This window comes from Streptococcus merionis DSM 19192, assembly GCF_000380085.1.
Classification (GTDB): domain Bacteria; phylum Bacillota; class Bacilli; order Lactobacillales; family Streptococcaceae; genus Streptococcus; species Streptococcus merionis.
This window is the reverse complement of sequence record NZ_KB904556.1, coordinates 57,672-115,342: the sequence shown is the minus strand read 5'-3', so window position 1 is coordinate 115,342 and position 57,671 is coordinate 57,672. Positions and strand designations below refer to the sequence as shown.

53 protein-coding genes, 1 tRNA gene and 1 pseudogene (2 of these 55 cut by a window edge) are annotated in these 57,671 nt (G+C 42.2%); 22 read left to right on the top strand and 33 right to left on the bottom strand.

All coding sequences use genetic code 11. The features are described 5' to 3' along the window. The 8 genes from A3I5_RS0108480 to A3I5_RS0108440 all read right to left on the bottom strand — a co-directional run. Positions 1-186, bottom strand: the 5' portion of a protein-coding gene (locus tag A3I5_RS0108480; protein ID WP_018374167.1) for a PTS sugar transporter subunit IIB. Its footprint begins 93 nt before the window's first position; the window shows 186 of its 279 coding nt (coding positions 1-186); it begins with the start codon at positions 184-186; its stop codon lies beyond the left edge, outside the window. Between the two features lie 16 nt (positions 187-202). Then, entirely contained in the window at positions 203-667 is a 465-nt protein-coding gene (locus tag A3I5_RS0108475; protein WP_018374166.1) for a PTS sugar transporter subunit IIA, read from the bottom strand. Between the two features lie 20 nt (positions 668-687). Continuing rightward, positions 688-2,655, bottom strand: a complete 1,968-nt coding sequence (locus tag A3I5_RS0108470) for a BglG family transcription antiterminator (protein WP_169333830.1) — start codon at positions 2,653-2,655, stop codon at positions 688-690. A gap of 323 nt (positions 2,656-2,978) precedes the next feature. Then, entirely contained in the window at positions 2,979-3,620 is a 642-nt protein-coding gene (locus A3I5_RS0108460) for a CPBP family intramembrane glutamic endopeptidase (RefSeq protein WP_018374163.1), read from the bottom strand. Positions 3,621-3,789: 169 nt separating this feature from the next. Next, positions 3,790-4,578 (bottom strand): ABC transporter permease subunit, encoded by a 789-nt coding sequence (locus tag A3I5_RS0108455; RefSeq protein ID WP_018374162.1) that lies wholly within the window; start codon positions 4,576-4,578, stop codon positions 3,790-3,792. Next, a complete protein-coding gene (locus A3I5_RS0108450) occupies positions 4,559-5,404 on the bottom strand; it encodes an ABC transporter ATP-binding protein (RefSeq protein WP_018374161.1) in 846 nt (281 codons plus the stop codon). The genes A3I5_RS0108455 and A3I5_RS0108450 overlap by 20 nt, the downstream gene beginning before the upstream one ends. Next, on the bottom strand, positions 5,401-5,847 hold the full coding sequence (locus A3I5_RS0108445) for a hypothetical protein (protein ID WP_018374160.1): 447 nt from the start codon (positions 5,845-5,847) through the stop codon (positions 5,401-5,403). The genes A3I5_RS0108450 and A3I5_RS0108445 overlap by 4 nt, the downstream gene beginning before the upstream one ends. Continuing rightward, positions 5,837-6,292: a LytTR family DNA-binding domain-containing protein gene (locus A3I5_RS0108440; RefSeq protein ID WP_018374159.1), complete on the bottom strand. Its 456-nt coding sequence runs from the start codon at positions 6,290-6,292 to the stop codon at positions 5,837-5,839. The genes A3I5_RS0108445 and A3I5_RS0108440 overlap by 11 nt, the downstream gene beginning before the upstream one ends. 145 nt (positions 6,293-6,437) lie before the next feature. Between A3I5_RS0108440 and A3I5_RS0108435 the strand changes: the two genes are divergently transcribed. Beyond that, positions 6,438-6,508, top strand: a tRNA-Cys gene (locus A3I5_RS0108435). A 125-nt stretch (positions 6,509-6,633) separates the two neighbouring features. Continuing rightward, positions 6,634-7,587: a S66 family peptidase gene (locus A3I5_RS0108430; RefSeq protein ID WP_018374158.1), complete on the top strand. Its 954-nt coding sequence runs from the start codon at positions 6,634-6,636 to the stop codon at positions 7,585-7,587. Between the two features lie 28 nt (positions 7,588-7,615). On the opposite strand, the gene A3I5_RS0108425 is transcribed toward A3I5_RS0108430, so the two are convergent. After that, positions 7,616-8,449, bottom strand: coding sequence for a cation diffusion facilitator family transporter (locus A3I5_RS0108425; protein ID WP_018374157.1), 834 nt, complete (start codon positions 8,447-8,449; stop codon positions 7,616-7,618). 420 nt (positions 8,450-8,869) lie between these two features. On the opposite strand from A3I5_RS0108425, the gene A3I5_RS0108420 reads away from it, so the two are divergent. Further along, on the top strand, positions 8,870-9,406 hold the full coding sequence (locus A3I5_RS0108420; protein ID WP_018374156.1) for a TetR/AcrR family transcriptional regulator: 537 nt from the start codon (positions 8,870-8,872) through the stop codon (positions 9,404-9,406). 202 nt (positions 9,407-9,608) lie between these two features. Here the strand turns inward: A3I5_RS0108420 and A3I5_RS0108415 are convergent, their stop codons facing one another. From A3I5_RS0108415 to pbp2a, 5 genes are all read right to left on the bottom strand, one after another. After that, the gene (locus A3I5_RS0108415; RefSeq protein ID WP_018374155.1) at positions 9,609-10,349 is read right to left on the bottom strand and encodes a TraX family protein; all 741 of its coding nucleotides are present in this window, start codon (positions 10,347-10,349) and stop codon (positions 9,609-9,611) included. Positions 10,350-10,827: 478 nt separating this feature from the next. After that, positions 10,828-11,364: a transcription termination/antitermination protein NusG gene (gene nusG, locus A3I5_RS0108410; RefSeq protein ID WP_018374154.1), complete on the bottom strand. Its 537-nt coding sequence runs from the start codon at positions 11,362-11,364 to the stop codon at positions 10,828-10,830. 80 nt (positions 11,365-11,444) lie between these two features. Continuing rightward, entirely contained in the window at positions 11,445-11,621 is a 177-nt protein-coding gene (secE, locus tag A3I5_RS0108405; RefSeq protein WP_018374153.1) for a preprotein translocase subunit SecE, read from the bottom strand. A gap of 23 nt (positions 11,622-11,644) precedes the next feature. After that, entirely contained in the window at positions 11,645-11,797 is a 153-nt protein-coding gene (gene rpmG, locus A3I5_RS12380) for a 50S ribosomal protein L33 (RefSeq protein ID WP_083903321.1), read from the bottom strand. Positions 11,798-11,853: 56 nt separating this feature from the next. Continuing rightward, positions 11,854-14,133: a penicillin-binding protein PBP2A gene (pbp2a, locus tag A3I5_RS0108400; protein WP_018374152.1), complete on the bottom strand. Its 2,280-nt coding sequence runs from the start codon at positions 14,131-14,133 to the stop codon at positions 11,854-11,856. A gap of 148 nt (positions 14,134-14,281) precedes the next feature. On the opposite strand from pbp2a, the gene A3I5_RS0108395 reads away from it, so the two are divergent. From A3I5_RS0108395 to A3I5_RS0108370, 6 genes are all read left to right on the top strand, one after another. Continuing rightward, on the top strand, positions 14,282-15,253 hold the full coding sequence (locus A3I5_RS0108395) for an NAD(P)/FAD-dependent oxidoreductase (RefSeq protein WP_018374151.1): 972 nt from the start codon (positions 14,282-14,284) through the stop codon (positions 15,251-15,253). A 15-nt stretch (positions 15,254-15,268) separates the two neighbouring features. Next, positions 15,269-15,778, top strand: a complete 510-nt coding sequence (locus tag A3I5_RS0108390) for a phosphatidylglycerophosphatase A family protein (protein ID WP_018374150.1) — start codon at positions 15,269-15,271, stop codon at positions 15,776-15,778. Between the two features lie 278 nt (positions 15,779-16,056). After that, a complete protein-coding gene (gene hslO, locus A3I5_RS0108385) occupies positions 16,057-16,929 on the top strand; it encodes an Hsp33 family molecular chaperone HslO (protein ID WP_018374149.1) in 873 nt (290 codons plus the stop codon). Between the two features lie 10 nt (positions 16,930-16,939). Then, a complete protein-coding gene (dusB, locus tag A3I5_RS0108380; RefSeq protein WP_051071102.1) occupies positions 16,940-17,911 on the top strand; it encodes a tRNA dihydrouridine synthase DusB in 972 nt (323 codons plus the stop codon). 374 nt (positions 17,912-18,285) lie between these two features. Beyond that, complete coding sequence (locus A3I5_RS0108375) at positions 18,286-18,825, top strand: PadR family transcriptional regulator (protein WP_018374147.1); 540 nt, start codon at positions 18,286-18,288, stop codon at positions 18,823-18,825. Positions 18,826-19,249: 424 nt separating this feature from the next. Then, complete coding sequence (locus A3I5_RS0108370; protein WP_018374146.1) at positions 19,250-20,074, top strand: formate/nitrite transporter family protein; 825 nt, start codon at positions 19,250-19,252, stop codon at positions 20,072-20,074. 180 nt (positions 20,075-20,254) lie between these two features. Here A3I5_RS0108370 and A3I5_RS0108365 read toward each other — a convergent pair whose 3' ends face one another. Next, a complete protein-coding gene (locus tag A3I5_RS0108365; protein ID WP_018374145.1) occupies positions 20,255-20,581 on the bottom strand; it encodes a helix-turn-helix domain-containing protein in 327 nt (108 codons plus the stop codon). A 119-nt stretch (positions 20,582-20,700) separates the two neighbouring features. On the opposite strand from A3I5_RS0108365, the gene A3I5_RS0108360 reads away from it, so the two are divergent. Beyond that, positions 20,701-21,561, top strand: coding sequence for a hypothetical protein (locus A3I5_RS0108360; protein ID WP_018374144.1), 861 nt, complete (start codon positions 20,701-20,703; stop codon positions 21,559-21,561). A gap of 8 nt (positions 21,562-21,569) precedes the next feature. Here the strand turns inward: A3I5_RS0108360 and A3I5_RS11880 are convergent, their stop codons facing one another. From A3I5_RS11880 to A3I5_RS0108320, 8 genes are all read right to left on the bottom strand, one after another. Beyond that, a complete protein-coding gene (locus A3I5_RS11880; protein WP_018374143.1) occupies positions 21,570-22,862 on the bottom strand; it encodes an MFS transporter in 1,293 nt (430 codons plus the stop codon). 101 nt (positions 22,863-22,963) lie between these two features. Continuing rightward, the gene (locus tag A3I5_RS0108350; protein WP_018374142.1) at positions 22,964-23,665 is read right to left on the bottom strand and encodes a hypothetical protein; all 702 of its coding nucleotides are present in this window, start codon (positions 23,663-23,665) and stop codon (positions 22,964-22,966) included. A gap of 1 nt (position 23,666) precedes the next feature. Then, the gene (locus A3I5_RS0108345; protein ID WP_018374141.1) at positions 23,667-24,113 is read right to left on the bottom strand and encodes a LytTR family DNA-binding domain-containing protein; all 447 of its coding nucleotides are present in this window, start codon (positions 24,111-24,113) and stop codon (positions 23,667-23,669) included. 405 nt (positions 24,114-24,518) lie between these two features. Next, on the bottom strand, positions 24,519-25,895 hold the full coding sequence (radA, locus tag A3I5_RS0108340) for a DNA repair protein RadA (RefSeq protein WP_083903319.1): 1,377 nt from the start codon (positions 25,893-25,895) through the stop codon (positions 24,519-24,521). A gap of 16 nt (positions 25,896-25,911) precedes the next feature. Continuing rightward, entirely contained in the window at positions 25,912-26,451 is a 540-nt protein-coding gene (locus A3I5_RS0108335) for a histidine phosphatase family protein (RefSeq protein WP_018374139.1), read from the bottom strand. 9 nt (positions 26,452-26,460) lie between these two features. After that, positions 26,461-26,910 carry a dUTP diphosphatase gene (locus A3I5_RS0108330; RefSeq protein WP_026216994.1) on the bottom strand — a complete coding sequence of 150 codons (450 nt, stop codon included), beginning with the start codon at positions 26,908-26,910 and terminating at the stop codon, positions 26,461-26,463. Between the two features lie 396 nt (positions 26,911-27,306). Beyond that, complete coding sequence (locus A3I5_RS0108325; protein WP_018374137.1) at positions 27,307-28,341, bottom strand: DNA glycosylase AlkZ-like family protein; 1,035 nt, start codon at positions 28,339-28,341, stop codon at positions 27,307-27,309. Between the two features lie 71 nt (positions 28,342-28,412). Beyond that, positions 28,413-29,687 carry a S41 family peptidase gene (locus tag A3I5_RS0108320; protein WP_018374136.1) on the bottom strand — a complete coding sequence of 425 codons (1,275 nt, stop codon included), beginning with the start codon at positions 29,685-29,687 and terminating at the stop codon, positions 28,413-28,415. Between the two features lie 112 nt (positions 29,688-29,799). Between A3I5_RS0108320 and A3I5_RS0108315 the strand changes: the two genes are divergently transcribed. The 7 genes from A3I5_RS0108315 (at position 29,800) to galU (ending at position 37,143) form a co-directional block, all read left to right on the top strand. Continuing rightward, positions 29,800-30,645, top strand: a complete 846-nt coding sequence (locus A3I5_RS0108315) for an Rgg/GadR/MutR family transcriptional regulator (protein WP_018374135.1) — start codon at positions 29,800-29,802, stop codon at positions 30,643-30,645. 537 nt (positions 30,646-31,182) lie between these two features. Beyond that, positions 31,183-32,046 (top strand): ABC transporter ATP-binding protein, encoded by an 864-nt coding sequence (locus tag A3I5_RS0108310; protein WP_018374134.1) that lies wholly within the window; start codon positions 31,183-31,185, stop codon positions 32,044-32,046. Position 32,047: 1 nt separating this feature from the next. Next, positions 32,048-32,800 carry an ABC transporter permease gene (locus tag A3I5_RS0108305; protein ID WP_018374133.1) on the top strand — a complete coding sequence of 251 codons (753 nt, stop codon included), beginning with the start codon at positions 32,048-32,050 and terminating at the stop codon, positions 32,798-32,800. A gap of 38 nt (positions 32,801-32,838) precedes the next feature. After that, positions 32,839-33,567 (top strand): LytR/AlgR family response regulator transcription factor, encoded by a 729-nt coding sequence (locus tag A3I5_RS0108300; protein WP_018374132.1) that lies wholly within the window; start codon positions 32,839-32,841, stop codon positions 33,565-33,567. After that, positions 33,564-34,820, top strand: a complete 1,257-nt coding sequence (locus A3I5_RS0108295) for a GHKL domain-containing protein (protein WP_018374131.1) — start codon at positions 33,564-33,566, stop codon at positions 34,818-34,820. The genes A3I5_RS0108300 and A3I5_RS0108295 overlap by 4 nt, the downstream gene beginning before the upstream one ends. A 374-nt stretch (positions 34,821-35,194) precedes the next feature. After that, positions 35,195-36,208, top strand: coding sequence for an NAD(P)H-dependent glycerol-3-phosphate dehydrogenase (locus tag A3I5_RS0108290; RefSeq protein ID WP_018374130.1), 1,014 nt, complete (start codon positions 35,195-35,197; stop codon positions 36,206-36,208). An 11-nt stretch (positions 36,209-36,219) separates the two neighbouring features. After that, positions 36,220-37,143: a UTP--glucose-1-phosphate uridylyltransferase GalU gene (gene galU, locus A3I5_RS0108285; RefSeq protein WP_018374129.1), complete on the top strand. Its 924-nt coding sequence runs from the start codon at positions 36,220-36,222 to the stop codon at positions 37,141-37,143. A 166-nt stretch (positions 37,144-37,309) separates the two neighbouring features. On the opposite strand, the gene A3I5_RS0108280 is transcribed toward galU, so the two are convergent. From A3I5_RS0108280 to A3I5_RS0108270, 3 genes are read right to left on the bottom strand one after another with little or no spacing between them, the layout of a single operon-like run. Further along, the gene (locus A3I5_RS0108280) at positions 37,310-37,984 is read right to left on the bottom strand and encodes a rhomboid family intramembrane serine protease (protein ID WP_018374128.1); all 675 of its coding nucleotides are present in this window, start codon (positions 37,982-37,984) and stop codon (positions 37,310-37,312) included. Next, complete coding sequence (locus A3I5_RS0108275) at positions 37,968-38,501, bottom strand: 5-formyltetrahydrofolate cyclo-ligase (protein WP_018374127.1); 534 nt, start codon at positions 38,499-38,501, stop codon at positions 37,968-37,970. The genes A3I5_RS0108280 and A3I5_RS0108275 overlap by 17 nt, the downstream gene beginning before the upstream one ends. 10 nt (positions 38,502-38,511) lie before the next feature. Further along, positions 38,512-39,507: an AraC family transcriptional regulator gene (locus A3I5_RS0108270; protein ID WP_018374126.1), complete on the bottom strand. Its 996-nt coding sequence runs from the start codon at positions 39,505-39,507 to the stop codon at positions 38,512-38,514. A 230-nt stretch (positions 39,508-39,737) separates the two neighbouring features. On the opposite strand from A3I5_RS0108270, the gene A3I5_RS0108265 reads away from it, so the two are divergent. The 5 genes from A3I5_RS0108265 (at position 39,738) to A3I5_RS0108245 (ending at position 48,177) form a co-directional block, all read left to right on the top strand. Then, positions 39,738-41,441 (top strand): glycoside hydrolase family 3 protein, encoded by a 1,704-nt coding sequence (locus A3I5_RS0108265; RefSeq protein WP_018374125.1) that lies wholly within the window; start codon positions 39,738-39,740, stop codon positions 41,439-41,441. 196 nt (positions 41,442-41,637) lie between these two features. Next, positions 41,638-44,445, top strand: a complete 2,808-nt coding sequence (locus tag A3I5_RS0108260; protein WP_018374124.1) for an alpha-L-rhamnosidase — start codon at positions 41,638-41,640, stop codon at positions 44,443-44,445. Positions 44,446-44,639: 194 nt separating this feature from the next. After that, on the top strand, positions 44,640-45,302 hold the full coding sequence (pgmB, locus tag A3I5_RS0108255) for a beta-phosphoglucomutase (protein ID WP_026216993.1): 663 nt from the start codon (positions 44,640-44,642) through the stop codon (positions 45,300-45,302). Next, positions 45,299-46,846: a glycoside hydrolase family 43 protein gene (locus A3I5_RS0108250; protein WP_018374122.1), complete on the top strand. Its 1,548-nt coding sequence runs from the start codon at positions 45,299-45,301 to the stop codon at positions 46,844-46,846. Before pgmB ends, A3I5_RS0108250 begins: the two co-directional genes overlap by 4 nt. A gap of 50 nt (positions 46,847-46,896) precedes the next feature. Next, positions 46,897-48,177, top strand: a complete 1,281-nt coding sequence (locus A3I5_RS0108245) for a glycoside hydrolase family 140 protein (RefSeq protein ID WP_018374121.1) — start codon at positions 46,897-46,899, stop codon at positions 48,175-48,177. A 249-nt stretch (positions 48,178-48,426) separates the two neighbouring features. On the opposite strand, the gene A3I5_RS0108240 is transcribed toward A3I5_RS0108245, so the two are convergent. The 7 genes and pseudogenes from A3I5_RS0108240 to rhaD all read right to left on the bottom strand — a co-directional run. Then, a complete protein-coding gene (locus A3I5_RS0108240) occupies positions 48,427-50,844 on the bottom strand; it encodes a glycoside hydrolase family 2 TIM barrel-domain containing protein (protein ID WP_018374120.1) in 2,418 nt (805 codons plus the stop codon). A gap of 376 nt (positions 50,845-51,220) precedes the next feature. Then, positions 51,221-52,222 carry an alpha/beta hydrolase gene (locus tag A3I5_RS0108235; protein ID WP_018374119.1) on the bottom strand — a complete coding sequence of 334 codons (1,002 nt, stop codon included), beginning with the start codon at positions 52,220-52,222 and terminating at the stop codon, positions 51,221-51,223. Between the two features lie 3 nt (positions 52,223-52,225). Next, complete coding sequence (locus A3I5_RS0108230) at positions 52,226-53,086, bottom strand: MBL fold metallo-hydrolase (protein WP_145955206.1); 861 nt, start codon at positions 53,084-53,086, stop codon at positions 52,226-52,228. Positions 53,087-53,141: 55 nt separating this feature from the next. Next, positions 53,142-54,530 (bottom strand): MFS transporter, encoded by a 1,389-nt coding sequence (locus A3I5_RS0108225; protein WP_018374117.1) that lies wholly within the window; start codon positions 54,528-54,530, stop codon positions 53,142-53,144. Positions 54,531-54,799: 269 nt separating this feature from the next. Further along, positions 54,800-55,729, bottom strand: a complete 930-nt coding sequence (locus A3I5_RS0108220) for an alpha/beta hydrolase (protein WP_018374116.1) — start codon at positions 55,727-55,729, stop codon at positions 54,800-54,802. Positions 55,730-55,875: 146 nt separating this feature from the next. Continuing rightward, positions 55,876-57,026, bottom strand: a pseudogene (locus tag A3I5_RS11875) (iron-containing alcohol dehydrogenase). Positions 57,027-57,228: 202 nt separating this feature from the next. Next, positions 57,229-57,671: the 3' portion of a rhamnulose-1-phosphate aldolase gene (rhaD, locus tag A3I5_RS0108210; protein WP_018374115.1), read on the bottom strand. The gene runs 379 nt beyond the window's last position; only the last 443 of its 822 coding nucleotides appear in the window; its start codon lies off the right edge, out of view; its stop codon occupies positions 57,229-57,231.

The window sequence follows — 57,671 nt, the reverse complement described above, 5'->3', positions numbered from 1 at the left end:
ATCTTTTTTAGCTTTTACGATCGAAATATAGGCATCTGCTGATTTGATATGTTGCTCCAAAGATTTCATGTCTACCGCTTCGATTTCAAAAGAGCACCCTGCTTCTTTCAACAATCGCTCAACTTTTGAAGCAACCGTTTGAGAAGTTGCAACACCCGAACCACAAGCTACAATGAGTTTTTTCATAATAAATCCTCCTTTTTTATTGGATGGTTGTAAATAATTTTTTTATTTCTTCAATAGAATCGGCATTGCCCAATTCCATAAGAAACGATAGATTTCCAAACAACTCCATCAACTCAACAAGCAAGCCTATTTGTTTTTGGGGGTCTGAAATCCCTAGCACAATAACGTATGAAGCCAATACCTCAACATCATCTGTCCCCATTTGAACAAATGTGACAGGCGAAACCATGCGCGCTATGTAGATAAATGGTTTTTTGACATGTTCGGCATAGGTATGTGGAATTGCAACGGCTGTTCCCTCAAGTTGCAAACCAGTTGGAAATTCCTCCTCTCTTTCTATAATGGCATTTTTAAACGTTTCACGCACATAATCTTTTTGAATTAAGTCATCAGATAGCGTCTCTAGTAAGGCTAATTTATTTGAAGCTGTACAACTTAACTGAATCAATTCATCTTTCACCAATTCCGGGACTACGCTCATTTGTTTTCTCCTTCCTCATTCTAATAGTAGACTTCTTTAAAAAGGTTCTCCATAAATTGTTCTTGGTTAGTAGATTGCCATAAACTTTCTATGTATTTCACACTGTCTATTTTAGAATACAGCTGAATTAAAGCATTTTTGTAAATCGGAAACTCTCTTTCTGATATAGCAATAAATAAAATTACCTTTACCATATGCATCCCCCATCGAATTGGTTTGTCTAGTGTGAACAGAATCATCTCCGACCTCTTCACATATCCCGGATGAGCATGGGGCATTGCGATACCAGTATAGGTACTGGTATGACCTAATTTTTCTCTTTCATAAATCGAATTTGCAAATGGCAGAAAATCAGTATTTGACGGACTGGCATAATGGATAATCTCTTCTATAGAATCTTCTTTGGAACGTAAATGGTGCCGCAAGAAAATACGATTTTTTAATAAGTATTTCACCAATGGTTTAACGTGATTATGATCACTGTTCAACTGAGTCAACATCTGCCGGTTTCCATTTGTATATTGATAATAGTGATGTTGAATGCTCTCTATCTGTTCCTTTGTGATGACACTATTGACCAAGATAAAAGGAATCCCCTTATCAGAAATATCGATAGTACTGATAACTAAATCCGATTCGGCAATAACTAGTTGAGGTAATTCTTCTAATCCAATCGCCCTAATGGTATCGAAATTTGACACAAACTTGCGCAATTGTGAAACAATCAACTCAGAAATAGCAAGATGATATGGGCAAACAACATAAATCCGAATGGGCTTTGCCTTTTTCTCAATTGCAATTTCAAAGTGTATTGTTAAAAAAGCAATCTCTGAATCCGTCAAAGCGATTGAAAAGTGCTCCTCTAAAATCTTTGAAGAAAGCCAAATAAAATTGTACAAGACTGAATACTGTGTCTTAATGGCCTCAGTCGTTTGATTGGAAATAATGATTTGATTTCTTGATCGAAAAATCATTGGTTGAATATGATTGATTAGCATCATTTTTAAATGAGAATCATCACTAAAATCTATATCCAATAAAGACCCCATCTCCTTAATAAACCGCTCCACAACCCCAGCGTACTCTTCTGTATAGAGCGTTGCTTCAACCCGATAACCAACCGCAATTAAACTTGAAATAATGTATTGAATTTCTGAGTGTGGGATCTGCTCAAATTCCGTTTGGTAAGTCCGAGATAGCAAATCAATAGCAAACAAGTAGAGTTCCAACTCCTCGATTTGCACACCATTCAGTAGATCTACTGAATCTGCTATATGCGCATTTCGGTATCTGAACAAAGAAATCAAGACATTTAAGGCTGTGTAGTACTTGTACTCTTCGCTAACAAATAATCCATATACTTCTTCTAGATAATAAATGTGTCGAAGAACATCCTCAATGATACTATCATCAAATACCAAGCTAAGGGTGCTTTTATCCAGAGCATTATCTTCGATCTTGATTACCGTTAAAATGTAATAATGAATAAAATTTCGAATATCCGCTTCCGAACCGCTTATATGGACGATTCCTCTTGGCTTAGAAAAGACAATGTTAAAATCATTAGCATAAGATTCAATCTTCTCTAAACTTCTTTTTACAGAAGACTCACTAATATAATTGTCCAATGAATACTCAATCATATCAATTGACTCACAATCGATAAAAATTTTACGAAATAGCTCCTGCTCTCTAGAAACAACTGTAGAAGAGTCATTTGAATCCCGAATCAAAATTTGATGTAGTTCATTTTTTTGGTCTGCATTCATTATAATTTGATATCCAAGTCTAGGTTTTCTTTTGATTTCAACCCCTAACGACAGGAATAAATCCGCGATTACTGCTATGTCTTTATAAATCGTCTTAACAGAAACGGCATTCTCTCTTGCTAGTTTTCCTGCGCTGTAATAACCAGATTGAGATATTAAAGTTTTTAAAATAGATAATTGTCGAGTATTCAAAGAAGCACCTCCTGTAATCGCTTCCACAGCTTTATTATATACTATCCTAAAAAGAAAAAAAGTCAAAAAAGTTCCGTATTAATGTGGAACTTTTTGAAACATCTGATGAGAAAGTGAAATACTTAAACTGAGAAATTGAACATTTTATCACATTTTACTGTTAACCTTTTAAATAACAAAAGCATCCCAACCTTTGTCGAAATGCTTTTTACTTTATTCTCCTGCGTCATGTGCAACTCTTTTCGACACTGACGACTATTATCCCCGCAGGATGCTGCTAAAATGCGAGGTAGTTCTGTTTCCGACAGTATTTTTAGTTCTACTTTCCTCATCAAATCATACCTCTTCTGTCAAATCATAAAAGAAAGAGCATTATGCAGTGCATGAACTAGGATGCAATCAGATAGCGACTCCCTTTTATAATAAAGCCCTGTTAAGACAAGAGCTGTAGGTACGTAAGCCAAGGCACTGAGGTTTTGCGTATGAACCAAAGGAAATACTATTATCGAAATCATGAATGCTAATTTTTTGTTTTTCAGTATTTTAAAAATACAGGCTCGATAGATAGTCTCCTCAAAAAGTGCAGCTCCTATCGTTCCATTTATCAAGAAAACACCTCTCGGTAATAGATGGTAGGCTTGCATCATCATTTGTTGATTTGTATTAGTGATTTGGCTAGCAGTCAGCAATTTTCCTACCAAATAATTAAAATTAAGCAGCAACAAGGCTAACACGACCAAGAAAAAAAGTCTTTTCCAAGCAAAAGTTGCCTTCCAATCTACAAAAAATCCACTTCGATAACATAAAACAGCTACTGAAAAGAGAGCCATCAAAGTGACTAACCACAATAAAAGTGTTAAAAGCGGTTGATAATATCCAATATACTCTGGCGACAACACTCTAATCAAAATACCTCTACAGCGCAAAACCAGTCCCCACAGACTAGAAAGAACGACTGTCGCCAGCATTAGCATAATATAACGTATCCTCATGTATGATACCCCTTACAAAAAACACCCTGTAACAAAATGATAGCATTTCTCTACATGATGTGTCAAAGCGTTTTCAGAAACCAAGTGGATTCAGACACGGGACATTCCAAGGTTGGTAAAAATTTCTTAATGTTCTTCACAAAAAGGAGCCCTGAGGCTCCTTGAATGTTCAACCATTCAAATCTTTTCTTTGATAGATGGCAAGACTGCCTACAAAGGCCAGAATACTCAAGCCAAAAGCTATCGCAAGACCTGTCCAATTGATGGCGCTGTCGCTCCAAATGTCTACTCCACTGGCAAAGTTGTAGGGTGTCCAGTTTTTAAGAATATCAATATCTGGTACAACCCGACTCATCATATCCATAACATAGAAAAGAAGAGTCAGACCCAGTGCTCCCCCGATTTGCTTTTTGCGACTCAGAGCTGAAACGAGGAAACAGATCGTTGCGAGCTCAATTTGTAAGAAAAGAGCCAAGCCATGATAGGTCAGGAATTTTTCCCAGGCAAAGTCTAGATTGAGTTGCCAGATGACGATAGCTTCAATGCCTATAATCAGAGCATTGAAGAGGAGGAGACTGACGAATATGGCAGCATACTTCCAAAGGACAATCTGCATGCGGCTAAAAGGCAACGTATAAAGAAATTCACTGGTATGCCCTTCTTCTTCCTTGGATAAGGCAGTCGCTCCTAACATGGCAGCAAACATACCAGCACCAAGGCCAAACATGAGGGCGATTTCTGTCGCAAAATAGCCCCCCAGCGTTGCTAAACTCACCTTATCCAAGCCGAGAGCCTTGGCCATATCTCCCATATTCGCATAGAGTTTAGCTGTTTCAGCCAACTGTCCCTCCACACTTTTATAGAGCCAGATACAGCCTGCACAAATAAAGGCAACTGTAACTGACCAAATCGCCAGACTCTTCAACCCTTGTTTTAATTCATGCTTGAGTAGAATCATGGGCACCCTCCTCATAATACTGCATAAAGAGTTCTTCTAGCGATGGCTCTTCTACTAGAAAATCATCTGGAGCTAGGTTCGCTAATCTTACTAGCAATTCCTGACTAGAGCCTGTATGTACAAAGGTTTCCTCTTGACCATTTTTCCAAACCCTTACTTGTTTTGCCTGCGTGTGGGTAAGATTTTCCACACTATCAACCGTCAAAAGTTCCCCATCTTTGATAATAGCAACACGATTGCAGTAATTCTTGATTTCTGAAAGAACATGAGAAGATAGGAAACACGTCGCTCCCTTGGCACAAGCCTCCTTGACCAGACCGAAAAAGCGCTCCTGCATGAGGGGATCTAGCCCTGAAGTTGGCTCGTCTAAAATAAGTAAGTCTGGCTTGTGTTGTAGTGCACAGACAATGCTGACCTTCTTGCGATTTCCAAGTGACAAATCCTCAATCTTCTTATTCACTGGAACATCCAAAATCTGGCAAAGGCGTTCAGCTTCCTGCGAGCAATCCATTCCCCTCGCCTTTGCTGCAAAGTCAATCACTTCCTTAACTTTCATTTTAGGATAAAACATGGCCTCTGAAGGCATATAACCGATATGGTGAAGGGCGTCTGCTAGACTACCATACTGGTTGCCAAACAGGGTCATTTCGCCAGAGGTCTTGTGAATCAGACCCAATAAACAGCGAATCGTTGTTGACTTGCCGGCACCATTTGAACCTAGAAAACCAAAAATCTCCCCTTCTTCCACACTCAAGGACACGTCTCTGACTCCCATGTGCTTGCCATAGTATTTTTGGAGATGACGTATTTCAATAACATTGGTCATTCCTTTCCCCTTTCCTTGTAATCTTTCAGCAGTTGATTGAGGTGCTTGCTGTCAATTCGACGTTTGAGACGGTTAAAGTAAAAGAAGCTCAAATCCTTCAAAAGAACATAGACCACCAGCGCCAACTGCGCCAGCCCACTGCCATCAAACCAACAAAAAACAGAACCCGCCACACCGTAGAGCAAGGGGCAAACAAAGAGCCCCAATAATCTGCGTCCTCGCAGGTGGTCTGCCTCATCAAAATTTCCAAAAATCCAATACTGAATCTGAGTTACCACATAGACCACCAGAACCATCTCAATCAGAGTTAAAATGGATACAGTCGAGCGCCCCTGCCAGAGTTGGTAGCAGATGGCAAAAAAATAGAGGACAAAACAGTAGGTTGCCGTCTTATATTCAATCGCAATTTCTTGGCTTAAAAAGTTCTGCCACTTAGTTTTCATCTTGAACTCCCTCCTGTAAGACTTGCCTTAATTCCCCTGCAAACTTTCGCGAAATAATCACTACTTCACCATTTTCCAGAGTGGCTTCAATCCGTCCGAATGATTGACTTTTAAAGGCAGAAATCCGATAAATATTGACCAGCATCCCCTTGGCACAACGAAAGAAACCATTACTACCATAAGTAGCCGATAAATCTTTTAAGGTCTGAGGAATTTGATAAACCATGTGGTCTGTATAGGCAAAAGTCTTGCCATCAACGCTCTCAAAATAGAGAATATCATCTACTTGCAAAAAGACGTTCCCCTGTTCACTCATCCCTAAAATCTTCTGATGACCCTTCTCCACCAAGGTGCAGATCGTTTGAAGGGTCGGCGTCATTTCTCGATAGCGAATCAGCACCCCTTCTTCTTGCTTGGCATCTATTTTTTCCAGTCTTAGTTTCACTGACACCTCTCCTTTGGGATTATTATAGCAGAAAATTCAATTTTTATATGCGCGCAGGCTGTAAGATGCAAAATCAGGACTTAAGATGCAAAAAAACTTGACTAATCCACCTTTTTCCGATACAATATTATCTGTTATGGCGTATGGCGGTATAGCCAAGTGGTAAGGCACGGCTCTGCAAAAGCTTGATCGTCGGTTCAAATCCGTCTACCGCCTTTTTTATAGCCTTACAGAAGAGGCCTGTTCTTTTAGGAGAGCAGGCTTTTTCTGTGTCTTAAAGGTCTATTTGCAACGACTTCTTTTTTCTGTTATACTGATGAAAATTTACAAGGAGTATTGCCATGAAAAAATTGCACCATCATAGTCATATTCGGGTTCTTAGCCCGTCCTCGTCCATTTCACGCCTAGGTGGTATCAAGGCGAACCTCTCTGCCAAAGCCAAGCTAGAAGCCTTAGGGTTTCAGATTTCTTTCTCAAAACACTACGAAGAATCAGATCTTGTCCAATCTGCTTCGATCGCTAGTCGTGTGGAAGATTTGCACGAGGCTTTTGCTGATCCAAGCGTCGATGGTATTCTAGCCACTATCGGTGGCTTCAACTCTAACGAACTCCTTCCCTACTTGAACTATGATCTTATCGTGCGAAATCCTAAAATCATTTGTGGTTACTCAGATTCCACAGCCTTTCTCAATGCGATTTTCGCAAAGACAGGTATGAAAACCTATATGGGACCATCCTATTCCAGTTTTAAGATGGTTGAGGGGCAACAATATCAATCTGATATGTGGTTGCAGGCGATGACACAAAATTACTATGACCTTGTTCCTAGTGACGAATGGTCTAGTGACCCTTGGTACGACCCTAGTCAGCCACGAAAGTTCTTTCCGACTGAATGGAAGACTTACTCAGCCGGTCAGGCCTCTGGTATCATCATTGGTGGGAACCTTTCGACCTTTATTCTTCTTCAAGGCACACCTTACGCGCCCAAAGTCAAGGACTATATCCTTTTTGTCGAAGAATCCGAAGTTGATGATTACACGGAGTTCATGCGGCATTTGGCATCTCTCTTGCAGGTCTATCCTGATCCCAAAGCACTTGTTATCGGTCGTTTTCCAAAAGAATGCCAGATGACTGAGGAAATGTTGCGCTTTATCTTAGACAAGCACCCTATTTTAAAAAGAATCCCTGTCCTTTACGATCTGGACTTTGCCCATACGCAACCTCTCTTTACCATAACCATCGGTGCTCAGGCATATCTAGACACCAATCAGCTAAAAATAACAGTCAAAGAATAAGGGGATTACTTACTAGACAAAAAGCTCATCAAACCTTGCCCTCAATATCAATAGTGACCTCGCTAATCCCGTGCTCTAGCAGGCATTGACGAATTTTTTCCTTAGTTAGTTCTTGATTTGTCACAGTATTCTCTTTAAGCGTTAATCGAACGAGAGCCTTATGATGACTGCCATCCATGGACCAGATCTGTAGGGCGCTAAGACTTTTAATTTGCACAATAGATAAAAGCTCTTTCTGCAATTGTTCTGTATCCAAGTCCTGAGGACAAGCTTGAAGAAAGAGCAGTAAGCATTTCCACAGCTCTGGTAAAGACTTTGTCAGCATAAAACCTGAAATGAGAACGGAAAGTAAGGGATCTAAGACATACCAATCCTTAAAATGGAGTATAATAGAAACTAAGATAAGAGCAAGCCAACCCAGAGTATCTTCTAAAAAGTGAAGGCTCAGTATTTTCTCATTGTGAGAATGCCCTTTCTTGAGAACAAGTGTTGCCAAGACATTAGTAGCAACAGCAAATAACCCCAAGATAAGCATGCCGCTATAATTGACTGGCTGAGGATTGAAGAGCTTCGGGATACTAAACACAAGGACTGATATGGAGCCAAAGACGAGGATCACACCAGTAGCGAGGGCACCAAGCAGACTAAAGCGTTGATAACCCATGGTAAAGCGCTTATTAGCAGGTTTATCAGCCAGATTTTCCATCAAGGCTGCAAAACCAATGGAGACCGCGTCACCAGCATCATGAACTGCATCAGAAATCAGAGCTGAGGAGCGAAATAAAAGACCACAGACGAGTTCGATCAGAGAAAAGCTGATGTTGAGAATAAAGGCAACGAGAACACGGGCTTTAGATGTCATGAGAAGCTCCTTTTAGTATCATAATCGTGTGTTTCTAAAAACCTTTCCTCACAAGTAAGGTTTCTAGGTTCAAGAAATTGTTTTTCGATAGTCAAGACCGCTTTTTGGGAATCAAGGCTGGCTAAGAAAGAAGTTTCTCCCTTTATTGCTTTCAAGCTCAGCTAGTCTGCACCAAAAGTACCTCATTTATCCAGATTGTTCCGCTAACTAGACAAGATACCCGTAGGTCAAGCGTTGGTCGTTCAACATTTTACAAGTCTTGATTTGCAGGGCGAGACGACTTTTATCCTATTCCCAAAACAGTCTTGAATGCAAGTGTTGGACGGTGAATACAGGTTCTACATTCATCTTCCCATGAAATCTATCGCAATGCTAGAGTTAAAAAGAAGGAGCTGTTCAAAGTTGAACAAAAATTCTCAAATGTCTATGATAAAACATCCCAATCGTCAGGCTAGACGGACACAAAGTACTATTTATCAAGCCTTTATAGATCTTTTGGCAGAAAAAAACTACAACGACATTACTGTTCAGGAGATTATTGACAGAGCAGATATTGGCAGGGCTACTTTTTATAATCATTACGCCAGTAAGGATTTGCTGCTGGAGCAACTATGTCAGGAGCTTTTTCATCATATCTTTAGGCATGATAGCCAGATTGGACCTGAGGAATTTTTGCGTCATGTTTTTAGGCATTTTCAGGAAAATCAACACAAGATTGCCAGCCTTTTATTGGCGCAAAACGACTATTTTATCAGGCAGCTCACTATCGAAATCGAGCACGATGTCTACCCTCTTCTAGTTTCTTATTATAGCTTAGACCAAAAGGACATCCCCGAAGCCTTTTTAAAACATTTTGTTTGTTCAAGTTTTATTAGTAGTTTGGAGTGGTTTTTGCGAGAAAAGACGCCTCCTGAGATTACTGATTTAGTAGACTATTTTTTAAAAGTTGTGGTCTAAATTTGTTTAGCAAGGGCAAGAACCTTGCTGAATCCTCTTTATCGCCTCTAAACCGCAGGTCATAAAGAGAGCGAATGAAATAGAACACTATTTGTCAAGAAATCAGAACAAAAACGAATGAGCTTTCCTTTACCATTCAAAGAGAGAAGATCATTCGTTTTCTGTTAATTTTTGAGCTTTTTAGGGCCTGTTCAGATGTATTTCAAATGGATACAAAATAAGCTATCAAGCCAATCAACCAGAGGTGAAACGGATAAAAGAAATAGAAAAAGTATTTGCTGTACACCGTCTGTAATCCCCGCTCACCATTGTATAAATACATGAAAGGCAAGACTGTAATAAAGAGCCAGTCCGAATTATACAACAACATGCTAAGTGTCTCTTGCCAGCTTGGATAGACTTGAAAACTGAGAATTAGCAAGAACAAACTCAAGATAAGATAGGAAAGCGTTCGTAGTCCTTTCTTTTCACGAAAAGCATAGGTCAAAACGATGAACGGAATCATCAGAATACCGCCTTCTGTAAGGACAGCCGCAAGAACACCGACTAACGCTGCAAGCAAGATTCTTAGACCCTTTTGAGGAATCAAGCTTTTTCCATCACCCCAAGCTAATTGCAATACTAATACACCTCCTGCTAGGGTCATGAAAATATTATTGTCAATATATATTTCCTTGCTAGCTAACAATAGGTTCAATAAGCTATTACCAAGTAACATCACAACAGAGGCAGTAAATAACCGCCCAATATAACGCCAACGGCTACGGGTGTGGGTAAATCCTTCTACTGCCATAAAAGCAAAAAAGACACCTACACAACGGGTTAGCGCGTGAAAAACACCCTCTGTTGTTGGACTAAGTAGACCTGGAATCAAATGAAGATGATCTAAGACCATTAGAAAAGCCATACCCAACTTTAATTGAAAAGCATCAAATCGTTTCATATTGTATACCCCATTTCTCAAATAATTCCGTTATCATTCTATCACATCAAAATCAGGTATTTTCTTACAGTTTTGTAAGGCTAGGATTATCATAAAGTCAAAATGGTGAGAACAAAAAGCAAGGTCGGTAAGACCAAACAAGGAGGCTTTGATTTTTTTAGGTCGCTACGTATCCACGGATAAAGACACTCAGTAACATAGTAGGATGCTGTCTCTCTCATATCCATTTTTTCGCATAAAAACTAATCCGTAACACACGATAATCATTGGTTACAAAGAGATTATAGACGCTATTGAGTTATGAATAAAGTAGTTTCGCTCCAGAAGGAAATCCTAAAAATCATTTATTTTTTAGCAAACTCTCGCCACCACTGATAAAACAAATGAATAAAAAAGAACAAGGATTGATTAACAGAAATAGTAATCCAATCCTTGTTCGTTTTTTGGTGTTCTAGTCAGGCTTCTATCCAGTACCAACTTATAATTCTGCGATTTGGCTCAAGTTGACTTCTGCTACGGTGTCATTACCGAACATGGAGATTATCATCTTAACCTTGTTGTTGTCAATCTCAGAAACTTTCCCCTCATAGCCTGAGAAGGCTCCGTCAATGATACGAACCGTATCGCCCACGCGCACATCAATAGAAAATTCTTGCACGCTTTGACCCATTGATGCCAAGATTGCGCGGATTTCTTCTTCTAAGAGTGGTGTTGGCTTCGAACGATTCCCGTGAGAGCCTACGAATCCTGTAACATTTGGCGTGTTACGCACGACAAACCAAGCTTCGTCAGTCATAACCATCTCAACTAGAACATAGCCTGGGAAGCGATTTTCCTCAACCTCTTTCATCTCGCCTTTTTTCTCCACCTGAACGGTCTGAGTCGGGATTTCCACGCGCAAGATGTTTTCCAACATATTGTATGTTTGCGCACGTTGCAAGAGGTTTTCTTTTACTTTATTTTCATAGCCTGAGTAGGTTTGTAGCACAAACCAACCTTTATCAAAACTGTCCATAAGATTTTCCTTTCAAAAAAGAGCCTAACGGCTCTCTATTTGATTTTATTATACCTTAAATGCCTTTGCTTGACAACTATTTAGAAGAAGTTAATCAAGCTGAGGACGCCACGTGAAATGGCTAAGTCAAAGAGGTAAATAACAGCCACAAAGAAGGCTGTATACTCAATAACTGAGAGAAAATCGGCCCAGCGCTGTTTACTGTCTGGCCAAGTCGTATCGGCTAAAATTTGGATGGTGTCACTAATGAATTTCATCTTATCTCCTTTTTATCAATGCTTTATCTGGTTTCTTTGTGTAAGGTATAACCCCCACAGTGTTTGCAAAATTTATTCACCTCTAGTCGTGTCGGTTTTTGGTTACTGCTCAGCTGAATGGAGTAATTCCGCGAGCCACACACCGTACAGGCTAGACTTCCTTTTTTCAATGCCATTTCAAGCCTCCATACATGTCCTAACTATTTTAGCATTTTATCTGGGTCTTGACAAGCTATTGAAACAAACTCTTAATAGTTTCCCAGAGATCTAGTACTTTTTCAGGAATATTAGCTTCTTCGATGGCCTTCTTGGTTTGGTCCATAATTTGCTCTGCCTGCTCTTTCACGGTTTCTAGGATTTCAGAAGCAGTATCAGTCGTTTGACCCGCCTCATTGACAGGTGCGATACCGTTTTCGGCGTAGGTATTTTCCTGAGTAAACTCAGTTCCAGCTGTATAAGGGAGGATACTGTTAGCTACTGTTTTGAAAATGGTTGAGGCTTGGTTAGAAGAGGAGCCTTCAAGATAATGGTTTTCGTCCGTCTTAGAGAAGCCTAGCCAGTGGGTGATGACCACATCTGGTGTGTAACCGATGACCCATTGATCACTAGCTACATTAGGATCAAAGTTCGTTTCTGTCGTCCCAGTCTTACCTGCCATAGTATAGCCATAAGGGGCTGCATAAACGCCTGTACCATTAGAAAAAGTCCCCAACATCATACTGGTCATTTTGTTGGCCACTGCGCTATCCATGACCCGTGTTTTTTTCGATTTGTGCGTTTTGAGAACCTTACCATTAGCTGTCTCGATGCGAGTAATGAGGTGTGCATCAGCCCTGACACCATTATTGGCAAAGGCAGAATAGGCCTGAGCCATCTGGAGAGGATTGGTCACAACACCTCCGCCAAGCGCAACACCCAGCTCCTGAGGTACTTTACTCATATTAAGGCCAAATTTTTTTCCATAACTAAAGGCTGTATCGATTCCCAACTCGTTGACCGTTGCAACCGCAGGGATATTGAGTGATTGCGCTAAGGCTTGGTACATGGGAACCGTTCCTGTTTCTGTCCGAGAGCTCATGTAATTATCCAGCGTGTAAGCACCGTAGGTGGTCGTTGTGTTATCTAGTTCACGGTCGGTTGCCCAACCAGCGGCGATGGCAGGTGTATAGACAACTAGGGGTTTAATCGTTGACCCCGGACTACGCTCAGACTGTGTAGCATAGTTAAAACTGCGATAGGTGTAGTTTTCACTCGAATTAACACGACCAACTAGAGCACGAACGCCGCCTGTTGACGGATCCAGAGCCACCGAAGCAGACTGAGCCAACTCACCATCACTGTAAGCGACAGGAAAGAGACTATCTTCATTGTAGACAGCTTGGATATTAGCTTGGTAAGTCTGGTCAAGTTCTGTATAGATTCGCAAACCATTGTTCACAATGTCGCTCTCTTTAAGTCCGTACTTGGTCGTGGCTTCTTCAATAACAGCATCAAAATAGGACGGGTAGGCATATTTGCTACTGCGACCAGCATAGGCATCGTTGAGTTGCCCATTCATATCTACGTCCGCAGATTCGTCTGCTGTCGCCTGATCAATATAACCTGCATCCACCATGACTTGGATGACCGTATTGCGACGATTGGTCGCATTTTCCAGTGAATAATAGGGATTGTAAACCTCTGGACCTTTGAGCATGCCTGCTAGCGTTGCAGCCTGCGAAAGCGTCAACTGACTGGCTGAGATCCCAAAATACTTAAGACTCGCGTCCTCAACACCCCAAACCCCATTGCCAAAATAGGCATTATTGAGGTACATGGCCAAGATTTCGTCTTTCTCATAGGCCTTGGTTAACTCCAACGCCAAGAAAAACTCCTTGGCTTTTCGCGTCACGGTCTGCTCCTGAGTCAAATAAGCATTTTTAGCCAATTGCTGGGTAATGGTAGAGCCACCACCAGCCCGCCCAAGAGTCAGAATAGCCAGAGCAAAGCGACCGAAATTAATCCCAGAATTTTCATAGAAGGTTCGATCTTCTGTAGCAATAACCGCCTGCTCCATATAGTCTGAAATAGCATCCAGCTGAACATAGGTACCTTTTTGCCCCGACAGACTCCCTGCCTCTACGGCATCTTTGTCATAAATAATCGTTTCTGCCTGAAGCGCCGCCTGCAGGTCTTTGACATTGGCAGTCTTTGCCAAGAAAAAGAGCCAACCACCCGTAACCACAGCTGCGGTAGCCATCAGAATCAGCAAAATCTTGGTCAAGTGGTAACGGCGCCAAAAGCGACGAAAAGCTGACTGGCCTTTTTTCGGCTCTTTTGCTTTACCAAAACGCCGTCTTCGGCTAGATTTACTAGTCGCTTCAGTCTGGTAGGATTCTGGAGCATCACTGACTGGTCCTTGATCAAATGTTAAGTCTTCAGCGACAGCCTCTACATCTTCACCTTCTCGTTCTGTCTCATCTGGCAAGAAATACTTGCGCATAAAGTTTTCAAAAAATTGCTTAGGGTTCATCTCGTTCTCCTTTCTTGAAAACTGTCTCTATTATACTATATCTGGCCTTTTTCGTCTCAATTTGGCCGTCTAGCAAGAGTTACAAACAATTTTTACCCAAATTTTATGATAGAATAGAGGAAAGTTTATTTGTGAAAGAGAGATAGTCATGTCAGATATTTTTGATATTACAATTATCGGAGGCGGCCCTGTTGGACTCTTTGCTGCCTTTTATGCTCATCTGCGCCAAGCCAAGGTCAAAGTTATTGATTCCCTACCACAACTTGGTGGTCAACCAGAGATTCTCTACCCTGAAAAAACGATTCTAGATGTGCCAGGTTTTTCCAACATTACAGGAAAAGAATTGACCGAAAGTCTCCTCAAGCAATTGGCAACGTTTGAAACAACCATTCATCTCAATGAAACGGTGCTGGACATTGAAAAAAGTGAAAATCTCTTCACCCTTCGTACCAACAAAACAGAGCACTTAACAAAGACAGTCCTGATCGCCATGGGTGGTGGCGCCTTCAAGCCAAGGGCGCTTGAGTTAGAAGGTGCAGATGATTTTGACAATATCCACTACCACGTAGCTGATATCAAACAGTATGCCAATCAACAAATCGTCGTTCTCGGCGGGGGAGATTCAGCTGTTGACTGGTCTTTGGCTTTTGATCAGGTTGGTAGTCAAACAACGATTGTGCATCGCCGAGATAATTTCCGAGCCTTAGAGCACAGTGTCGAGGAATTAAAAGCGTCAAATGTGACCATCAAAACGCCATTTCTCCCTAGCGGTCTGGTTACTGAGAGTGACAAAGTTACTCAGCTTGAAATTACAAAAGTTAAGTCGGATGAAATCGTGCTTCTGCCTGTTGACCACCTTTTTGTTAACTATGGCTTTAAGTCCTCAGTTGGCAATCTCAAACAGTGGGGACTTGAACTCAACCGCCACAAGATTGTCGTTGATTCCAAGCAAGCCACCTCTGTACCAGGGATTTTCGCTGCAGGCGATTGCTGTTTCTATGAGGGAAAGGTTGATCTGATTGCGACCGGATTTGGCGAAGCTCCAACTGCCATCAACAACGCCATTAACTACATCAATCCAACCGAAAAAGTACAACCCAAACACTCCACCAGCCTTTAAAAAGAAAGGATTTCCATGAAAGAAAGAACTGACTTAAAAGCTAAAGCCCTTGAACTTCTAGAAGAGCGCGGCGTCACCATGGACGACCTATCAGACTTGGTCATGTACCTGCAAAACAAGTACATTCCAGACTTGACCAAACAACAGTGCATGGAGCACATTTCAGCTGTCCTTGAAAAACGGGAAGTCTACAACACCATTATCACAGGAATTGAAATTGACAAATTAGCCGAGAAGGGCAAATTGTCTCAACCCCTCAATGATATTCTGATGGCTGACGAAGGCCTTTATGGGATTGATGAAATCTTGGCTCTATCTATCGTCAATGTCTATGGCTCAATCGGGTTTACTAACTATGGTTATATTGACAAGGTCAAGCCTGGCATCATTCAGAAATTAGATTCTAAGGTTGGCGGCCAGTGCCATACTTTCTTAGATGACATCGTCGGTGCTCTAGCTGCAGCTGCTGCTAGTCGGTTGGCCCATTCTGACCCAAGTAAGAGCGCTATCGCCAATAAAAATTAAGCCATTCACGCTAAGAACCTGTAGTCACAGCTCAACATTCTCACACAAGCTCTTTTTCACTATTTATCTTTTAACTGTTGCCATAAAAATTTAGCACAACAAATTGACAACATCTGCCTGACGATACGTCAGCATTTCTTTAAAAACTCCCTTGATTCTCAAAAAACAATCTCTGAATCAAAGGATCTTAGTTGTGAGTACAGGTGCTAATATCTCCAAACAGATCCAGCAATCACTTTTGCTTGGTCTGTTTTTTATCTTGTGTTACAATAATCATTATGGACAAAATCATTAAAACCATCTCAAGTAATGGCGCTTTTAGAGCTTTCGTGCTAGATAGCACAGAGACTGTCAGACAGGCGCAAACCCTTCATAAAACCCAAAGTTCATCCACTGTGGCACTCGGTCGTACCCTGATTGCCAACCAAATTTTAGCCGCTAATGAAAAAGGGCAAACCAAGGTTACCGTCAAGGTGCTAGGCAACAGTTCGCTCGGTGCCATCATCTCCGTCGCTGACACTGACGGTCATGTCAAAGGCTATGTGCAAAACACAGGTGTTGATATTAAAAAAACCGCTACTGGAGAAGTTGTGGTTGGGCCTTTTGTTGGCCAAGGGCAATTTTTGGTCATCGTGGACTACGGTACAGGCCATCCCTACACTTCTATGACTCCTTTGGTTACTGGTGAAATCGGAGAAGACCTCGCTTATTTCCTGACAGATAGCCAACAGACCCCTTCTGCTGTCGGGCTCAATGTTCTTTTAGATGAAAAGGATCAAGTTGAGGTAGCTGGTGGGTTTCTCGTTCAGGTTCTGCCTGATGCCAAAGAAGCAGATATTGCTCGATTCGAGAAACGCCTGCAAGAAATGCCAGCTATTTCAGAATTATTAGCCTCTGAAGACCATATTGATGCTCTGCTTGCTGCTATCTATGGCGAGGAGGATTACAAGCGACTCTCCGAAAGCCCGCTCAGCTTCAATTGTGATTGTAGTTACGACCGCTTTTTCACTGCTCTAGCTAGCCTACCAAAGGCAGATTTAGAAGCCATGCGTGACGAAGATAAGGGAGCGGAGATTGTCTGCCAATTCTGCCAGACCGCTTACACTTTTACCCCAGAAGATTTGGAGGAGCTCATTCGTGAAAAACCTTAACACGCCTTTTATGATCGGAAATGTGGAAATTCCCAATCGTACTGTGCTAGCTCCTATGGCTGGTGTGACCAACTCGGCCTTCCGTACCATTGCCAAAGAAATGGGAGCGGGCCTTGTCGTGATGGAGATGATTTCAGAAAAAGGAATCCTCTACAATAACGAAAAGACGCTCCACATGCTCCATATCGATGAAAACGAAGCCCCCATGTCCATCCAACTTTTTGGTGGCGATGCGGATTCTCTGGCTCGGGCCGCAGTCTTTATTCAGGAAAATACAAAAGCTAATATCCTTGATATCAACATGGGCTGCCCGGTCAATAAGGTCGTCAAAAATGAAGCAGGTGCCAAATGGCTTCGTGATCCCGAAAAGATTTACCATATCGTCAAAACTGTCACCTCACATCTGGACATCCCATTGACGGTCAAGATGCGAACGGGTTGGGGAGATGCCAGTCTGGCTGTTGAAAATGCTCTAGCCGCTGAATCAGCAGGAGTAGCAGCCCTTGCCATGCACGGCCGCACTCGCGAACAAATGTACACAGGCCATTGCGACCATGAAACCATCGCAAATGTGGCCAAAGCTATCACGAAGATTCCTTTCATCGGTAACGGAGACATCAAAACCGCGCAGGATGCTCGCTTCATGATAGAAGAGTTGGGGACAGATGCAGTTATGATTGGGCGCGCTGCTATGGCCAATCCTTATATCTTCACTCAGATTAATCACTACTTGGAGACGGGCGAAGATTTGCCTGACCTTAGCTTTGAAGACAAGATGAAAATTGCCTACGAGCACTTGACCCGTCTTATTGCTCTAAAAGGCGAACGGGTCGCTGTACGTGAATTTCGTGGTCTCGCGCCACATTACCTACGCGGAACGTCTGGTGCTGCCAAGCTCCGTGGCAAAATCGCTCGCGCAGAAACCTTGGCAGAAGTTAATGATATCTTAGGATATCCCTCACAGACAATTGAGTTGAGATAAATTTTCTTTTTCTTAAATCTCTTTAAGGAAACTTTAAGCAAGTCAGGATATACTTTATTTATCCTAAAATTTTTCATATTCTCCCTAACAGAACGAGATTGAGTCAAAAGATTCAGTCTCGTTTATTTTATAGTTTAAACAGTTTGACGCAGTAGTTATCTAATTTATAGAGGTGGTCGATTTCAATGAAATCACGACTTCTTATACATCATCTTCACCGATTAGGTGCTTTTTAGGGAAGTGAGAGCGATACGTCTGTCTCACTCCTTTTTACGTGCGATGAACATGTCGTTCAAAATAAGGGATTCCCAATCTGGAAAGGTTTTGCATCCCCTATAACGATATGATATAATGGCCAATAAGGAGGCATTCGTATGTCGCAACAACGCGTTTTACCTTATATTATTTTAGGAATGTTGGCTAATGAAGCTGATCTCACCGGTCGTCAGATTAGCGAATTGTTTGAAACAGAAATTGGTAATTTCTGGAAAGCCACCCATAGCCAAGTCTATCCTGAACTCAAGCGCATGGTCAAAGAAAAATGGGTTTCCGTCCATGAGCGCCCTAGCAATGCTAAAGAGCGTTATTACAAAATTACCGCTACCGGACAAGCGCAATTAGATCAATGGGTGTTAGAACCTAACAGTACCCCACAACAAAAAGACCTCTTTTCTCTTAAAATGTTCTTCATTAAGGACAGCCGAGACCCTCGGATTCCTAGACTTATTGAGGAGCAAATTCAGATTTTGAAGAATCAGCTAGAAACTTTTTATGCTAGGAAAAATTTACTTTTCAGCCAACGCGAACAAATCCAAGAAAACTACGGCCATTTTTTGATTCTGACACGGGCCATTGCTCGCTGTCAGGGACAAATTCAGTGGTTAGAACAATCGCTAGCCTATCTTGATTGTTAAAAGAAAGCGTGTTCTTTAAGATTTCTCTAGCATTTTTATCAAATTGTGCTATAATCTTCTATGTATTCTTCGTCAGAAGATAAGGTGACATGCTCTAAAAAGGGATTTTACCTAGAGCATGCTGAACCTGCAACAGGTTTCTTTTTTTGTGAGTTTAAAGTCTCCTATCTTAGAGCCTAAACTTATCGTGACAATGCGTCACTCCAATAGGACTGATTTCTCGTCGCATGTCTTAATTCATATCTCATTTAACTGAACTCGGCCTAAAAACTCAGCGAAAACGAGACACAGCAGTTTTGTTTTAGCTCCTTACAGGTGTATTTTCCTTTAAACACCTATCAGCTCGTTGCTAGTCTCCAAGGGTAATCTCCTAGTTTCGCACAGGTTTCTAAATGGTCACATATCTCACTTTAAGGAGTAAATCATGGCAGCTTTAAATGCTCATTCCCATTCCACTACCAACTCTGAACTGATCAGCAATCTTGCCAAATCGATTGATAAAAAAGAGGATCTCTCGCGCCACAGTTTTACAAGGTACGCTGTTCGTTCTATGCTGGCTACTCTTTTTTTGAGCTTGGGAACTGGTGTTGCTTTTTATATCGCAGGCTATGCTGATAACCTTGTTCCCCATTCTGGAAAATTGCTCTACGCTTTCATGTTTAGCTGGTCGCTGGTCATGATTGTTTACATGAATGCTGAGCTGGGAACATCCAACATGATGTACATGACCAGTGCCGTATATAATGGCAAACTTCGTGTTTTAACAGCCTTAAAGATTCTTGCAACCTGTATCTTCTTTAACTTTATCGGTGCGGTGATTTTCGCTTACTTACTGTCTTTGACAACACCGTACAGCCACCTAACACCTGATCACTATCTCTTTGAAGCAGTTTCTGCTAAACTTGCCAAAACACCATTGACACAATTCGTTGAAGGGATTTTTGCCAATATCGTAGTGAACACATCCGTCTTTGTGACCCTGCGTATGAAAGATGATGCTGCCAAAGTCTGGGCAATGATTTTCATCATCTACATCTTTGCCTTCCTTGGCTTTGAGCACGTTATCGCTAACTTCGTTTCCTTCTCACTTGCCTTCTTTGCCAATGGAGGACCAGTGGAGGGTATGACAATCTGGAGCGTTCTATCGAACTTCCTCTTCTCAGGTCTCGGCAATTATGTCGGAGGCGGACTTCTGATCGGACTTCTCTACTCTTGGCTCAATAAAAAATCAGATGTCTATGTGGACTAATATAAAAGAGGCTAGACTCACAAGTCCCGACCTCCACAAAATTAATACAATCGAATAAGCTGGACACATAGGTTGATGTGCTCTAATCTGCTGATTACCAGCTATTACAGCCCCATAACTGTGCGGGAGCGAGGTAAAAATCGTCATTTCGAAATGATGACTTTTACCTCGCTCCCCTTTTTATGATTTCAGCAAAGTCAAAATTGCTTTGAGCTTCTCGTGTTGTTCCTCTTCTGGCATTTCCGACAAAATCTGCAACAACTGATTTAACTCGCGTTGATTAATTTGCAAATCAAATTGAAAAAATTCACTGTAAGAGGTTTCTAAAGTTTCCAACAGCTTATCAATAGTCTCCAATCGAGCATTGTACCGCCCATTTTCAAATTTATTAACGTATCGCGGATCAAGGCCAGAATCAACAGCCAGCTTTTCCTGACTATACCTCTTTTCTTTGCGCAATGTTCTAATTCTTGAGGCAATAAAAGTCGTTAAATTCTCTTTTTTCATGCTATCTATCCTTATAAAGCAATAATAGCATTAAAAAGAAATATTTTTTATGACACTATAAGGAATAAGATTCTCTATAGAGAATCTTATGATATAATAAAAAATAAAAAGAGGTATTTATGGCACAGAAACAACAGTTGGATTCTCCACAAACAGGCGATAATATGTATGATGTCTTTATGCAAACTTTGGTTGCTGCTAGTCAATTGCCCTTTGTCAAAGTTGATCGTCAAACTTTTCTTCGAAAACAATTCAAAAACGATCCTCATTTGAAAACTATCTTGGAAAAAGGGCCACAGAGGGTTTATAAACCCGAAGCACTTGAAAGAAAAGCAAAAAAGATCATTTCCGAAATGACGCTCCAAACGTCTGCGGCCTCCTTTGTAGCTGGTTTACCTGGTGGACCTGCTGCTCTTGCTGCAGGGACTGCTGATGTGGTACAGTTTTATGGGTTTGCCCTCAACCTTGCACAGCAAATCGCCTATCTTTACGGTGAGAAAGAACTTTTTAACAATGGTGGAAAAGACCTAGATGAGGAGGTCAAGATTAGGATCATTGCTTATTTAGGAGGTATGTTCGGAATCGCTGGTGCAACACCTCTCATTGCCAAAATTGCTAAGGACACTGGTCAAGCAATGGGTAAACGTGCACTAGCTAAACCACTTACCAAAACAGTCTGGTATCCCATTATCAAACAAATTGGAAAATCACTTGGACAACGTGTCACTAAACAAACTGTTCAAAAAGCTGCAAATAAGATCGTCCCTATCATTGGTGGTGTCCTATCAGGTGGTCTCACCTATCTTACTTTTAAACCATTAGGCGAGAACTTGAGTACTGTTTTCGTCAAAAATCTTCGAGGAGAGTTTGATGAAATGTTAACAGAAGCTGATTTAAACCCTAAATTCTTGAATCAGATCATCTCTGAAACGGCAGATACTGATCTTATTGAAGAAGCCCAATTTACTGAAAAACATTAAAAATCTGGTCATTGGCCAGATTTTTTGCTTGTCTGCAAAGAATTTGTTGTCGCGGTCATTTTGGAAAAAAAGAGCTGTTTGCTGGTGTAAACTCCCAAGAAGCTAGCTAGACAAAGAAAGAGAATGGCCAGCTGATCGACAGACAAAATCAGAATGAGACCTGACACCAAGAACTGCATACTAGCTGTCCCTAGTTGGAAGTAGGTCCCCACAATTCCATTGAGAGTGGCGAGCTTTTCCTCTGGCATAACTGTTAAGAAAAGAGTGCTGAATTTAGGATTGATGGCGCCAATCAATATCCCCGCTACCAACATAGTTCCCATAAAGAGATAGGGTTGATGGAACATGAAGGTCAACATGACAAGGATAAGGCCTGCGGTTGAGAGTCCTAAGAGACGATTAATGGTCCAGTCTTTCATGACATTCATGACCATAATGCCTCCTAAGATATTGCCTAACATAAGGGCAATAGACACGCTAGCTAAAGTGGAAGCTGGGCTGATAAAGATAAAGTTCTGATCAGCTTTCATCATGAGAACCACCAGGGTAGTGATGACTGAGAAAAGGGCATTAAGGGCAGGGACGATAACCAAAGACAGCCGCAATTCTGGAACTTTGGTCAGTTCACCCATACCATCTTTTAAACTTTTTAGAAAAATTCCCTTCTCTGTCTGTTTGGGTTGCTCTGCTATTTTCAAGGGACGTTCTGCCAGCAAGCGATTTACTCCAGGCGTGATAAGCGTCATGGCTAGGAGCGCTACTGCAAATGTTCCTGCATTTAAAAATGCCAGATGATTGTAAGCAATGAAACTGACAAGACCAGCAGAAACTGCCTTGAAGATGATATTAGCACTGAGTTTGACTGTCTGGCTAAAGGCCATGGCCTGCTGACGTTCTTCCTCAGAGATAATCCGAAGTATCAGTGGTGTGAAAAGACCATTTTCATACTGGCCAGCAAAGTCAGATAGAAGGTTGATAACCGCTGCTACCACCACTATCCAAAGGGCTGGTGGAAAGCCCATAATCAAACCTAAAATCAGGTATAGAGCAACTCGAAAAATCAGGGTAAACCGTATAGCTTTTAGCTTGTCTCTGGTTCGATCTGATAGATAGCCGGTCACGACATAGGCAAATATGGGCAGAATCTCAGACAGGTTAACAATGGAAAGAGCTAGTCTCATATCTTTTAGCGCTAAGATGTAGGTCATCAGCGCCAAATAGTAAAGGATATCCCCAAAGTTTGATACCATGTCTGCTAAAAGGGAAGTCATATAAATACGGTTTTTGATAATATTTTTCATTTTGCCACCTCTTTTTTCTGAATTTTCTGTAAATTTTACATTTCATAAAAGAGCATCAGTATGCTCTTTTATTTTATTGTCAATGATTTTGTCAATTGCTTTCAAAGATAGATAATCTCCAAGCTGCTGAAAACGAGAGAGCCCGTGATTTCCAATTGATGCGTTGGTGAGGTTGGTTTCCCACTCTTTTGAACAGAGCTAAAGACCTTATCGCCAGTGATTTTAACCTCCCACTGACTTGGTACAAAGAGCCTGAGGCTGGAAAAGACCGTGTCTCCTGAGTAGGTCGCCTGATTTCCAGACATCATCGCATGATCAAAATAGATTGACGCGCTAGAAAAAACAACATCGCCTCCGACATCTGTGAATTGGGTATCATTGACATAACGGGTCGCTGTCCCAAAAACCGTGTCCGTCTCAGACGAGTGAACTCCTGTAAAATCCTCCCTATCCGTCCAACCTAAAAGCTTAGCTTTCCCATCTAAGCTGCGATAATAGCTTGGAGGATTGACCAAAAAACTTAAACCAACATAAAACAAAACCCCAGCCAAAATCAGTAGCCACAGACTAATCCTAATCCACTGAAAATGCCCATTCAGCAGAATAAAGACGATATAGCTTCCAATAATGCTTGCTTTAATACTTCTCCTGAAAGCATTTTGTAGAGCGTCGACTGAAAAAACAATGATAAGAATTAGACGCCAGAGCGGCATTCCAAAATCAGGAATCACCAGAAAGTCCTTTAATAAAATCAGGCCTGCCAAGGCAATCAAGCCTAGGCCTATGATATTTTTTTTCATCATTCTACCTCGTTTCTCGTAATTTTTCTTTTAGTAGTTGGTAATAATGCCGTGAAACATGAACCTGCTTGTGAGTCTTGTAAAAGCTGACCGTGCTGGTACCAGAAAAAGATCGGTCTAACGAATAAATGGGCTTGGTATTGACAATAGTCGACTTGGCCACCCGGCAAAAATATCTCGGCAAATGTTCCTCAAGCTCATAGAGTTTGAGTCTTACTTCGTAAGCATTATCCCTAGTGTGGGCAAAAATCTTGGCCCCATCTGTCTCAAAAAAGAGGACATCCATCAGATTCAGGAAATACTCGCTGGTGCCTTTATAGAAAACTAGGGCAGACGTTGACAACTGAGCCAAAGCCTGCTGGATTTGTTCCACCTGACCAGATAAATCCTTGCTTCGAATGACAACTTCAACATCCTCTAGCTGATCATCCAACTCAATCTTGATTTTCATAGGCACCTCCTTTCACAAATTACAAAACGATTAAAACAAACGATCTCCTGAATCAAAGGAGCTTACCGACAAATACAGATTATTAGAAAATATGAGAACCCGATGAGCTTCCATATCCAATGGAGTTACACCTTTAGCCCAACTTCAATTTTTTTGATAATCTTATTGTAGCAGACTTTTGAAAAGAAACAAGCCTTTTTCAGTAAGTGGTTAGCTGAGCAGGGTAAGTGGTCGAATTTGGAGGATAAGAAAAGCGCCGCACACACGACGCTTTCCCAAGGAGGTTATGAAAAAGATTTAGGAGGTCCTGCAATTACTTGCTGGATGGTTTATAGTATAGCCCCCTTAACTTAACCCAACCTGAAAGAATTCTTATAATAAGCTTAACTGAGCCGATACGCTGAACTAACCAAAGACTTTTTTAAGCACTTCCCCCAAGGTCACAACACCAATGACCTCAATAGCTTTAGGTAGCTTAAGTCCTGTGAGAGAATTTTTTGGAGCGTAGATCTTAGTAAAGCCTAGTTTAGCAGCCTCGTTAATGCGTTGCTCAATGCGATTAACACGACGAATTTCACCGGTCAAACCGATCTCTCCGATAAAACAGTCCTGAGGATTGGTCGGCTTGTCCTTGTAACTCGAAGCGATAGCAACAGCCACAGCCAAATCAATGGCTGGCTCGTCCAGTTTGACACCACCAGCGGACTTAAGGTAGGCATCTTGATTTTGTAGGAGAAGGCCCGCCCGCTTTTCCAGAACCGCCATAATAAGACTAGCGCGGTTAAAATCAAGTCCTGTTGTCGTTCGTTTAGCATTTCCAAAGACGGTTGGCGTTACCAAGGCCTGAACCTCAGCTAAGATCGGGCGTGTTCCTTCCATGGTCACCACGATAGCTGAGCCCGTTGCCCCGTCCAGCCGCTCTTCTAGGAAGACCTGACTAGGATTGAGCACTTCGACCAATCCAGAAGATTGCATCTCAAAGATGCCGATTTCATTTGTTGAGCCGAAGCGATTTTTGACAGCCCGTAAAATGCGAAAGGTGTGCTGACGCTCGCCTTCAAAATAAAGCACGGTGTCCACCATGTGCTCCAACATACGAGGACCAGCCAATGTCCCTTCCTTGGTCACATGCCCCACGATGAAGGTCGCCATGTTATTGGTCTTGGCCAGCTGCAGGAGTTCCCCAGTCACCTCACGAACCTGACTGACTGAGCCTTGGACACTAGTGATGTCTGGCGACATGACCGTTTGGATCGAGTCAACAATCAGAAAATCTGGCTGGATCTTCTCAATTTCCGCCCGAATCCGCTGCATATTCGTCTCGGCAAAGAGGTAAAATTCGTTGTTGATGTCACCCAGACGTTCTGCCCGAAGTTTGATTTGCTGGGCTGATTCTTCTCCAGAGACGTAGAGCACAGTCCCAAGACTGGCCAGTTGGGTTGAGACCTGCAAGAGCAGAGTTGATTTTCCGATACCGGGATCGCCCCCAATAAGCACCAAACTACCTGGGACAACACCACCACCCAGCACACGGTTAAACTCTTCCATCTCCGTCTGGGTACGGGCGATTGAGCTGGACTCAACTTCATTTAGTTTGATAGGCTTAGCTTGCTCACCCGTTACGCTAACGCGGGCATTTTTGACCTCTGCAACCTGAACTTCTTCTACAAAAGAAGACCAAGAGCCACAGTTAGGACAACGGCCCAGATATTTGGGCGAATGGTAGTCACAGGACTGGCAGATAAAGGTTGATTTCTTCTTAGCGATGATGTGTTCCTCAATTTCTAATCGTTTTAGCTCATAGGTCTATGTCACAAGTCACAAATTGGCAGTAATCAATGTGATCAAGTGGAACAAACTGACGCATCAGCATGCCATGAGTAACAACAGCAACCGTCTCATACTGGCAATACTTTTTCAGCGCCAGTAGAAAGCGCGCCTTGACTTCTGCTCCTGTCTCGTAGCGAATGGGGCTATCACTTGGCAAATTGCCGTCATTAACCATATAGGTCTGATGAGCTAGCGCCAGCTCAACTTCTGTGTAGTTCAGACCATCCAAATCGGGCCGCCACTCGTGGAAAAATGGCTCTACCAAGAGGTTAATGGCTCGATGGCGGGCCATATAAAAAGCGGTCTCCAAAGCCCGGGTGATAGACGAGGAAATGATGACCTCCGCTTCATCCAATAAGGGATTCTGCGCAGCCTCTTGAGCCAAAAGACGCCCACGCGCTGTTAGTGGTGCTAAATCCCGCCCAAATTCTACATAAGCCTGCGGATTCTGAGCCTTATCCAACATGCTGTAATCTGGCTCACTATGACGGATAAAAATAACTTTCATCGCAGTCTCCTAGTTTCCTGTTGACCCGAAGCCACCAATGCGCTCACCAGAAGCATCGTCACCATCTGCCAGCAAAAATGGGGCAAATACCCCCTGTACCAAACGCTCACCAGCTTCAAGTACAACAGGTTCGTTGGTGATATTTTGCATCTGAGCAAAGATATGGCCTTCGTTGCTCTCATTGTCATAATAATCACCATCAATAACCCCGACAGAGTTAATCAAAACCAACCCTTTCTTGCGGGGATTAGACGAACGGTCATAAAGATAGAGCACTTCATTTTCCTGCATATAGGCCTTGATGCCTGTCGGAACCAGACAAATCTCACCTGGAGCGATGGTCATGCTCTCTGCCACCTTCAAATCATAGCCTGCCGCATGAGCTGTCTCCCTCTGAGGAAGCAGCTCCTTCCGATGGGCAAATTGACTAATCAGTTCAAATCCTCGTAAACGCATCATGTCATCATCTCCAATCATTTTTCTCTCCCCATTATACTATATATTCGCGATTCATGGCCAAGGTTGAGCAGAAATCTGCGACAAAGACAGGAAAAAGCTATTTAAAAAGATAAGAAGCTGTCATCACAGGTGAAGGACTTTAATTCAGAAAACCGTTTTTTAAAGAGACGATGATCAGTCATGGAAAATTAGTCTTAAAACGAAAGTATGGATTCTGACTACAAGTTCTAAGACGCCTTGGACACCAACGTATATTCGATGATTGCTCTCAATTTTTCTCTAAACATCCTAAAATAAGAGTAAACCTATTAGTAAAAGCCAACCACCAAAAACATGACAGTTCTAGAAAAACATTCTCTTACACACTTAGATTGATAGCAAGCTGGCTGACGTCCATCATTTGACAACCTCAAAAAGAACTTGGCTGACAGCTTTATCCAGCCATCTGGCGTAATCTTTGAACGTCCGTCTCACCGTCGCTTGGTGTTTGAGGGCAAGCGGTTTTGGAGAGGTCACGACAAAGCGAATCCCCTGATTCTGGTGCGCCATGGTCCAAGTTGCCCGTAATTTTCCCTTGATTAAAACCAAGGCCGAAATCTGGCCACCCTTTTTCCAGACCAATGGTTGCGCCTCTGCGGGAATCAAAACAGATTTGTGCCTATAGGCAACTAGTAGAGGATCAAATTTTCCCAAGACCAAGACCTCAGGAATAGTGATATTTTCGTGCCAATCGGTCACATAGTAAACCTTATTGTGATCAGTCAGTTGATAAAGACCAGCCAGATCCTCTTTGTCAATCTGATCCTGCTTTATGCCAAAAAAATGGGCCGCATCAGCCAAGGTGGCTGGACCATAAAAAGCAAAATAACTTTCTAATAAGTCTTTTGAGACCTCAGCCGGTTTTTGCAGGATCTGATTTTCCCAGATCACTAAGCGGTCATGAGCTAGCAATTGTTGGTAGAGCTGACCAGTTCGCGACGCCTGCAAGAAAAGGGCGCTCCAAGTAAAGAGTTGCGCCCAGCGATCACCGTAGGCTTGCGCCAACTGGCTTCGTGTCTGAGGGTGAACCAACATCTTTTGAAGCTCTACTAGAGCACTGTCCAAGTTCAGCCCCTCTTCTTCAAAGTATTTTTCCACCCAGATTCGCTCTTCTGACAAATAACTGGCCATTTTCAGCCATGTCGCCTTGTCGTAAAAATGATAGGTCTGGCGTTGTCCCCAAGCTAAAATAGCTGATTTAATGCTCTTTGTGACCTTGTCGTTCTTACGCAACAACAGCCGAGTGGATAGATTAAACAGGCCGTGGTTGATGTACTGCGACTGAACCCCCAGCGCAGCCATTAACAAACTTTCCACATCTTCATAGGGATTAACGAAACCCTGATTGTAAAAGCGTTGGGCCAAAATATCAGTCTGGTTAACTATTTTCATGAGTCTCTCCTTCTTTCATTATCCATGATACCATAACATGGAAAGAAAAAGATACTCGATAGAAAGAAACACTAGGCCTCGCCCTTTAACACTTCCATAGCTACCTTCATATCCATATCTTCTAAAAGGTGGTCTGGTGTCCAAGGCACTAAAACATCTGGAAGCACACCTTTGTCCGTCATTCCTTTCCCGTGGTCAATGGCCAGAGAGCGTGATGTCGGGTAGAGCAATTCAAAATCCCCAAAATCGACGGTACAGCAGTTGGAATAATCTAAGATCCCTAAGGTCGGTCTTCCCACAACGGTAACCTTAGGCATTCTGCGCATCATCTCCACAAAATTATCCCCAGACGAGCCACAGTAGACGTCTGACAAGATGATGATCCGCTCAGGACTTTCGGCCAAACCGCGGTAGCCAGAGAGCATACTCTCCCCATCATCTTCATCAGATGCATCATCATAGACTAAAAACCCTTTGTCCGCATTAGCCTTAAGCTCCTTGGTAAAGTTTGCAATCATTTGCTTACTCTCCTTGGAAATATCAGGATTCGCCAAAAAGCCTGCAAACTGATCCAGTCTGTGCTGCACGTTGGTCGGTGTGTAGAGGATCTCCATGCCATCGTCATCGACTTTCTCCAAATCCTTAAATCCCTTACCCTCAGGTAAGGTATAAGGAAATAGCGGAAAATACAGCGAATCCGTGCCACCATGGTTAACACGCACATCAATGATAAGATTTTTGACCCCACTCAAAATTGGAAAGGCCTGCTTATACAGCTCAGTAATCGCAGCCTCATTGGAAAAATCAATCAATCTCATATAGTAAGTCTCATCATTGACAAGATAGCCTGAAAAACCGTTATCAGGTGCATCACTTGGATCCTGCAAACGAATCTGCAAAATCACACTTTCACGCGCTACCGTCAGCTGCGGATACCGCTTCATCAAGCGCGCCCAGTCTGCGTAGTGTCTCTCAGGCGTTTGGCTGACAAAATAAGCTTGATGAGTCTGGTAAAAATCCTTCACTGTTTGGCCAGAAATCGTTACGATTTCATCGCCTTCTCGGAGACCCGTCTGCTCATCAGCCTGGACAACAAAGAGACGATTATCATAGATTCTCAGACGAAACCCAAGTTTTTCTGGCTTTTTAGGATGAAAACTGACGTGACTAATCACACCAAAGCTAGCCAAATAGCAACGCATCACATAAAGAAAGTCTTCATCTGACATCTCTTCTGTGATTTTCTCGCGAAATAGTGCTGGATCAGCACCGGTCAAATCCTTTTTAGTTGCAGAATCATTCTGCAATAGGCTCACAACTTGATCAAAAATAGCTTGCTTGGTCATCATAACTCCTTTGTTTTCTATTATTTTTTCCAGTTTACCATAAACGAGCTCAGCTAATTATTTGTTGCATATCTTCAACATATCTGCTATCATCAAAACAAAAGGAGCACATATGTCAAAAATCGGATCTACTTTTCAAAAAATTCGCCAATCCAAACACATTTCTCTCAGACAAGCTGCTGGTCAAGTCTGCTCGCCTTCTCTTCTGTCTCGCTTTGAAAATGGACTGACGGAGTTAACTGCCAATAAACTGTTTGCCATCTTGGACACTATTCACGTCAGTCTCGCAGAATTTGAACGTTTGCTACAGCTAGACGATTCGCAAGCTGATTTTATCGCACAAGTTCGTATCGCCCGTGACCAAAACAACTTATCCCAGTTAGAAAAACTCTACCTGAATGAGAAAAAAATGGCTCAAAAAACCAAGCAAGACTTTCACATGGTTAATAGCCTCATCGCTAAAGCCTATCTCAAAGCTAAGCAACCACAGCTAAGCCTAGATAAAACAGAGAGTGACTTTCTCTACGATTGGCTTTTTATGGTGGATGTTTGGGGCAATCAGGAGCTAGAACTCTTCTCCGTCTGCGCTATCCTGCTTACGACCGACCTCTACACCAGCTACACTCAAAAAATGCTAGCCAGAGTTCCTGCGGATCAAATTGACCAACGCAAGCTCCACACCATCTTACTCAATGGGTTTATGGTTTGTGTCACCACAGATAATCTAGACAAAGCTTCCTATTTTCAAAAGCAGATAGAGAAACATTATTACAGCGAACGCGATGCCTACTACCGCATCCTCTACCAATGGACTTGTGGACTTTTGCTCGCCAAAATAGGCCAGCCAGAAGCAGGACTTAGGCAGATGGAAGAGGCCATTGCCATCTTAGACGCCATCAACTGCCAGCATTCTGCAAACTACTACCGGCAACTAACCGCGGAGCACTTCCCAGTTTGATAAAATCGCTCGTGACCATGCTGATAAAATTATTATTTAAGTCCCTGTATTCAAAGTTCTACACTTTGATTCAGGGCTTTTTCGTCCATTTTTTCAAAATACAAAGGCTGAGACAGGTAACCATGATGGCTTCTCTCTCACCTATAAAGGTAAGTCATCGTTGACGCTTACGTATAAAAAAGTATCACTCTCGTTTCTGATCAGATTATCTCAAAGATCCTAGTCATGTTTGGTAGCCTGGAGAGAAACTACCACCTTGAAATCAATTGATCGGTCAACCTGATTTCCATTACATCAAAAAACTGTCTCCTAAACCAAAGAATCTCACCTATGACTACAGGTTCTAAGATTGTTAATTTTAAAGCTTTTACCATTTACTGCAAAAAGATATACAAAATAATACAATATCAAAATTTCATTAACTATTTAAACTATACTTAAGCTATCAGCAAAGATGTTGAAATACTTAACAGGAGGAAGCTACCATGCTAAAATTTTCTACAAATTGCATGTAGGCTAATTTAATGAGGTATAAACATGTCTGAAATGTTGAAAGTGAAAAATTTAAATAAATCATTTGGCGAGTACAAGATTTTGTCAAATATAAATTTTGAAATTCAAAAGGGAGATATTGTCGGATTAATAGGGAAGAATGGCAGTGGTAAAACAACATTAATGAAGATGATATTAGGATTTACTCCACTATCAAGTGGTGACATTTCTTTTAAAGAAAATAGCTACTATAGGCAGGAGGAATTTTTAAGTAAGATAGGTTTTTTATTAGATTGTAAGTTGTTTGAAGATTTTTCTGCATATGATAATTTAAAATTATTTTCTAAATACTCAAAACATCAGATAAAAAATTTAGATGAGCATATATCAGAGTTGCTTCAATTTGTTGGCCTAGATAATACTAAAAAGCAAGTCAAAACATTTTCGTTTGGTATGAAGCAAAGATTAGGATTAGCACTCGCCTTATTAAATGATCCTGATTTTCTTATACTAGATGAACCCTTTGTGGGGTTAGACCCAATAGGAGTAAAACTATTATTGGATTATATTGTAAAACTTCGCAGTGAAAAAGGGGTTACAATCCTTATATCTTCACATCAACTTCATGAAATCGAAGAAATTTGTGACTATTTCTTTCTCATTCATAACAACTGTATTGAATGGCATTCTAGTATTGATAAAAGTAAGATTGTCATAACAATTGAGAAGATGAGCCAAGAACTAAGAAATAGACTTGCTGATCTGGTAGATATAAGGAATACCGAAATAGAAATTCCAAATAATATGACACTTTTGAATACTGTTTTAAAAATTATTTACGAGATGAATGGTAATATACGAAAGCTAAATGTCATTAATTCACTTCAAGATTTATTCGAGGAGGAATAAGATGTTATCCATTATAACTGCAGAACTATATAAACTTGCAAAACGAAAAAATTTTATTGTTCTACTGCTTTTATCCCTTTGGCCTTTAGTTTATGGTTTGGGAGTTGCACTACATTGGGATTTTATCCAAATAGGGGCAAAACTAGATTTAATCACATTTATGACAACAATGTGGACTTTCTTACTTATTTTAACAATCCCATTGTTACAAATTCTTTATACATCCTCTTTTGTTTTAGGTGGAGAGATTCAAGGGGGACAAATTTTATTAGAAATTAATAGAGGTTATAGTAGAAAAACACTTGTTATTTCAAAATATATAGTGGTTGTTTGCTCAATTTTATTTTTATATTTTGTAAATTTTTTAACATCGTTTATAACATACGTACTGTTAATTTCAAATAGCAAGTACGGCTACCATCCTTTTTGGGAACATCATTCAACTAATATACAATCTTTAACAGTCAGTCTAATAAATTTAATTTTTGTTATTGTTTTAAGCAGTGTTGCATTTTATTTATCTTTACGTTATTCTGCTATAGTCTCAGCATTTATCACTTTTGGAATATATCTTTTATGTCAATTGCTTACTTATATTAAAGTTATATCAATCTTTGTGCCGGGGTATTTTTTCATAGTAGCTGATTATAAATTTACAACAGAGCTAGTTTGTTTGCATTTTATTGAGTATCTATCACTTTGTATCTTATTGTTATATACTACTATAAAAAAATTTGAAAGAATGGGATTCTAAATGATATAATTGAAAAAATGATGGAAAGTTGGTAAACCATGTACAGAATTGCCATTTGTGATGATGATATTTCTCAAGTTGGATTTTTAGAATCTCAAATTTTATCATATTTTGAGGAAATTGGTATTCCAAATGAAATAGACGGTTATCATAGAGGTGAAAAATTAATCAAATCTATTGTTAATCAACGCATCAATTATCAACTTATTTTTTTAGATATTGAGATGAATGGTTTTAATGGTATTGAAACTGCTAAAATTTTAAGAAAGATAGATAAAAACTTTCTTTTGATATACGTAACTAGCTATGAACAATACGCTTTAGAAAGTTTTGAGGTATTTCCTTTTAGGTATCTTATAAAACCAGTTTCTGCTAAAGAACTTCGAAAAGTGTTAAAACACTCTCTTATTGAATTATCTGGTAAGCAAGAATATTTATTCTATCAAATTGGCTCAAGTCATTTTCAAGTACAAACAAGTGAAATTATACTATTATCTTCAGAATTGGGAAGAAAGATACACATTGAGTTACAGAATGGGGATAGTGTCTCTTTTTATGGGAAAATAACTAGTATAGAAAAACAATTATCTTCGACAAATTTTGTAAAAGTCAATAGCGGGACAATTGTTAACATGCACTATATTGTTTTATTTACTCCTGATAGTATACAATTAAAAAATGGTAGTTATGTTACTATTAGTAGAAGTCGAAAAAAGATAGTGAAATCATTGTACAATCAGTTTATAGAAAGGAATTTTGGGATTTGAATATTTTTTTAACTTCAATTGGAATTATTACTTTATTTATTTTCCAAAGTTTTGTTACATGGGCTTATTTGCAGCATTTTTTTATCATTAGAACATCGAAATTTAAATTTTTTTGTTTTATCTTTTTTATCTTTTTCATAGCACGAACAAGTATCACAATAAATACGGGAACCTTTATTGATTTTAAACTTCTTTCCTTGCTGACAACTTTCCTTGTCATATTTTACTTTCTTTCAGGTAGCCTATCCAAAAAACTATTCCATTATTTTTTTTTATTTTTCTTGTTCTTAGTTCAAGACAAAATAGTAACATTATCATTCCAATCATCACTTAAAACTCATTTTGTTATAATAGTATTATCTTTTCAATTTTTGTTAACACTCTTATCTCTTCTTTTAGTTTTTTGGTTGCAACATTTTAAAATAGCTAATTTGGTCGGCTTATCACCAATAGAGTATGCTGTTTTGACCATTACCCCATGTGTTTCAACTATGTTGCTATTGCACAATTTTTCATTTACCTTGTTAGAAGAATTTTGGTTAGATAGCAGTCTTCTTCTAATTAATATCACCATAATCGTTTTATATAATTATTTAGGTGAGAAGAATAATAAAATAAAAAACGCTCAAATAATTCAAGATGAGAATAATTTTGCTGATGAAATAATAAAGCAAGAAAAAGAATTATCGATATTTAGGCACGACTTGAAAAATATTATTTCAGCCATAGATTTATATGCTGATAATCATGATTATGTAAACATAAAGGGGATAACAAGAGAATTATTAGGTCAAAAAGTTTTTAGTCGAAAAATTACGGGCTGTATTCCTGTTGATGCTATATTAAACCAAAAAATAGCTAGAATGAAACAAGCTAATATCCAATATCATTTAGACTTACAAATTCCTTATGATTTAACTTTATCGTCTATTGCTATAGATGTTTGTGCTATATTAGGAAATATCTTGGATAACGCCATTGAAGAAGTTATACGAAATCAATCACAGTATCCTATTGATATTGTTTTTCGTTTTAAAAATAAGCAACTAGTATTTAAAGTAAGCAACCCAATTCAAAAAGCAAACATAGACATAAAATATGATGGCAGTATGCTTTCGGCAAAATCTCCAAAAAGAACTGGGATTGGTTTAAAGAGTGTAAATGATAGAATAATTAAATTAAACGGTTATTTAAATATTAGCACCGATTCAAATTTTTTTAACGTACTAATCATGATTCCTATCGTAGAATAGGTAAAATTGAGTTTAAGATATAAATTTCACATCAGTTCTAAAAATCGTCAATCTATTTGGAATCAGCGTATTCTCAACCCATTGACGACAACAAATGAGATCACTTTTATGAGCACCAAAATCAATCGCAATTGCTCATAAGAAGTATTCAATATTGACAAGACGTTTAAAACGGATAGCTGATAAGAAGTTACTCACTTCATAATTATAATTCCTAGTATAACATAGTGATGTTTCGGAAAAAGTCTAATGAAAACATATTCAACTCCAGAAATCTTTTCTTTATACACTTAATCTAGCAAACGCTTTATTTCAATGCACATTTCCTGTAAGTATGGTAAAATGAGAGTAATATCTAACGACAGGAGATGTCTATGACAACACAAAAAATTGCCGTGCTAGGACCTGGTTCGTGGGGGACGGCTCTCTCACAGGTGCTCAACGATAACGGCCATGAGATTCGGCTTTGGGGACATATGCAGGCTCAGATTGATGAGATTAACAATAACCATACCAATAGTCACTATTTCAAGGACATTGTACTAGATGAGAAAATCGAGGCAACCACTGATCTCAAAGAAGCCTTAGACGGTGTTGATGCGGTGCTCTTCGTAGTCCCAACCAAAGTGACTCGTCTGGTAGCTAAGCAGGTGGCTGAAACTCTAGATCACAAAGTAGTCGTCATGCATGCGTCAAAAGGATTGGAACCAGAGACTCATGAACGCCTTTCAACCATCCTCGAAGAAGAAATTCCAGCTGACTTACGTAGCGAAATCGTTGTCGTGTCTGGTCCCAGCCATGCGGAAGAAACGATCGTCCGCGACTTGACCCTTATCACCGCGGCATCAAAAGACGAAGAGACTGCTAAGTATGTCCAAGGCCTCTTTAGCAATCACTACTTCCGCCTCTATACCAATAAAGATATCATCGGTGTCGAAACAGCTGGTGCTCTCAAAAACATTATCGCTGTTGGTGCTGGTGCTCTTCACGGTCTCGGGTATGGTGACAATGCCAAGGCTGCCATCATCGCTCGCGGTCTAGCTGAGATTACCCGTCTTGGTGTCAAAATGGGAGCTAATCCCTTGACTTACAGCGGCTTGTCTGGCGTTGGTGATCTTATCGTAACAGGAACCTCGATTCACTCACGCAACTGGCGGGCAGGTGATGCTCTGGGACGCGGTGAGAAGCTAGAAGATATCGAAGCCAATATGGGCATGGTCATCGAGGGGATTTCAACCACCAAAGTCGCTTACGAACTAGCCCAAGAACTCAATGTTTACATGCCAATTACTCAGGCGATATATAGTGTCATCTACGAAGGCAAGGACATTAAAGAGGCCATTTTATCCACTATGACTGGCCAACTTAAGACTGAAGATGAATTTTAGAGGAAAATACTATGCAAAAAAAAGTTAGAAAAGCCGTTATCCCTGCTGCGGGTCTAGGAACTCGCTTTCTTCCCGCAACTAAAGCATTAGCAAAAGAAATGCTTCCGATAGTGGATAAACCGACAATCCAGTTTATCGTTGAAGAAGCGCTCAAATCTGGTATCGAGGACATCTTAGTTGTCACTGGTAAATCAAAACGCTCAATCGAGGATCACTTCGACTCCAATTTTGAGTTAGAATACAATTTAGAGCAAAAAAAGAAGACAGAACTGTTAAAATTAGTTGACGAAACAACCGCGATCAACCTTCATTTTATCCGCCAAAGTCATCCTCGTGGCTTAGGAGACGCGGTGCTCCAAGCGAAGGCTTTTGTCGGCAACGAACCATTCGTAGTCATGCTGGGCGATGATCTCATGAATATCAACGGTGAGGGCGATCTGCTGACGAAACAATTAATCGAAGATTTTGACCGTACACATGCGTCAACGATTGCGGTCATGCAAGTTCCTCACGAAGAAGTATCAAGCTACGGTGTGATTGCACCGATTGGTGAAGGGGATCATGGTCTTTACTCTGTTGAAACTTTCGTAGAAAAGCCCAATCCTGAAGATGCGCCTTCAGATCTTGCCATCATCGGTCGTTACCTGCTAACGCCTGAGATTTTCAATATTTTAGAAACTCAAAAGCCAGGAGCGGGTAACGAAATTCAGCTAACAGATGCTATCGATACTCTCAACAAAACCCAGCGCGTCTTTGCCCGCAAATTTGAAGGCAACCGTTACGATGTCGGTGATAAGTACGGCTACATGAAGACCTCAATTGAATACGGTCTCAAACACCCACAAGTCGCAGGTGATCTTCGTCGTTATATCATCCAACTCGGAAAAGAATTAGAAGGAGCATCTCCTAAGTCAGCTAAATCTGATGCAGAATAATGTTACTCAAAAAGCCTTAGATCACCCTTTCTAGTGGTCTAAGGCTTTTTAGTTTGAAGAAGAATAATAGATACTTTGCAATTTTTTGAAAGAATACTATTTGAAAAAGCGAACGATGAGCAGAAAAAGCAAGTCTGAACGAAAATATGATGTGTGAATACAAGTATTAAAATATTCGAAAGCAAATCATTCCTATCAGAAGCACCAGATAAGCCATCAAAGCCAGATAGCGTTTGGCAGAGGAAAAGATCCCTTCTTCACCCCTAATCGGAATAAAGACAACAGCAAGAGCACCACCGATAGCACCGCCGATATGCCCTGCATTTCCAATACCAGGAGTAATCAAGCCAAAAATCAAATTAAAGACCAGAAGGCCCATGTAGCTCTGACCTAGTGCTCTGATATAAGGACTTCGCGCAATATAGCGGAGCATAGCAAGCGAGGCAAAGAGGCCAAAAATCGAAGTTGAGGCTCCTGCTGATACCGTATCAGGCGTTAAAAACATACCGAGAGCATTACCCATGATACCTGATAAAAGGTAAAAGAGAGCAAATTTCAAAGAGCCAAAAAGGCCTTCCAACTGCTGTCCCAAAAAGTAGATCGAGAGGCTGTTCAATAAAATATGTTGCCAGCCAATATGAACAAAGATCGGTGTGACCAAGCGCCACAATTGACTAGGATCTTGCTCAATGGCACGGCCATACATGCCTCCAAAGTCAAAAATACTTTGGGCAGAGGTTGCCCAGCCAAATCGTAAGACCTGCATGGCCAGAAAAACAAGCCAAGTAATGGCCAATATTCCTGTAGTCACTGGATAGCGTCTGCTAAATGTTTGATTCATAGATGACCTCCTGAACGGGTATATCATGAGGCTCTGCCTCAAATGCTTGCTGTTGAAATGCATAACAAAGACTGATCGTCCGCCCCTTGAAATCTAGCAGATAGCGATCATAATAGCCTCCGCCATAACCAATCCGATAGCCCTCCTTATTCCAGATTAGACCTGGTACTAACATCAAGTCAATCACTTCCTTATCAACGGTCAAGTCACTGATTGGCTCGCGCACCCCAAAGCTAGATACTTGTAAAGCATCAGGATCATAGGTGACAAAATCCATCCGACCCTGACCATAAGTTTTCGGTACCAAGACCTGCTTGCCATCTGCCTGAGCCTGCTGGATAATCACTGATGTATCAAACTCAAAAGGCATCGCTAAAAAGAGGGCCAAAATTTGGCTCTGCTGATAGACCTTGCTAGCAAGGAAGGCTGATGTCAGGCGATGATCCTTGAGCTGTTTTTCTGCAGGTGATAATGCCTTGAGCTGATGCAAGGTCTGCTGACGTAAGATTTTTTTCATAAAACTCCTTTTACCTCACTTGATGTTTCTTACGATAATCTGCTGGTGAGATACCGACTATTTTACGGAAGATTTTATAAAAGTATGAAGGGTTTTCGTAGCCGACTTTAATGGCAATCTTCTCAATTGAAGCACTGGTCAGAGTCAGAAATTCCGCAGCAACATTGACGCGCTGAAGGTGAACCAGCTTGATAAAAGAGCGACCAGTTTGCTTTTTGAGATAGGTTGATAAATAATTTGGGTTAAAGCCAAATTCCTGTCCCATCTCTTCCAAAGTTGCGGTGGCGTAATTTTTCTCGATATAAAGAAGGAGGGAGAGCAGGGTATTTGACGATTTGGCATTCTTTTGAGTTTCTCCGCCACTATAGCTATTCAAGCGAATCAGGCGGGCAAAAAGCGTCAGCAAGGCCAGACGAATAATTTGATTGCTTTGAATATCGCTGTCATAGTACTCCTCGATAATATCTAGCACTGTTGACTGGATTTTTGCATTATTAGAGGTTTTAAAAATAGTGTAGGTTCCAGATGTCTCTCCCTCAGACGGGGCAAAAAAGAGCATATCAGAGAGGTTGGTGGCAGATCCCTGACGCATGAAGTCTAGATCATTAAGGGAGAAAGCCGTGCTTTTCATGGCAATATTGACGACCAAATCATCTGAGCTGATTTTGTGGTTGCGGTGGATAGTATTGGTGCCTACAATCAAGATGTCACCAGCTGAAAGCTCCAACTGCTCGTGCTCCATACCAATCATCGCTGTTCCTTTTAGCACAACAATCATCTCCACATAATTGTGAATGTGAAAAGGAACCTCAGAGTCAATCGGATTGACCGAAATAGCAATGGGCTGGGGATTGACATAAAGGTCATCGCTCAGCGTATTAAAAAACTCGTAGACCGGCTCCTTTCCCACATACTGAACAGGAATCGCTCGAAATTTGGAATTGAGTTCTTCCCAATCATAACTCAAACGATCCTTTTCTAAAAATGCGATTAGATTCTCTGTCATTTTGTCACCAAACCTCCTTATCGTGCCATTTTCTTCCCATCTTGTGTTCTACCACTGCTTTTCTATTGTTCTGTCACCCTCATCATTCTCATGTCTTTTATATCATACCGCAATTCTTTGTAAAAAGCGAGTTTTCATCTACGAAATGAACACACCTTCTCTTTTTTTTCGCCCTAGATATTGACACTCTTTGGGCTTAAAATAGAAGTATCGATAAACTGGAGGTCATTATGGTCAATTTACGACAAAAACCCTATCACTTAACAGACAATCAAATCCATTTTCTAAAAAACACTCTTGAAAACATGACAACTGCTGAAAAAGTTGGACAGCTTTTCTTTGTTATCGGGCAGGATGAGCCTCAAGTCAACTTGGCAGACTTTATTAAGACCTACAAGCCAGGTGGCATGATGTACCGCCCTGGCCCTGCCGATAAATTGCGGAAGCAGATTGAGAAAATTCAATCTGTCAGCAAGTACCCGCTCTTCTTAGCTGCCAATTTAGAATCTGGCGGCAACGGTATCATCGCTGAGGGAACTTGGGTTGGAAACCCGCTCCAGATTGCAGCGACTGATGATCCAAACGCTGCTTACCAACTCGGTCGCATCTCAGCTTATGAAGCCAACCAAGTGGGCTGTAACATGTCCTTTGCGCCAATTGTAGATATCGACCTCAACTTCCGCAACCCGATCACCAATACACGGACCTATGGCAGTGACAAAGACCGTGTTCTTGCCATGAGTCAAGCTCAGATAAAAGGTTTCGAAGAAAACCACATTATCCCAGTTATCAAGCATTTTCCTGGTGACGGGGTGGATGAGCGCGACCAGCATTTGTTATCGTCCATCAATAGTCTTTCTGCCAACGAGTGGATGGAAAGTTTTGGCCACATTTACAAAACGCTGATCGACCAAGGCATACCTAGTGTCATGATTGGCCACATCTTCCAGCCAGCTTGGGAGCGCAAGCTTCAACCTAGCATTGCAGAGAAGGACTTGCGCCCAGCTTCTGCATCCCCGCTCTTGATCAATGGACTTTTGCGTCAGACCTTAGGCTTTGAGGGCTTGGCCATTACAGATGCAACAGCTATGATTGGCTACAATGTTATCTTGCCACGCGCAGAGCTTCTCGTTGAAACGATCAACGCTGGGATTGACATGATTTTGTTCAACAAAAACATCGATGAGGATTATGCCGCAGTGACCACAGCGGTGGAAAATGGCCAGATTACAGCTGAGCGGCTGGATGAAGCCGTCACTCGAATTTTAGCGACTAAACTGGCGCAGGGGCTTGTTAACGAGACGGGTGCTTACAGCTATCCGCTCCCTGAGCAAGTCACTCTAAAACCTGAGGAACATCTAGCCTTAACAGCGGAGATTGCTGATCAAGCGGTTACTTTAGTGAAAGACCGTGACCAACTTCTGCCCCTGACTCCTGAGAAATACCCCCGTATTCGCTTAGTTGTTCTGGGCGATACTGACAGCGGCGGCTTTAAAGAAGGGGGCAAAGTCACAGCCCTCTTCAAAGAGGGCTTAGAAGCGCAAGGATTTGAGGTTTCGCTTTACGGTGAAAAAGGGCTTGATTTCCATGAGATTTTTGAAGAGGGCATCGCTGAGCATAAGGAAAAATTTGACCTTGCCCTTTATGTCGCTAATGTGGAAACAGCCAGCAACCAAACAACCACGCGCATCAACTGGATTCAGCTCATGGCTGCTAACGCGCCGTGGTTTATGCAGGATATTCCGACAGTCTTTGTTTCTACTGCTAATCCTTACCATCTCTTTGACGTGCCTTACATCTCGACCTTTGTCAACAGCTATACGGGCAATCCTAGCACTGTCAAGGCAACGCTTGATAAGCTGACTGGCCAATCTGAGTTTAAGGGCATTAGCCCAGTTGATCCTTTCTGCGGTGATTTCTCGGCTAAGTTGTAAGTCAATAGGATTCTCATTTGTAAAAAATAGGACGCTATTAACCAACTTATTATCTCAGCGCTGTTGGCCTACTTAGAACAAACAGAGCCTCCGTTTATAACCCAGACACTGTCAAAACACATTTTCAGCTTATTAGTGAGTTGACAATCAAGCAGCTATCGCATCGTTTGATTTGACTTTCAAAAAGGAGATTTTCATGAATATTTCTAGCATTAGCATTAACCACCTCACCGAACCTCTCGGCTTTGAATACCAGAGCCTCCACATCAGTTTTAAAGTTGAAGCTGAGAGCTTTCTTGAGGTGCAAAAACAGGTCGTAATCGCAATTAACGACAGTGGCGAGCCTATTTACCAATCTGACTTTATCCCTTACGACACCAACGCCTTTGACCTTGACTTGGATTTGTTGCCGCGCACGCGCTACCAAGTCACCGTTAATCTCAAGACAGGAGACGGCGCGATCATCTCTGGACAGACTTTCTTTGAGACAGGTAAATGCCATGAAGCATTCACCGCCAACTGGATTGCTAATAAAGATAAGTCCCTAGCTAATACGCTTTTTCGCTCTGCCATTACCATTGACAAAGAAGTCGTCAAGGCTCGCCTTTACATGGCTGCGCTCGGTGTTTACGAGACTTCTATTGACGGACAAAAGGTGGGTGATGAATTTTTAGCACCGGGCTTTACCGCCTACGACAAATGGGTACAGGTGCAGACTTACGATATCACAGCTTCCCTAAGTTTAGGGAAGCACGAACTTCTGATCTCTACAGCCGATGGTTGGTACAAGGGCAAAATGGGCTTTGAAGATGGTGGAAAGGCTAATATCTACGGGGATCAACATCGAGCGATCGCAGAGTATCACATCACCTACGCTGACGGTAGCGGGGAGGTCTTTGTCACAGACGAGTCTTGGGAAACCACCGTTGGTCAAGTCACAGCCTCTAGCATTTACTACGGAGAGGACCTGGATGCCACTCTTGACATCTCTGGTTGGGGGCCCGTTATTGTCCTAGACGAAGATAAGACTGTGCTTCAGGATCGTCTCAGCCCACCGCTTCGCATTCAGGAACGTCTTGATGTTCAGAAAATAATTAAAACACCTGCTGGTGAAACTGTTCTTGACTTCGGACAAAACCAAGCTGGTATCCTAGAATTTTACAACCGTGAACCAAAAGGCACAAAACTGACTTTCCAAATGGGCGAAATTCTCCAAGAAGGCAATTTTTACCGTGATAACCTCCGCCATGCCCGTGCTGCTTTTGAGTACATCTCAGATGGTGAGGAAAAATGGGTGCGCCCAAGCTTCACCTACTACGGCTACCGTTATGTCAAAGTTGAAGGCAATCAGCAACCGATTCAAGCAGAGGACTTCAAGGCAGCTGTCATTTACTCCGACATGGCTGAAACAGGTCATATCCGTACGCAAAATGCTAAGGTTAATCGTCTTTTTGACAATATCATCTGGGGACAAAAAAGCAATTTCTTCGACGTTCCGACCGACTGTCCACAGCGTGATGAGCGCTTGGGCTGGACTGGCGATGCCGATGTCTTCTCAAGCACTGCTGTCTTTAATATGAACAGTTATGCTTTCTTTCGCAAATGGCTCAAGGACGTAGCGATCGAGCAGCAAGCTAACGACGGTCGCGTTCCTCACTATGCGCCAGCAATTGGCGATACTGGTGGCGGAGCTGCTGTTTGGGGCGATGCGACAACCGTTGTCCCTTGGACTCTCTACAAGACCTACGGGGACGCTAGTATTCTCCGTGAGCATTTTGACAATATGAAGGCTTGGGTGGACTGGATTGGCAACCACACCGACAAGGAAAACCTCTGGATCGGCCAGTTTCAATTTGGGGATTGGTTAGCTCTAGATGGTGAGAACCCTGCTCTACCAACGGGTAAGACTGACGAAGACTTTATCGCTTCTGTTTATTATTACTACTCAGCGACCATTGTTGCAAATGCTGCCGAATTGATCGGTAAAGATACGGACGCTAAAGGCTACCGCCAATTGGCTGATCAGATCTTAGCAGCCATTCGCGCCGAATTTATCACAAAAACAGGACGCATGGCGATTGATACGCAGACGGCCTACGCCTTAGCTCTGCAATTCAACCTCGTTCCAGATGACCAATTAGAGCGTGTAGCAACTGACTTAGTTGCTCGTCTAAAAAAAGACGATGACCACCTCAAAACTGGTTTTGTTGGCACACCATTTATCAATCAAGTCCTTTCGCAACACGGCTACCACAAGTTGGCCACCAAGATCTTCCTTCTAGAGGATCTGCCAAGCTGGCTTTACGCTGTCAACATGGACGCAACAACCGTCTGGGAGCGCTGGAATTCTGTCATGCCTGACGGCCTCATGAACCCAGAAGGGATGAACTCGCTCAACCACTACTCTATTGGTGCCATTATGGACTGGGCTTACCGCTACATTCTCGGGCTTCGCCATCAAGAAAACGGTTATCAAAAACTGACCTTTGCACCAGAATTTGACTACCGTTTGAATGCGGTCGAAGGCTGCTTTGATAGTGTCTACGGTCCTGTCGAGGTCAGCTACCAGATTGAGGCAGACGAGAATCATCGTATCCAACTTCGCTTGACCGTCCCATTTGGTATGACTGTTGCTGTCAACTTACCACGCTCTGAAGGGCAAGCAGTCCTAATCAACAATCAAAGCCAGACTGGCGGCCAGTTTGAGGTGACAGCAGGCGTCTATGACATCAGCTATATTCCAAGTCAAGACTATGTCGAGCGCTATACAGCAGATACGCCAGCGGAGGTGATTATGGCCAATGAGGAATTGGTGGCCAAGATCGATGCCATTGATCCAGTCCTAGACTTCTTCCGAAAAGACCCAGGTGCTATCCACAGCGGACTTGGAAAAATGTCTCTCGCTAAACTCAATCTGCTTCTGCCATTTATCAAAATTTCAGATGAAAATCTAGCAAAAGTTGAACAGCTCTTGACAGAGACAGCTATCCTCAGCCAACGTTAGCCGCAGAATAAGACTTTACATACACCAACCGCTTTTTGCTGGAAAATGAGCAAATTAAACATGATATGATCATCTGAATATCAAAGAAGTTCGTTTGTATGCTTTTTGTTCGCAAACTACTGTCTAATCTTATTTTTCAGTGCCTACTTTTTAGCCGGTTGGCCATTTCCTAAAATTAGAAAGGAGTTCCGATGATGATTAAAGGAGCCTTATTTGACCTTGACGGGGTTATCGCAGATACATCTGTCTACCATTTTCAGGCTTGGAGAGACTTGGTAGCCAAGCATTTCAACGCCACTCTTCCAGACGACTTAGAGGCCAAGACTAAGGGGGTGAGCCGCGGAGATTCGCTGCGTGTTATCTTGGATTATCTAGGTGAGACTGTCGATCAGGTCACCTTTGAGGCTTTGGCAGATGAGAAAAATACAGCCTATATCAAACTATTAGACGACTTAAGGCCTGCGAATATCTTGCCAGGTATCACTGATTTTATCGCAAACTTAAAAGCTCAAAACATCAAGCTAGCCCTTGCCTCAGCCAGCCTCAACGGTCCTTACATCCTCGAAAAACTAGCATTATCAGATGCCTTTGATGCGGTCGCTAACCCTGCCGAAGTGACAAGCGGCAAGCCTGCTCCTGATATCTTTATCGCAGCAGCCCAAGCACTGAACCTAGAGCCGCAAGACTGCATCGGAGTGGAAGATGCCATTGCTGGTGTCACAGCCATCAATGCCTCTGGCGCTTTCTCAGTCGCTGTTGGCGATGCTAGTGATCTCTCTCACGCTAAACTCCATTTTCCATCAACCGCAGAACTCAACCTTGCTACAATCCAGAAAGCTTTTGAGGTAGCCAGATGACAGTGACACATTATCAAAATCCGATTTTACGCGGCATGTATCCTGACCCATCCATCGTGCGGGTCGAGGACACCTATTATTTGGTCAATTCAACATTTGAGTATTACCCCGGTATTGCGATTTCTAAAAGCAAGGATTTGCTGAATTGGGAGAAAATGCCCAGCGTTGCAGTTGAGCACAGTCAAGCTGATCTGAGACAGTCCAAATCCAACGAAGGGATCTTCGCGGTCTGCATTCGCTACCACGACGAACATTTCTATGTCATCACGACTAACTTTGCCGAATGGAAGAACTTTATCATCCGTGGCAAACTGGATAAGACTGGCAACCAAATCATCTGGGAAAAAGACCGTGTCGAAGTTGACTTTGCAGGAATTGACCCTGACCTCTACTTTGAAGACGGACGCACCTATGTGCAGTTTACAGGTTATTTGGAAAGTGGTCAAAAAGCTCTCCAGCAGATTGAAATCAATCTGGAAACTGGTAAAATTCTCCGCGGACCGAAAGTTTTGACGCTTGGAACAGGTGGTCGCGATGTGGAAGGCCCACATATCCTCAAGCGCAATAACTATTATTACCTCTTGGCTGCTGAGGGTGGGACTGGCATGGGACATATGATTACCATGTTCCGAAGCAAGAACCTCTGGGGACCTTATGATGAAGCGGCACCCGAAAATCCACTCTTTACCAATCGCGACCGTGCAAATCAGGCTTTGCAAAATATCGGCCACGCTGACCTTTTCCAAGATACTGCTGGCAATTGGTGGTTGACCTGTTTGGGAACGCGCCCAGCCTCTGTTGGCTTTGTTAACTTCACTAATATCGGCCGTGAGACCCTGCTCTATCCCGTCGATTGGTCTGGCGACTGGCCGATTATCAATAAGGGCCTGCCAAGCCTTGAAGTTGATTTGACAGGCTTTCCAGAGCATGCTAAAACACTGACCGCACCGCAAAACATCGCACCATTTATCGATACCTTTGATACCGATACTTTGCACCCTGAGTGGGTCAGCCTGCGTGATAGTCTGGCTGATCGTTTGACGCTTGGAGGCGGCAAACTCAGCCTCACAGGTTTTACAGCTAGGCTCGATCAGCTGACCAATCCGTCCTTCTTGGCCCTTCGTCAAACAGAGCACGAAGAGCATTTTACCGTTGAGCTTGATACAGAAAGCTCTGCAACCAATGCAGGTAGCTTTGGGCTTGCTGTCATCATCAACTCAGACCACTATGCTAGCTTAACTATCAAAGCAAATTCACAAACTGGCTATGACCTCATCAAGCAAGTTCGGGTTCTGGATTTGGAGATTGAGACGATTATCGGTCACAGTAGTGATCTACCAACTTCTTTTTCGCTTGAAAATACCGTGGCAAGCAAAACCTTCGTAGCAAACTTCGCTGACGGCAGTAATATTGACTTTGATGTCCATGCCATGCATTTTTCAAACGAAGCTATAGCAGCTCTCAACACCGGCGACTTCTACGGCATTTACGTCCTTGATGATGCCGTCATGACGATTAGTCAGGCAAGGCGGACTCCTATCTAAACGTAAACACATAAATCATCCACCAAGTCATTCACTTGAAGGAGAGACACATGCAAATTTCACCGAACAAAACCTATTTTGAACAAGACGGAAAGCCGTATTTTTACTTGGCAGATACTTGCTGGTCAGCTTTTACCAATATCTCAGAAGCTGACTGGTCTTACTATTTAGACTTTCGTAAGGCACAAGGTTTCAACACTATTCAGGTCAATCTACTTTGGCAGTGGGACGCTAGCACACCAGCCTTTCACATCATGCCTTATGCGCAAAGTGAGAATGGCGCTTTTAACTTTAACCAGCCTAATCCTGAATATTTTGATCGCGTCTATCGCATGATGAAAGTAGCACGAGACAAGGAGATGACCATCGGACTCGTTTTGCTCTGGGTCAACTATCTCCCTGATACCTGGGCGCAAGGCATAACTGATCTCAACACATTTCCACTTGATATGGTTGAGACTTACATCGAGGAAGTTGTTCGTCGCTATGATGCATTTTCACCGATTTATATCGTCTCTGGTGATACTGATTTCCCTAATGATACTGTGACGGAATACTTCACTCGCGCCCTCAAGCGGTTGAAAGAACTATCACCAAATGCCCTGACCACGCTGCATCTTTGCGGCCCAGATTCCAATATTCCTGATAGCATCATGAACAATCCAAATTTGGATTTCTACACCTTCCAATCTGGACACGATGTTAATTCACCTCAGATTATTCATCATTTAACCACACGGTTTCGGGAAAAAGTGACGAGACCTCTCCTGAATGCTGAACCATGTTATGAAATGATGGGGTATGGTCCCATGTTTTATGGACGTTTCGATCGCTTTGATGTCAGACGAGCAGCATGGCAGAGCGTCCTGTCAGGCGCCAATGCTGGTATGACTTACGGAGCCCACGGCATCTGGTCCTGGTATGAGCCGAACTTACCCAATGACACCAAAGCCTACCCCATTTTTGATCGCCCCTATCCTTGGCGTGAAGCCCTAAAATTTGAAGGAGCAAATGACTACGCTTTTCTAAAACGCTTTATGGAGGCGCATGACTTTCATACCCTAAAACCCTGTCGTGAAAAAATCACTAACACAGAGTCACCAGAGATTGCCGCTGCAGAAAATGAAGCTTATCTCCTCGTCTATCTGCCGTACAATACCGTGCTAACGATTAGTGAAAACCTAGCTGACTGCCAAGCCTACTATTTGGATTTGAACAGTAAAAACCAAGTGACTGCTCAACTAAACTGGCTGAAGACTGACAAGCTCACCCAAGTACCGATGCATCCCTATATTCAGGACGCTCTCTTAGTAATCAACAAAAGAGCCTGAGCATCAAGTGCTACTAGGTTTCACTCCCTCAAAAATTCTTTCTAATTGGTTAGAATTGATTCCTCTACTTTTTATCAATAATTTACTGAGCAAAAGCGTTTTGACTTTTACCCAGACACTATCTGTTTAACACACTTTTAATTCAAACTAAAAACAAGCATGAAGTCTTTGACAGAATCATTCCATGCTTGTTTTTCATTTTTATCTATTTATGAGATACTATGTTCTCATCTGTTACTTTATAAAAGGTTAGATAGCAATCTCTCTAGTCAATTTATTACCTGAGATAGTGATTGTCGCTTGGTCTGTCACTTTTTTGACAATGGCAAGGGCATGGCCGTTGAAGGTTTTGGTCTGGCTAGATTGGTAGTGATAGAGCGGCTTCGGATCGCCACTACCAAAGCCCAGAATTTCTGCGCCTTCAGCGGCAATGGTCAACTCCATATCCTCGTCGCCAATCGTTTGACCATTAGCATCTGTCAGAGTGACATCAATATAGCAAAGCTCTTCTCCTTGATATGACAATTCGGCATTTAAGAGCTTGGCACTCGTGTCAGCTGTTGTTAAAGTGGACTCTGACAGGATTTCGCCATCTTGATAAGCCACTGCTCTCAATTCTCCCGGCTGGTAGGTTGTCTCAAAGCGTACCATACAGCCCAGTTCTTCACCGACTACTTTGCGCTCAAGCAAAGCACTATCCAAGTAAAGCGCCACTTCATCGCCTGGCGCATAGACTTCAACCACAACTGGTTGACCTTCTAGGCCATCCCAAGTCCAAGAATGCGTCGCATCTGACAAGACCCAAGGCGTCTTAATCAAGGTTTTGCCATAGTGATGAGGATTTTGAACAGCGATATAAGGCTCCTTACGACGACCAAAGACAATTTCGCGGTAGTAAGATTGCGGACGACGGAAGCCTGTGATGTCAATATCTCCCGCATAGGCCAGTTGGCAAGGGAATTGCGCCCCAAAACCACCCTCACCAAAAGCATAGGCCGGCACACCGACACCTGCTTCTCCGATATAATCCCAACCTGTCCAAGTAAAGTCACCAATCACGCTCGGCAATTTCTCCACCAAAGACCAATTTCGGGCAATGGCAGGCGGATAGGTCTCACTTCCCACCATGACACGATTAGGATAAACTTTGGCATCACGCTCATAACGCGCTGTCATGTAGTTATAACCAGCAATATCAGTAGAGGCTGTCGCATATTCCAAGCGTTTACTGATGGCTGGATGAGCCACGATGTGATCCATATTGGCATCTAGCATGGTCATGAAATCATTGACATTCCCGTCAATTTCAATTCCTTCTGCTGCCTTTTGAGCCATGACATCTCCCATGATTTGCCCCATGCTATCGCCAGCAGCAAAAACACCGTTAATACCAGCTAAGGTTGGACGCGTGTTATCCAAGGCTTTGATGTGGTCGTTTATTTCCTTAGCCAGACGGCTTCCGTGCGCTGTACCGATTTCAGGGATTTCATTGCCAATCGAATAGAGAATCACACTTGGATGGTTAAAATCAGTCAAAACCATAGCAGTCACATCATCTCGCCACTGCTCTTCAAAAACCAAACTATAATCAAAATCACTCTTGAAGCGGGTCCACATGTCAAAGGTTTCGTCCATGACATAAAGCCCAAGCTCATCGCAGGCTTTAAGAAGAACTGGAGCTGCAGGGTGGTGGGACATACGAATGGCATTAAAACCAGCTTCTTTCAAGATAGCCACCTGACGACGATGAGCATCTAGATAGGTCGCTGCCCCCAGCAAGCCACTGTCATGGTGAATACAGGCTCCACGCAACTTCACAGTTTCCCCATTGATACGCAAGCCTCGTTTGCTATCAACAGTAAGGGTGCGAATGCCAAAGCGATTTTCTTCGCTATCAACACATTTTCCATCAATCCAGAGACGATTTTCAATCGTATAGAGGTAGGGCGTCTCGGCCGACCAAACTTTTACATCTGAGAGTACATAGCGTTGGGTAAAGTCTGCCCTATCACCTGTCTTGACAAAGTAAGGCCGGCGATCTTCGAGCACTATTTGACCATCTTCATCCTTAATCACTGTCTCAAGCGTCAGATGTTGCGCTTTAGCGGTTTCATTTTCCACAGGAACAGTGACTTCAATGTAAGCGTCCGATCCCGTCAACTCCACTGTTTTGATTTGACTGCCACGCTCAGCGATGTGTAAAAAATCGCCGCTCAAAAGGTAGACATCACGGTAGAGACCGCTGCCTGAGTACCAACGGCTGTTGCTCATAGCACCATTACGGATCTGCACACGGATTTCATTGTCCCCCTCGTGTAAGAAATCATTGAGATCCACTGTAAAGCCTGTATAGCCAAAATGGTGTTTGCCAGCTAACTGTTCATTGACATAGACAAAAGTGTTCATGTAGGAACCCTCAAACTTAAGCATGAGCCGCTGCTCTAACCCTTTTTGAGAAACGTACAACATCTTGCGATAAACATAGTTAGCCCCATCACGAAAACCTGTATTGCCACCATTGACACTGTCCGCATGTGGCTCAAGCGCAAGCATAGCGTCGTGCGGAAGAGTCACTTCCTGCGCGTGCTCTGGGACATCCCAAACAAGAGCGAAAGAATCACCGTCTTTCCAAAAAGACCAGTCCGCATTAAACAAAGTGTGTTTCATCGGTATTCTCCATTTCGTAAAAATATAGGATTGTAAACGGATGCGGCTTATCCGAAAAAGAAGACTCGGTAGACCAAAAGTTGAACCGAGTCGTTGCCGCTATATGCTGTTTTCATTGGTCAAGATCTATAGTCACTTTTCAAAAAATTGACTAGACTTCACCTGAAACAAGGACTACAGGTTCTTATTTCATTTCTAGTTTCATTATACGAAGTTTGACAGTCAGTGTCTATCGCTAAATGCCAGTTTCACTGTGTCCATTTCCCAGCTCTTATCATAGTAGGGGAAACAGCCAAGAACCTCTGTTGCATGATTCTAAAAGGTCAACTAGATAGACATTTCGTTTAAAAATCCTATGCCATGAACCAGCTTATAGTCATTGAGTCACCCGATTTAACCAGTTGATGTAGAGATCTAGCCACTGGGAAACCAAGGTACGATCATGATAAAACTGCGGCATCTGCTCACCTTGACACCCTCCAAAACCGTGTCCGCCTTCGGCAAAGACATGAACTTCTGTTGCTACCTCTTTTTCTTTAGCTATCTTAGCTAAGTCAAAAATATGTTGGGCAGGCACAACCTCGTCATCCAAAGCTGCACAGAGAAAGAGCGGCTGATCGCCTGATTGCAAATGGGTTCGCATATCGTATTGACGAGCAAAAGCACGCCCTTTTTCCTTATCATTATAGGTTTCTTCTCCTGCTAGAACCACCAAAATTTTATCGTCTTCCAGTGCAATGGCAGGGTAAATCAAGGCTAGTGCAGACAAATCCGCAGAAACCTGATCAATGGCATCTGCCTGATAATCTGGATAAGCAATCGCTTGGTTGCGCATTACAAAACCAGTCACCCCAGCTAGATTGCCTCCAGCTGAAAAACCAATCATGCTAATGTGATCAGGATTTATCCCATAGTCCTTAGCGTGAAAGCGCACAAAGCGTATCGCCCGCTGCGCATCCAAAAACATGATAGGAGCTTGATAAGGATAAGTCCGATACCAAAGAACAAAGGCTGAAATCCCTGCATCATTCAAATGCTCCGCAATGTGTTGCCCCTCTTCAATCATAGACTTGGTCAGGTAAGCACCGCCAGGACAGATGATGACCGCACGCTCTGCACCCTCTACCAGATAAGGCACAAGGAAAGGCTTGTCTTCATAGGTCATACCTGCTGGACCATGCTCGATTTCTTGTCGATAGACCATGGCCGCATTGCCAGACATGTCGCCAATCGTATCTGTTGACTTATCCCAGATACCTGGGTATTTTTCAAACATATCCTGAGCTGTGTATTCCTCATGAATGTCCATCCTATCGGTCTTACTACCACTGTGGTTTCCAGGGATTTGCTCACCCCAAATATAGAGTTTCTCTGTCATCTTCTAGCTTTCCTTTCCATATACCTTGTTGACTTCTTCGCGCATGAGAAAAATGCTGGCTTTCCCATGACGTATTCGGCAAAGTCCTTGCGCCCTTGGGTCCATCTCAATGTACTTGTGATTAAGCTTCTCATCAATGACAGCTGTTCCAGCAAAAATAGCATCCACCAAAAGAAGATAGTCGTCCAGATAAGACTTGGCGATTGGCGCGCCATTATGGTTTGGTAACAAATAATCATAATGCTCAGACAAGTCCTTGAGCAACTGGGTATTGGCCGCAAAATTTAAAAGACGTTCTCTCACATCGTAACGCTCAGCCATCTCAGGATTTCGCGAATTTTCATACAAGAGCACCTGAGCAGACTCCATCTCATCTCCACAAAAGAGCAGGCGATTTTTCCAATCGAGAAAGAAAAGACTGCTGTTGGAGTGAGCTGGTAGCGCATCAATGACCTCTACAGATCGTCCTCCAAGTTCAAGCACATCTCCACCCTTAATAAAAACTTTCTCATAATCTGGATAAGGAAGCTGAGAAATATCAAAGGGACCTGCACCCTCTCTCGTGACAGACAGCTCATCCAAGTGCCAATTAGGACTCAGCAAGACAGATGCCCATTCCCCATTGCCAGAAGCGTGGTCTGGGTGAAAATGCGTATTAGCTACAAGAATCGGCTTGTCGGTCAATCGCTCCACAAAAACGCGCAAGGTTCCCGTTCCATAGCCTGTATCCAGTAATAAAGCCTTCTCATTTCCCTCTAACAGGTAAATATTCTGCGAGCCACTCATAAACTGAATCACCCATGACTTAGGCGCAAATTCCCAAGCCACATAAGCACCAAAAACGTCAATAAGATTCATTTCCATAGCGTCCTCCATAGAAAAGGCAGACTATCGCAGTCCACCCTCTCCTTTATTCAAATTAGTTTGTATTATTTTCTTCCGAATGGTCACGAATCATTGATTTCATCAAAGCAATATCTTCATAATGTTTTTCAACAGGGTTGAAACGAAGACAGAAGAGCATGATAAGACCTGTCAAGATTGGGGCGCCAAAGCGCATGAAGTTTAAAACAAACATTGTCGCGTCATTTTGTTGACCTACAGCACCAGCCACATAGCCAACCAGACCGAGGACAAAAAGCGGAATTGAACTAGAACCCGTATTGCCAAGTTTTTGAGCAAAGCCCTTGATAGATGAAATGACACCATTAGCTGAGATACCTTCTGTGAACTGAATGTAGTCAATCGCATCATTAACCAAAACGTTCACCAAGGCATTTTGCATAGAAGCTAAAGCTGTTGCGATAAAAGTAAGCACACAGAGAAAAACAAAGTTACTACTACCGAAGAAAAAGAGAATGAGATAACAAATTGAAGATCCTACAACTGACGCTGTTAAGGCACGTTGACCTGTTTTAAAGACACGTAGGAAGATAGGCATAAGGACTGTCATTGACACTAAAGCTCCCATTGAAACGACAAGCATGTAAGTCTCAATCAAGTCAGGACGCGCCAAGTAATATAAAACATAATATACAGATGTCGCAAACATAAAACCGTAGCCAAGCGAAGCCATAGCCCAAATAATAATGAATGGCAAGAGTTCTTTGTGTTTGAGAATACGCTTCAAATCTTCAGTCAATGGACGATCTGGTAGTGGTTCAATATATTTTTCTTTAGCTGTAGCAAAGAGACCCCAGAAAGAAACACAGGCAAAAGCGCCCAAGATAAGCATGAGTGGTGTCCAGCCATTTTCAACACCAAAAAGATTGCCTAAGAAGTTCTTAATAGAGTTAGCATAAGATGAGCCAATCGTAAACATAATAGCTGTACTTCCTGCACCATACGTAATGATTTTATTACGAAGCGTATCATCTTTAACATGGGCTGGGAGAACTGACATTTGTGGCATCGTGTACATGGTCACCGTCATTTGGTATCCAATATAAACAAGTAGGAAGTACCACCAATTACCGTTACTACCAAAAGTCGGATGTTGCCATAAAAGAACTGCAAAAAGTGTCAATAAAATAGGTGCTGGAACGAAATAAGGACGATAACGACCCCAACGTGATTTGGTACGATCTGCAATAATTCCCATCATCGGATCATTGAACGCATCCCAAACAGTTGCAATCAGCATCAAGAGCGATACTGCTGTCGGTGCGATTCCCACTGTATCAGTCAAATGGACACTAATATAACTTGCAATAATAGCAGCAATCATCATAGCCGTACCATTAACTGATGTTGCATGGAAAAAGGCAAATTTCCAGTCCATCTTTTCTTGAGGTTGTTTATTTTCCATTGAATAAACTCCTTTGTGTTTTATTTACCTTCTTAGTTTATCCTAATGACAACGATTACACTATATCTAAATAAATTATCTTTTGTGGTCATTTCGTAGATTTCGGTTAAAAAAAGACAAATTACTAGATAGAAAGTGCCAGTATGAGAATTTATAACTCCAAATAATACTTGTTCGAACTCTGGCTAAGCAATCATAAGGTAATTTTATAGAGTAAAAACGAAGAGACCAGCTATAGCTCTCTTCGTTTCCTCAGTAATATCAATTGTTTACCAAAGTCCCTTTTCAGGCAAGGTCAATCGGAAGCGTTTCTCCAACCAAGTTTCTGCAAGGCCAAGCCACTCAGCAACATCTGGACGGATTTCAGTTTGATTACCAGACGAAACTTGTTTGGCGGTACTTAGACCATGCTGGCCCTCTTCAAAGATATGACTTTCAAATGGAACACCTGCATCTGCTAAAGCTGTGGTCATGCGTGTCGTGTGACCAACAGGGACTAATTTATCTGCTGCTGTTGCCCAGATAAAGACTGGCGGAACTTGATCGGTAACTAAACGCGCTGGACTCAGCTGTAATCGCTGATTATCCGTCGGATTTTGTGTTCCAAATAGCGCCAGATTCGACACATCAAATAGCTTCTTCTCCATTGGGCTATAAGTAGTATCCTTCATATACAAATAATCAGTAATTGGATAACCGGCAATCACTGCAGCAGGTCGTAATTGCTCAGGAGTGGCGCCAAGATAATCTGTCAAAACTGATTTATCATAATGCACCGCATATGTCAGGACATTGTTTCCACCCGCAGAAAATCCACAGAGGGCAATCCTGTCTACATCAACAAACCACTCCTTCGCATACTCACGAATATAGAGCATAGCAGCTCCAAGGTCACGAATCTGAGCAGGATAGAGACTATTCTCATTTTTTTCGAGCTCCGCCTTAGGATTCATCAATTGCTCAAAAGGCATATTAAAGACCGAATAACGTAGGACAAAAGCATGGTAGCCTTGGGCATTAAATTGTAAAGCGATCGGCTCTGCTTCTCTATCCGAGCATGTCAGATAGGCACCGCCTGGACAAATCAAAATAGCTGGTCGCTTTTGACCATTAAGCAGCTCAGGCGAATCGTCCAAGATATAGATCGTTAGAGTTACATCATCACGGTCAGGATATAACCTCACTTTATCAACTTTCATAAAGACATCTCCGTTCTGTTATTTTTCATTTACATTGTAAACCTTTTCAATAAAACAGCAAGTGTTAAATCACAGGTTCTAACTATCCAAATCACAGGTTCTGAAAAACCTCCCTACCTTAATATTGGTAGAGAGGGACACGCGTTTTAAAACAATTCCTTGTAAAAAGCAATGGTCTCATCAAGAGTTGGCATAAAGGGATTGCCTGGTGCACAAGCATCAATCAAGGCGTTCTGAGACAAGTATTCGAAGTCAAAGTCTTCTTCCTTGATATCTAGTTCTGTCAACTTCTTAGGAATCCCAACAGCCGCAGAGAGTTTTTCAATCTCAGCGATGGCATAGTCGGCACACGCTTCATCAGACTTACCGTCAGTGACAAGGCCTAGGGCTTTAGCGACATCGCGGAAAGCTGCTGGGACGCGCTTAGCATTTTCGCGCTCAATGATCGGCAAAAGCATGGCGCAGCAAACACCATGAGGGAGATGGTAGACCGCTCCTAGCTGATGAGCCATAGAGTGAACATAGCCGAGACCTGCATTGTTAAAGGCCATACCACCAAGGAAAATGGCATTGACCATAGCTTCACGAGCCTCAATGTCTTGGCCATTTGCTACCGCACGAGGCAAGAATTCCTTGATTAACTCAATGGCACCGATAGAGAGTTTCTTGGTCACACCATAAGCCCCAGGCGTAACCAGCGCTTCAATGGCGTGCGTCAAAGCATCCATACCCGTCGCAGCGGTCAAATCTGCTGGCTTAGAGAGCATGAGTTCGGGGTCGTTAACCGACATGATAGCCAAACTATTTTTATCCACCATGACCATCTTAACCTTGCGCTCTTCGTCCGTAATCACGTAGTTGATAGTGATTTCTGCTGAAGTACCAGCAGTTGTGTTAATCGCGACCACTGGTAGGCCCTTTTCCTTAGACTTATGCAGGCCTTCATAATCCTGCGGAGTGCCACCATTTGTTGCCATGATGGAAATACAGCTAGCCGCGTCCTGTGGTGAGCCTCCACCAACAGATAAGATAAAGTCACAGTTATTTTCCTTGAGGACAGCTAGGCCATCATAAACATTTTTACAAGATGGATTGGGATCCACATCTTCAAAGACCACATAGCTGATACCTGCGGCATCCAACGGTGCTGTTACTTTTGGCAAAATTCGCTCGAAGCGATGAAGTGATCTGTCACCAAGAGAGCCTTTTTAAAGCCCAATTCCTTGACGTGATCGCCAAATTCATTAATAACCCCTTTACCAATGAGGTTAACTGTCGGTACATAAAACACTGACATAATAGTTTTCTCCTTTATTAAAATATGAGACCGTGAAAAAGTGTAAAAAACTTTCAAATGTTACCTATCCTTTTAGAACGGTCTTTATGTAAACGTTTTTATAAAAATTTAAATCATTTTTCCTAAGCAATCAATTGATATGTTGATTTTTGTTATCTTTTTCACTTGAAATTCTATTTTTAAACTTGCGATAGTCGCAAGTTTAAACCTCCAAGAAACCCGGATGCGGTGTCACACCGAAAGCATCCGCTAATTCTTGTAACTGATGATCAGTAATGTCCTGCTTGATAACACCTCCTTGGGCGCTAACTTGTGAGAAAATCATGGCTGCTTTTTCAATAACTTCAACTAAACCATAAGTCTCATCCAGTGACACACCTGATGCAAATAGTCCATGGTGTGGCCAAATCACAGCTTGATATTCACCCATTTTTGCTGCGGTTGCCGCCCCAATTTCAGTCGTTCCTGGTGTCATGTAAGGAATCACACCGACACCTTCTGGGAAAACAACGAGAGACTCGGCCTGCATTTTCCAAAGCAAACGAGATAAATGGCGCTCATCTAACTCCTGCGTGAAAGTCAGAGCGATCACATTTGTCGGGTGACAATGAAAAACCACGCGCTGGTCAGGATTGACCTTGAGAC

What these genes read in the sequence shown, in the direction of transcription:
- A3I5_RS0108245 (WP_018374121.1), top strand. Translation starts at nt 46,897, where the DNA reads ATGCAAATTTCACCGAACAAAACCTATTTTGAACAAGACGGAAAGCCG.
- pgmB (WP_026216993.1), top strand. Translation starts at nt 44,640, where the DNA reads ATGATTAAAGGAGCCTTATTTGACCTTGACGGGGTTATCGCAGATACA.
- hslO (WP_018374149.1), top strand. Translation starts at nt 16,057, where the DNA reads ATGGACAAAATCATTAAAACCATCTCAAGTAATGGCGCTTTTAGAGCT.
- A3I5_RS0108460 (WP_018374163.1), bottom strand. Translation starts at nt 3,620, where the DNA reads ATGAGGATACGTTATATTATGCTAATGCTGGCGACAGTCGTTCTTTCT.
- A3I5_RS0108265 (WP_018374125.1), top strand. Translation starts at nt 39,738, where the DNA reads ATGGTCAATTTACGACAAAAACCCTATCACTTAACAGACAATCAAATC.
- A3I5_RS0108280 (WP_018374128.1), bottom strand. Translation starts at nt 37,984, where the DNA reads ATGAATCAAACATTTAGCAGACGCTATCCAGTGACTACAGGAATATTG.
- A3I5_RS0108430 (WP_018374158.1), top strand. Translation starts at nt 6,634, where the DNA reads ATGAAAAAATTGCACCATCATAGTCATATTCGGGTTCTTAGCCCGTCC.
- dusB (WP_051071102.1), top strand. Translation starts at nt 16,940, where the DNA reads ATGATCGGAAATGTGGAAATTCCCAATCGTACTGTGCTAGCTCCTATG.
- A3I5_RS0108360 (WP_018374144.1), top strand. Translation starts at nt 20,701, where the DNA reads ATGGCACAGAAACAACAGTTGGATTCTCCACAAACAGGCGATAATATG.
- A3I5_RS0108330 (WP_026216994.1), bottom strand. Translation starts at nt 26,910, where the DNA reads ATGATGCGTTTACGAGGATTTGAACTGATTAGTCAATTTGCCCATCGG.
- rpmG (WP_083903321.1), bottom strand. Translation starts at nt 11,797, where the DNA reads ATGGCATTGAAAAAAGGAAGTCTAGCCTGTACGGTGTGTGGCTCGCGG.
- A3I5_RS0108240 (WP_018374120.1), bottom strand. Translation starts at nt 50,844, where the DNA reads ATGAAACACACTTTGTTTAATGCGGACTGGTCTTTTTGGAAAGACGGT.
- A3I5_RS0108250 (WP_018374122.1), top strand. Translation starts at nt 45,299, where the DNA reads ATGACAGTGACACATTATCAAAATCCGATTTTACGCGGCATGTATCCT.
- A3I5_RS0108395 (WP_018374151.1), top strand. Translation starts at nt 14,282, where the DNA reads ATGTCAGATATTTTTGATATTACAATTATCGGAGGCGGCCCTGTTGGA.
- A3I5_RS0108450 (WP_018374161.1), bottom strand. Translation starts at nt 5,404, where the DNA reads ATGACCAATGTTATTGAAATACGTCATCTCCAAAAATACTATGGCAAG.
- pbp2a (WP_018374152.1), bottom strand. Translation starts at nt 14,133, where the DNA reads ATGAACCCTAAGCAATTTTTTGAAAACTTTATGCGCAAGTATTTCTTG.
- A3I5_RS0108310 (WP_018374134.1), top strand. Translation starts at nt 31,183, where the DNA reads ATGTCTGAAATGTTGAAAGTGAAAAATTTAAATAAATCATTTGGCGAG.
- A3I5_RS0108415 (WP_018374155.1), bottom strand. Translation starts at nt 10,349, where the DNA reads ATGAAACGATTTGATGCTTTTCAATTAAAGTTGGGTATGGCTTTTCTA.
- A3I5_RS0108235 (WP_018374119.1), bottom strand. Translation starts at nt 52,222, where the DNA reads ATGACAGAGAAACTCTATATTTGGGGTGAGCAAATCCCTGGAAACCAC.
- A3I5_RS0108290 (WP_018374130.1), top strand. Translation starts at nt 35,195, where the DNA reads ATGACAACACAAAAAATTGCCGTGCTAGGACCTGGTTCGTGGGGGACG.
- A3I5_RS0108335 (WP_018374139.1), bottom strand. Translation starts at nt 26,451, where the DNA reads ATGAAAGTTATTTTTATCCGTCATAGTGAGCCAGATTACAGCATGTTG.
- A3I5_RS0108220 (WP_018374116.1), bottom strand. Translation starts at nt 55,729, where the DNA reads ATGAAAGTTGATAAAGTGAGGTTATATCCTGACCGTGATGATGTAACT.
- A3I5_RS0108225 (WP_018374117.1), bottom strand. Translation starts at nt 54,530, where the DNA reads ATGGAAAATAAACAACCTCAAGAAAAGATGGACTGGAAATTTGCCTTT.
- A3I5_RS0108345 (WP_018374141.1), bottom strand. Translation starts at nt 24,113, where the DNA reads ATGAAAATCAAGATTGAGTTGGATGATCAGCTAGAGGATGTTGAAGTT.
- A3I5_RS0108275 (WP_018374127.1), bottom strand. Translation starts at nt 38,501, where the DNA reads ATGAAAAAAATCTTACGTCAGCAGACCTTGCATCAGCTCAAGGCATTA.
- A3I5_RS0108425 (WP_018374157.1), bottom strand. Translation starts at nt 8,449, where the DNA reads ATGACATCTAAAGCCCGTGTTCTCGTTGCCTTTATTCTCAACATCAGC.
- A3I5_RS0108455 (WP_018374162.1), bottom strand. Translation starts at nt 4,578, where the DNA reads ATGATTCTACTCAAGCATGAATTAAAACAAGGGTTGAAGAGTCTGGCG.
- A3I5_RS11880 (WP_018374143.1), bottom strand. Translation starts at nt 22,862, where the DNA reads ATGAAAAATATTATCAAAAACCGTATTTATATGACTTCCCTTTTAGCA.
- A3I5_RS0108300 (WP_018374132.1), top strand. Translation starts at nt 32,839, where the DNA reads ATGTACAGAATTGCCATTTGTGATGATGATATTTCTCAAGTTGGATTT.
- A3I5_RS0108420 (WP_018374156.1), top strand. Translation starts at nt 8,870, where the DNA reads ATGTCTATGATAAAACATCCCAATCGTCAGGCTAGACGGACACAAAGT.
- A3I5_RS0108445 (WP_018374160.1), bottom strand. Translation starts at nt 5,847, where the DNA reads ATGAAAACTAAGTGGCAGAACTTTTTAAGCCAAGAAATTGCGATTGAA.
- A3I5_RS0108320 (WP_018374136.1), bottom strand. Translation starts at nt 29,687, where the DNA reads ATGACCAAGCAAGCTATTTTTGATCAAGTTGTGAGCCTATTGCAGAAT.
- A3I5_RS0108305 (WP_018374133.1), top strand. Translation starts at nt 32,048, where the DNA reads ATGTTATCCATTATAACTGCAGAACTATATAAACTTGCAAAACGAAAA.
- A3I5_RS0108475 (WP_018374166.1), bottom strand. Translation starts at nt 667, where the DNA reads ATGAGCGTAGTCCCGGAATTGGTGAAAGATGAATTGATTCAGTTAAGT.
- nusG (WP_018374154.1), bottom strand. Translation starts at nt 11,364, where the DNA reads ATGGACAGTTTTGATAAAGGTTGGTTTGTGCTACAAACCTACTCAGGC.
- A3I5_RS0108270 (WP_018374126.1), bottom strand. Translation starts at nt 39,507, where the DNA reads ATGACAGAGAATCTAATCGCATTTTTAGAAAAGGATCGTTTGAGTTAT.
- A3I5_RS0108365 (WP_018374145.1), bottom strand. Translation starts at nt 20,581, where the DNA reads ATGAAAAAAGAGAATTTAACGACTTTTATTGCCTCAAGAATTAGAACA.
- A3I5_RS0108350 (WP_018374142.1), bottom strand. Translation starts at nt 23,665, where the DNA reads ATGATGAAAAAAAATATCATAGGCCTAGGCTTGATTGCCTTGGCAGGC.
- A3I5_RS0108315 (WP_018374135.1), top strand. Translation starts at nt 29,800, where the DNA reads ATGTCAAAAATCGGATCTACTTTTCAAAAAATTCGCCAATCCAAACAC.
- A3I5_RS0108230 (WP_145955206.1), bottom strand. Translation starts at nt 53,086, where the DNA reads ATGGAAATGAATCTTATTGACGTTTTTGGTGCTTATGTGGCTTGGGAA.
- A3I5_RS0108390 (WP_018374150.1), top strand. Translation starts at nt 15,269, where the DNA reads ATGAAAGAAAGAACTGACTTAAAAGCTAAAGCCCTTGAACTTCTAGAA.
- galU (WP_018374129.1), top strand. Translation starts at nt 36,220, where the DNA reads ATGCAAAAAAAAGTTAGAAAAGCCGTTATCCCTGCTGCGGGTCTAGGA.
- A3I5_RS0108375 (WP_018374147.1), top strand. Translation starts at nt 18,286, where the DNA reads ATGTCGCAACAACGCGTTTTACCTTATATTATTTTAGGAATGTTGGCT.
- A3I5_RS0108260 (WP_018374124.1), top strand. Translation starts at nt 41,638, where the DNA reads ATGAATATTTCTAGCATTAGCATTAACCACCTCACCGAACCTCTCGGC.
- A3I5_RS0108370 (WP_018374146.1), top strand. Translation starts at nt 19,250, where the DNA reads ATGGCAGCTTTAAATGCTCATTCCCATTCCACTACCAACTCTGAACTG.
- secE (WP_018374153.1), bottom strand. Translation starts at nt 11,621, where the DNA reads ATGAAATTCATTAGTGACACCATCCAAATTTTAGCCGATACGACTTGG.
- A3I5_RS0108325 (WP_018374137.1), bottom strand. Translation starts at nt 28,341, where the DNA reads ATGAAAATAGTTAACCAGACTGATATTTTGGCCCAACGCTTTTACAAT.